The organism is Streptomyces tateyamensis (assembly GCF_003205575.1).
GTDB lineage: Bacteria > Actinomycetota > Actinomycetes > Streptomycetales > Streptomycetaceae > Kitasatospora > Kitasatospora tateyamensis.
In genome coordinates, this window is record NZ_PYBW01000025.1 from 1 (window position 1) to 55043 (window position 55043).

A 55043-nucleotide genomic window follows, 5' to 3' on the forward strand; every position below is an offset into this window, starting at 1 on the left:
TGGGGCCGGTCGCCGACAGGACCGAGCAGTGGTAGGCGTCGCAGATGGTCCAGTTGTCGGCCAGCGCGTAGTGGAACGGGATGTCCTTGCGCTGCAGGTAGCCCAGGGTGCGGTTGGTCCGCTTGGCGGCCACCCAGGCGTCCATCCTGCCGCCGTTCCAGGCCGCGTGCTGGTCGGACCAGGCGTGGGACAGGTCGCCGTTGCACTGCGAGACCAGCTCGCTGCTGCCCGCACTGAACGCCCACGGATACTGCCGGCCGCCCCCGTTGGGCTGGTTGAAGACCGAGTACCCGCCCGCCAGCTGGATCGTGGCACGGTCCGCGAAACCCCGCACGCCCTGCAGAGTCCCGAAGTAGTGGTCGAAACTGCGGTTCTCCTGCATCAGGATCACCACATGCTTCACATCCGCGATCGTGCCGGTGGTCCCGGCGGGCGTGGCGGCGGCCGCCCGGGCGGAGGCGCCGCCCACCGTGCCGGCGACGGCGGCACCGGCCGCCGTCGCGGCCGAGGCCGCCATGAACGTCCTACGGCTCAGATCGGTCATCGGGAATCGCCAACCCTTCGGTCACGCCAGCTGGATCAGGTTGTGTGTACAACTGGACCGCGCGCCATCCTGGACCACCGGACGTCGCCCTGCCGAGACCTCGGACCCAAGCTTGTCGGACTGTTCTCCCCGCCGTCAGCGAGCGGACGCCGGGTGAACTGCGGGCCGACCCCGGTTGGACCGGGGGCCCGGTGCCGCACTAGCTGTCCTTGACCGTGACGCCGAGGGCCTGGGCGAACTGCGGGGCCAGCTCCAGCAGCTGGTGGGTGGAGATCACCGCCCCGCGCAACCCCTCGTGCCCGTCCGGCAGTTCCAGCCGGGTGGCGCCGCGCAGGTCCACCTTGGCGAGCCGGGCCTGGCCGAACCGGACCTGCTCCAGCGAGCTGCCGGGGAAGGAGACCCCGGTCAGCTTGGCCGCCCCGAAGTCGACGTCGCGCAGCTGGCAGTCCTCGAAGACCACCTCGCGCAGCACCGCCGAGCGCAGGTTGACCGCCTCCAGCTTGCACTGACGCAGCGTCAGCCGACGCAACTGGGCGCCGTAGGCGGCGATCCCGGCCAGCAGCGAGCCGGCCACCGTGCCGTCCTGCCACTCGCTCTCGGCCAGGTCGGTGGCCACCAGCCGGCACCCCTCCAGCCAGACCTCGACGAACCTGGCCTGGCGCAGCTTGCCCTCGCTGACCGTCACCCCGGTGAAGGCGCACTCCAGAAAGCTCGCCCCGCCCGCCTGGGCGCCCTGCAGGGTGAGCGCGTCGAAGTGCGCGGTGTCGTACCGCTCGTCCCGGCGCAGCGGCCCGGGGTGCGGCTGCAGCAGGTGGGCGTAGGGCAGGTCCTCGAGCGGCACGGCTGGCTCCTCCGGGGGCGGTGGCAGTCAGTCGATGGTCCCAGTCGGCTGCCCCGACCGGGCGTGCAGCCCCACCCCCGCCGCCACCGCGGCAGCCGCCACCAGCCCGGCGGCCAGGACCCCCGGCTCGCCGAGCAGCGTGCAGAGCAGCACCAGGGCGGCCGCCGCCGGCAGCACCGCCTGGGCGACACCCTGCTTGCCGTGCCGCGAGTGCAGCAGCCAGACGGTGAACAGGTACAGCGCCCCCGGCACGGTGACCGCGGCCGTGGCGGCCACGGCCGAGATGTGCGCCTTGCCGACCGCGTGCTCCACCGCCACCTCCAGCCCCGCGCCGATCGCCGCGGCGGAGCCGAAGACCACGTAGTGCCCGTAACCCCAGGCGAACGCCTGCCGGTTGGATTTCAGGTGCTGGTGGATCGGGGCGGCGAAGTAGATCCACCAGGCGGCGAAGCAGAGCAGCAGCCCGCCGACCGCGATCGGCACCAGCTTGCCGAGCGCCTCGTGCCCGTCCACCGCGCTCTGCACCGCCACGGTGGCGGCCGAGACCGTCTCGCCCAGCACGATCAGGGTGAACAGCCCGTACCGCTCGGCGATGTGGTGCGGGTGCCAGGGGCTCTGCACCCGCCGCTCGGCCACCGCCGGCACGGCCAGCTCGGCCACCACCCCGAGCGGGAACACCCAGAGCACGGCCGAGTGCGGCAGCAGCAGCACCAGCACCCAGCCGGCCTGCACCAGCACGATCCCGGCCGCGTAGCCGCGGGCCATCCGCCGGGCCGCTCCCTGCGACCCCTGCGCGGCCCGCAGCCACTGGACGACCTGGGCCAGCCGCATCACCACGTAGCCCAGCACGCTCAGGGTGAAGTCCTGGTCGGTGAAGAGCCGCGGGATGCCGGCCGCCAGGATCAGCGCCCCGGTGATCTGCACCAGCGTGGTGACCCGGTACGGCACGTCGTCGCAGTCGTAGGCGGAGGCGAACCAGGTGAAGTTCATCCAGGCCCACCAGATGGCGAAGAACGCCAGCACGAAGCCGGCCAGCGCGACCCGCAGGTGCCCCTCGGCCAGCGCCACCGCCAGCTGCCGCCCGGCCTGGGCGACCGCGACCACGAAGCACAGGTCGAAGAAGAGCTCCAGCGGCGTGGCGGTGCGGTGCGCCTCGTCACGCCGGCGCGGCACCATCCGGCGCACCACGACGTCTCGGGTCTGGGCGGTGGGACTGCTGGTCATCGGTGCGCTCGCTCCCGGGTCGGCCGTCGGCGGGCGCGGACCGCCCCCGAGCCGATGGTGGCAGCCGGGACTGGTCCGCGCACGCACCGTGACGGCACGGCACGGCCGAGCCCACCCCGTGGCCGACGTCCGGCTCCCGCCCGCGTCAAAGCGAGTTGACGCGGACTTGCGCGAACCGGGTGACACCGCGCCCGGGAGTCCGCGAACAGCGGGTGTCGCGAAGTGCGAACGCCCCGATTGCCCCGATACATTCCTTCCCAAGTGGCACGGCGAGAAGGGCGTCCTGCGGGCATCGCGGAAGGTCAAGGCCGGTGCGGCGGCAGTTCGGGGAGGGACTCCTCCCCGCCCGCCCTCCGGCCTCGTGATCACCGCGCTGCCCGACAGCGCGCCCGTTCACCGCCGGTCCGTGGTCACTTCTCCCAGCCGACCTTGGTGTAGTCGATGTCGGCCAGGCCGGCGGCGCCGAAGTTGGCCAGCCCCTTGCGAAAGGCGGTCACCTGCGGGCGCTGGTAGAGCTCGACGGTGTGGCCCAGCTCCCAGATCTTCGCGTCGGCCTGGTTGTAGAGCTTCGCCGCCTGGGCCGGGTCCAGCGTCGCGGCGGCCTGCTTGAGCAGGCTGTCGATCTCCGGGGTGCTGAGCTTGGAGAAGTTCTGGAACACGTTGTCGCCCACCGGCGCCTGGTAGAACGGCAGGATCGCCGAGGGCGGGAACGAGCCGGTGTTGCGCCAGGTGGCCAGGTCGAACTTGCCTACGTTCAGGTACTTCTCGTCGAAGTCGTTGGCCGGCACCTTGTCCACGTCCAGCTTCACGCCGACCTGCTGGAGCATGTTCTGGGTCGCGGTGGCCAGGTCCACGGTGGTCTGCGGAGAGCCGTCGGAGATCACGAAGTGCAGCTCCAGCGACTGGCCGTCCTTGGTGCGCGGGCCGGAGCCGTTCTCCTGCCAGCCGGCCCCGGTGAGCAACTGCTTGGCGGCGGCCGGGTCGTACTTGCCCCACTCACCGGAGTTGTCCTGGTAGCCGGCCTGGTTGGTCATCAGGATGTGGTTGCCGAGCAGCGGGAACTGGACCGGCACCCCCTGGTTGACCACCTTGATCAGCGAGGCACGGTCCAGCGCCTTGCCGAGGGCCTGGCGCACCTTCTGGTCGGCCAGCGCGCCGTTGGACCCGAAGGAGATGTGCACCTCGTCCCACGGACTGGCCGAGCGGATCACCGCGTTCGGGCTGGCCTTCAGCTGGCTGTAGGAGTCGGCCCGGCCGGCGCCGGCGTAGTCGACCTCGTTGTTGAGGAAGGCCTGGGTGATCGCGGAGGTGGCCAGCACCCGGTAGGTGAACCGGTCCAGCTTGGGCTTGTTGCCCCACCACCTGGGGTCCGGCACCACCGTGACGGTCTGCGCCGACTTGTCCATGGACCCGATCTTGAACGCCCCGCCGGTGATCGGGACCTGCTCCACCCAGCCCTTGTTGAACTGCTCCGGGGTGCCGATCCCGGCAGCCGGCAGCAGCGGGTAGAACAGGCTCTGCCAGTCGGCGAAGGGCGTGGCGAAGGTGACCTTGACCTCGGAGGCGTCGGCCCCCTGGGAGACGTCGCCGATCTGGCTGTAGCCGGTGGTGGTGGCGGTGTTGTAGTCCGGGTTCCGACCGTTCGCGGCCTGCCAGACCGCCTTGAAGTCCAGGTAGCTCAGCGGCTTGCCGTCCGACCAGACGGCCTTCGGGTTGAGCTTGTAGAGCACCACCTGGGGGGAGGTGGAGACCACCTTGGCGGACTGCAGGAACTCCGGGACCGGCTGGTATGTGCCGGTGGCGTCGATCCGGAAGAGCAGCGGCTCGATCATCTTCATGATCTCCACCGCGTCGCCGTAGGTGCCGTCGACCTGGAGCGGGTTCCACTGGGTGACCCACTGCTGCAACGGCTCGCGCAGCTCGCCGCCGTCCTTGACCTTGTCCAGCGGCTGCGGGTTGATGTCCTGGGCGTCGAGTCTGGGCTGGGCGCTCTTCGCGGCGTCCGGGCCGCTGCCCGAACTCCCGCTCGAACCACAGCCGGTCAGGGCCAGGGCGAGCGCGGTGGCGGCCGCCAGCAGGGCGGCCGGGCGGCGGTGCACGGGTGCGGTGGCATCCATGAGGGGCTCCTCCGGTTCGAAGGCGGGTGTGGCGGGACTTGAAGGTGGGCAGACAAGTCTCCGAGTCGGTGAGCAGAACGTAACAGCGCATCAGTTCGCCCACCAGACTGCGGTGTTCACTTCTGTTCGGATCGTCACCTCGGGAAATCCCGCGGCAACACTGCGGCTGCAATCGGCCGCAAGACTGTGACCAGGCACTTCGTCGAACCGTGGAGCCGCGTGCTGCACGACTCTTGACCGGCCGTTCGGTCGGTGGTCAGAATTCCGCTGCGCGAAGCTGCACCAACCACCCCTGCTACGAAGGCATTTGGTCATGATCCCGGCTCCGCACGGCAGGCGCTGATGCTGCGCTACCTGGCGAAACGCCTCGCCTACTACCTGGTCCTGCTGGTGGCCGCGGTCTTCCTGGCCTACGCGCTGGCCAGCGCCGCACTCGACCCGCGCGCCTACTTCGAGGAGAAGCACCCGCGCCCCTCGACTGCGGCGGTGGACCGGCAGTTGACCGCGCTGGGCATCAACGACCGCACCCCGGTGGTGATCCGCTTCGGCCACTGGGCCGAGGGCGCGGTGCTCCACGGCGACCTCGGCCGCACCATCCACGACACCTCGGTCAACGCCGACTTCGGCCGCCGGATCTGGGTCTCGCTGCGGCTGCTGGTGGTGGGCAGCCTGCTGGGCATGCTGCTCGGCGTGCTGGCCGGCGCCTGGAGCGCGGTGCGCCAGTACCGGATCTCCGACCGGGCGCTGACCATCAGCTCGTTCGTGCTGCTCTCCACCCCGGTCTTCCTGCTCGCGCTCTTCCTGAAGAACGGCGCGATCGCGGCCAACCAGGCCTCGGGCCACCAGCTGATCAACTTCACCGGCTACGAGACCCCGGGCCTGACCGGCGGACTCGGCACCCACCTGGCCGACTGGGGCGTGCACCTGCTGCTGCCAACCCTGTCGCTCTCGCTCACCGGGCTGGCCACCTACAGCCGCTACCAGCGCGGCACCATGCTGGACGTGCTCGGCTCCGACTACCTGCGCACCGCCGAGGCGAAGGGACTCACCCGCCGCCGGGCCCTGCTCAAGCACGGGCTGCGCACCGCGGTGATCCCGATGTCGACCCTGTTCGCCTACAACTTCCTGGGCATCTTCACCGGCGCGGTCTTCACCGAGACCATCTTCGGCTGGCACGGCATGGGTGAGTGGTTCATCAACGCGATCCGGGAGAACGACACCAACTCCGTGGTCGCGGTCAACCTGTTCACCGCGGTCACCGTGCTGGCCTCCGGCTTCCTGGCCGACACCCTGCACGCCGCCCTCGACCCCCGGGTGCGTGGCTGATGAGCGTCGACTCCCCCGCCCGGGCCGGCCGCGGCCGTCTGGTACTGACCCGGCTGCTGGCCGCGCCCGGCGTGCTGATCGGCGGCGGCACGGTGCTGCTGCTCTTCCTGCTGGCCTTCGTCGGCCCGTACCTGACGCACTGGAGCTACACCGACATCGACTACGCGTCGCTGCGCCAACCCCCGTCCGCGGACCACTGGTTCGGCACCGGCGGGCTGGGCCAGGACGTCTACGCGCAGACCCTGCGCGGGCTGCAGAAGTCGCTGATCATCGGCCTGCTGGTGGCGCTGCTGTCCACCGTGCTGGCCGGACTGGTGGGCGCCTGCGCCGGATACTTCGGCGGCTGGACCGACCGGCTGCTGATCTTCTTCGTGGACCTGATGCTGGTCTTCCCCGGCTTCCTGGTCATCACCATCGTCTCGCCACGGCTGCGCAGCGCCGGCTGGCTGGCCTTCGTGGTGCTGCTGGCCGCCTTCAACTGGATGATCACCGCCCGGGTGGTCCGCTCGATGACCATCTCGCTCAAGGAGCGCGAGTTCGTCCGGGCCGCCCAGTTCATGGGGGTGCGCCCGCTGCGGGTGATCTGGCGGCACGTGCTGCCCAACTGCGCCTCCTACCTGATCGTGGACGCCACCATCGCGGTCGGCTCGGCCGTGATGAGCGAGACCGCGCTCTCCTACTTCGGCTTCGGGGTGAAGGCCCCGGACGTCTCGCTCGGCACCCTGATCGCCGACGGGACCGACACCGCCCCGACCTACCCGTGGACCTTCTACTTCGCGGCCGGGCTGCTGGTCCTGTTCGTGCTGGCGGTCAACCTGATCGGCGACGGGCTGCGCGACGCGCTGGACCCGACCGCCGATGCCGCCCGCCGCCCCTCCCGCCGGGTCCGGGACGCCGCCCGCCCGCTGCCCGGCCGGCGCACCGACTCCCCCGTACCGACCGTCGACGAGGCCACCGCGTGACCACCCCCGCTCCGCTGCTGACCGTCCACGACCTGCGGGTGGAGTTCGCCGCCGCCCGCGGCCGCGCCACCACCACCGCGGTGCGCGGGGTGGACCTGACCCTGAACCGCGGCGAGACGCTCGGCATCGTCGGCGAGTCCGGCTCGGGCAAGTCGGTCACCGCGCTCGCGGTGCTCGGCCTGCTGCCCGGCACCGCCACCGTGCACGGCTCGGTCGCGCTCGACGGGCAGGAGCTGGTCGGCCGCCCCGCCCGCGAGCTCGCCGCGATCCGCGGCCGGCGGATCGCCATGGTCTTCCAGGACCCGCTGTCCGCCTTCACCCCGGTCTTCCGGATCGGCGACCAGATCGCCGAGGCGGTCCGGGTGCACCAGCGGGTGGACCGGGCCGCCGCCCGCCGCCGCGCCGCCGAACTGCTCGACCTGGTCGGCATCCCCGACCCGGTCCGGGCGCTGGACAGCTTCCCGCACGAGTTCAGCGGCGGAATGCGCCAGCGCGCGATGATCGCCATGGCGGTGGCCAACGACCCCGACGTGCTGCTCGCCGACGAGCCGACCACCGCGCTGGACGTCACCATCCAGGCCCAGGTGCTGGAGGTGCTGCGCACCGCGCAGCGGGAGACCGGCGCGGCCCTGGTGCTGGTCAGCCACGACCTCGGGGTGGTCGCACAGATGGCCGACCGGGTCGCGGTGATGTACGCGGGCCGGGTGGTGGAGAGCGCGCCGGTGGACGAGTTGTTCGCCGCGCCCCACCACCCCTACACGCTGGGCCTGATCGGCGCGGTGCCCCGGCTGGACCGGACCGGCGGCCCGCTGGTCCCGATCCCCGGACAGCCGCCCGCGCTGCACGCGCTCGCGCCGGGCTGCCCGTTCGCCGCGCGCTGCCCGCTGGCGGTGCCCGAGTGCCGGGCCGCCGAACCCGTGCTGACCGGGCCCGGCGAGCACCTCGCCGCCTGCCTGCGCTCGGGCGAGCTGGCCGCCGAGCGGCCGGCCCCCGCCGAGGTCTACCCGGTGCCCGCCCTGCCGCCGACCCGGTCCCCGGCGCCGGCGGCCCGCGAGACGCTGCCCCGGGTGCTCTCGGTCGACGGGCTGCGCCGGACCTTCCCTGTCCACAAGGGCACCGTCTTCAAGCGCAAGGTGGGCGAGGTGTACGCGGTGGACGGGGTGCGCCTCGACATCCGGCGCGGCGAGACCCTGGGCCTGGTCGGCGAGTCGGGCTCGGGCAAGTCCACCGCGCTCTTCGAGGTGCTGGGCCTGCGCCCGCCCGAGGCCGGGCGGATCGAGCTCCTCGGCCAGGACACCGCGGCCCTCTCCGCCGAGGCGGCGCACCGCCTGCGGGCCCGGGTGCAGATCGTCTTCCAGGACCCGATGGCCAGCCTGGACCCACGGCTGCCGGTCGGCGACATCATCGCCGAACCGCTGCAGGCCCAGGGCGCCGACCGGGGCCGGATCGCGGCCCGGATCCCCCAACTGCTCACCCAGGTCGGCCTGGAGCCGGACCATGCCGCCCGGTACCCGCACGAGTTCTCCGGCGGCCAGCGGCAGCGGATCTCGATCGCCCGCGCGCTGGCGGTGGAGCCGGAGCTGCTGGTGCTGGACGAACCGGTCTCCGCCCTGGACGTGTCGATCCAGGCCGGCGTCCTCAACCTGCTGCAGCAGCTGAAGGCCGAGCTGGGGCTGGCCTACCTCTTCGTCTCGCACGACCTCTCGGTGATCCGGCACCTGGCCGACCGGGTCAGCGTGATGTACCTGGGCCGCACCGTGGAGGACGGGCCGGTGGAGCAGGTGTTCGCCGCGCCCCGGCACCCGTACACCCGGGCGCTGCTCTCCGCGGTGCCGCTGCCCGACCCGGTGGCCGAACGGAACCGGGTGCGGATCCTGCTGCCGGGTGACCCGCCGTCACCGACCAGCCGGGCGCTGGGCTGCCCGTTCCGGCCGCGCTGCCCGGTCTACGCCGCGCTGCCCGCGGAGCAGCGCCCGCGCTGCGAGCGCGAGGCACCCGGGCCGGCGGCGGACGACGTGCACGCGGTGGCCTGCCACTACCCCGCGGCGTAGCGCCGCAGCACCGCGCGGGCCAGTAGCGGGTGGTCGGCCAGCGGGGCGGTCACCGCCCAGGCGCCGGGCGCCTGCACCGGCTCGGTCAGCTGGTGGTTGAGCACCGCGACCCGCTGGTGCCCGGCCGCGCGCAGCACGGCCACCTCCTCGGCCACCGCCTCCGGCGCGGCGGTGCGCAGCGGGCGCCCGAGCCCAACCGGGAACTGCGGCGGGGTGGCCGAGGCGGTGGCCAGCACCAGCGCGTCGGCCCGCCGGCCGGCCGCGGCCTCGGCGAGGCACAGCTGCTGGTAGAGGGCCAGCCCGAGCAGCCGCGGTGCGGCCAGCGCGTCCAGCTCCAGCGGGACCACCCGGGCCGCGGACCCCTGGGCCGGCAGCGGCAGCCGGCGGACCCTCACCCGACTGTGCGCCCCGAGCAGCAGGCCGAGCCGGTACCGCAGGCCGTCCAGCGCCCCGGGCGCAAGCCCGGCCGGGACCACCAGCACCAGCGCCGGGCGGACTCGCCCGGCCAGCGGCAGCTCCTCCCGCGCACCCGGTGCCGCGAACTGCTCGGACATCGCTCTCCCTTCCGTCCCGCTCCAGGCTAGGAGCGCGGCACCGGCCCGCCGGCGGGTCGGAGGTCACCGCCGACCGGGCCCTTGGCGGCCCGGGGCGGGCCACCCGGCCTGGACATGTCACGATGCGTTGCCGGTGGTGACCGCAGGCCGACTGGCGCAGGTCCGGCGAAGGAGGCCGAACCGCCGGCCGGAGGCTGTCGGATGTCCCGTCAACTCCCGCTGCACCGGGTACGAAGGGACCGCCCCGGCGAAGACGGACCAGCCCCCTTCGCCGGAGCCGCCGCGGTGCGGCCGACCGCCTTCGAGGTCTTCCTGGCCCGGTTGCCCCCGGAGTGCCCGAGCATGCGCGGCAGCCCGGCCGCGATTCGGTGTTTGCCCCCGTGTCGTGTACTGTTTCCCAGGTCAGCAGGCGCCGCTAGCTCAGTTGGTTAGAGCAGCTGACTCTTAATCAGCGGGTCCGGGGTTCGAGTCCCTGGCGGCGCACCGACAACCGAAGGCCCCTCGCGAGAGCGAGGGGCCTTCGGCGTTTCCGGCCCCCGCGGCCGGCGCTGACCCGGGTAGGACTGGAGCTCGATCAGGGTGCCCTGTGGATCGCGCAGGTGCGCGGTCCACAGGCCCGGGCCCCACTCGGGGCGGTCCGCGGCCCGGCCGGCGAGGGGTTCAGGACGAGTTGCTCGCACGGGTCTCCCCTACCGACCGCGCCTGAGCTGCCCGCCCTGCTGCTGCGGGTGCACCACGGTTGAGGGGGCCCGATTTCGGGTAGGGGGCTCCAATCGGGTAATGTTCTCCTCGTTGAACAGGCGCCGCTAGCTCAGTTGGTTAGAGCAGCTGACTCTTAATCAGCGGGTCCGGGGTTCGAGTCCCTGGCGGCGCACCAACAGCAGAGGGCCTCTCGCGAGAGCGAGGGGCCCTCCTGCGTTACCGGTCCTCTGTACCGATTAGTACGTACAATCAAGGTATGACCACTCAGGACCGCCTGATCGAGAGCACCCGGACCCTGCTCTGGGAGCGCGGCTACGTCGGCACCAGCCCCAAGGCGATCCAGCAGCTCGCCGGGGTGGGCCAGGGCAGCATGTACCACCACTTCACCGGCAAGCCCGACCTCGCGCTGGCCGCGATCACCCGCACCGCCGAGGAGCGCCGGGCCCAGGCCGAGGCCCAGCTCGGCGGCCCGGGCACGGCGGTGGAGCGGATCACCGCCTACCTGCGCCGCGAGCGCGAGGTGCTCAGGGGCTGCCCGGTCGGCCGCCTCACCCAGGATCCCGACGTGATGGCGGACCCGGCCCTGCGGCGCCCGGTGGAGCAGATGTTCGCCTGGCTGCGCGAGCGACTGGCCGGCATCCTCGCCGAGGGCCTGACCGCCGGCGAACTGCGCCCGGTGCTGGACCCGGCCGCCACCGCCGCCACCGTGGTCGCCACCCTCCAGGGCGGCTACGTCCTGGCCCGCGCCGCCGCCGCGACGGGACCCTTCGACCAGGCGATCGACGGCCTGCTCGGCCTGCTCACGGCCGCCGCCACGTCCGCACCCGGCTCCGCCGCCTGACATGAGGCCGGGGCACCCGGTGGGGTGCCCCGGCCTGGGGGGTTCAGCACTGCGGACGGCGTCCGTGGTTCGCGCCGCGCCTGGCGCGGGCCTTCTTCTTCCGACGGCGCTTCGACGACATGGACTTCTCCTCTCGCGGGTCCACCCCCCGGCCCTCCCCACCGTTCCACAGCTGCGCCGGGGCGGCGCGCCGGGCGTGGTCGGCGGGTGGTGAGGTACGGTCGCGCGAAACGGGGGCCAGGCGGAACGGAGCAGGACGTGGGACAGGTCGGAGCGCGGGCGGTGCGGCAGTTGCGCCGACTGGCGGGCTGGGTGTGGCGGCCCGAGCGGCGCTGGCACGCGGTCGCCGTCGACGTGCTGCTGGTGATCCCCGCCACCCTGGACGCGCTGCTGAACTTCCCGCCGCCGCGCGACTGGCACTTCTGGGTCTCGCTCGGCGCGGCCGCCGTCCTGCTGCTGCGCCGCCGCTTCCCGCGGACCGTGCTGCTGCTCACCCTGCCGGGCCTCTACGCGGGCAGCGCGATGATCGCCTCGATGGTGGCCGCCTACACCGTCTCCCGCACCAGCCGGCCGAACTGGCAGAAGGCGACGGCGGCGCTGGCGGTGGTGATCGGCAGCTTCATACCGTGGCCGGTCACCGACTTCGCCAAGGAGAGCGCCAGCGACATCACCCAGCACCTGATCTACGCGGCGGTGCTCGGCAGCGGCCCGGTGGTGCTCGGCCTGCTGGCCCAGACCCGGCTCGACCTGTCGGCCCGGATCGCCGAGCTCGCGGTGCTGCGCGACCACGAGCGGGCGTTGTACGCCAAGACCGTGCTGGCCGAGGAGCGGGCCCGGATCGCCCGCGAGATGCACGACGTGGTCTCGCACCAGGCCGGGCTGATCGCGGTGCAGGCCGGCGCGCTCCAGGTGACCACCCGGGATCCGCAGACCCGGGAGACCGCGGCCACCCTGCGCGGGTTGGCGGTGGCCACCCTGGAGGAGCTGCGTTCGATGATCCTGGTGCTGCGGGCGGCCGGCGCCGGGCCCACCGAGCTGGTGCCGCAGCCCCGGCTGGCCGACCTGGCCCGACTGGTGGCCGCGGCCGAGGTGCACGCCACGCTGCGGATCGAGGGGCTGGCCGAGCGGGCGCTGCCCGAACCGGTGGAGCGGGCCGCCTACCGCACCGTGCAGGAGGCGCTGACCAACGTGCGCAAGCACGCGCCGGGCGCGCCGACCGAGGTCGCGGTCCGGATCGAGCCGGACTGCCTGCGGGTCTCGGTGCGCAACGAGGCGCCGGACGGCGGTGAGTCGGCCCCCGGTCTGCCGGGCGGGCAGCACGGGCTGATCGGCTTGCGGGAGCGGGCCACCCTGCTCGGCGGGACGATCAACGCCCAGGCGGTGGCGGACGGCGGCTTCCTGGTCCAGCTCTGGCTGCCGCTGGCCGACCCCGCCGCCGACCGACTGCCGGGCGCCACGGCCGGCGGGGTGCTCGGCTGACCCCGGATCAGCTCACCGCGCGACCCGGCCGGCAGCTCGGCGTCAGTACCGTCCAGCGAGATGGCCCCTTTCACGCCTGTCCTAATAACTGGCAGAATGCCCCGATGCACACCTCCTCGGCCGGGTCCAGACCGGCGTGGCGCAGCCTCGGGCTGGTACTCGCCCTGGTCTCCGCGCTCTCCTTCGGCGGTTCCGGGACCGCGGCCAAGCCCCTGATCGAGGCCGGCCTCTCGCCGCTGCACGTGGTCTGGCTGCGGGCCACCGGCGCCGCGCTGGTACTGCTGCCGTTGGCCTGGAAGCACCGGGCGATCGTGCGCGAGCGGCCGGGGCTGCTGCTCGGCTTCGGGCTGCTGGGGGTGGCCGGGGTGCAGGCCTGCTACTTCGCCGCGATCTCCCGGATCCCGGTCGGGGTGGCGCTGCTGATCGAGTACCTGGGCCCTCTGCTGCTGCTCGGCTACGTGCGGTTCGTGCAGCGCAAGCCGGTCAGCCGGGGCGCCGCGGTCGGGGCCGCGCTGGCGAGCGCCGGGCTGGTCTGCGTGGTGGAGGCCTGGCACGGCCTCGGCTTCGACGCCCTCGGGGTGCTGTTCGCGCTGGCCGCGGCCTGCTGCCAGGTGGGCTACTTCGTGCTGGCCGACGCGGGCAGCCGCGGCGACCGGCCGGCCGATCCGCTCGGGGTCAGTGCGTACGGCCTGCTGATCGGGGCGCTGGCGCTGACCGCGCTCACCCGGCCCTGGCAGGGCCGCTGGTCGGTGCTGAGCGGCCAGGTGACGCTGGCTCACCACCAGGTGCCGGCGCTGCTGCCGGCGGCCTGGATGATCCTGGTCGCCACGGTGCTGGCCTACCTGACCGGGGTGGTCTCGGTGCGGCACCTGTCGCCGCCGGTGGCGGGGGTGGTGGCCAACATCGAGGCGGTGGTCGCCACCGTGCTCGCCTGGGTGCTGCTGGGCGAGCACCTGGGCACCCCGCAGCTGCTCGGCGGCCTGCTGGTGCTGCTGGGCGCCTGCGCGGCCCAGGCCACCAGGCCGGCCGCCCGCAAGGGCGCCGCGGACCTGCCCGGCGCCGTCGAGGCGGTGCCCGCGCAGACCCCCGTGCCGGATCCCGCCCACCGCTGACCGGGCATCACCGACCTACTTGGTGTCGTTGGCGATCGCCTCGTGGTGGCGGATGACTTCAGCGATGATGAAGTTGAGGAACTTCTCCGCGAACACCGGGTCCAGGTGGGCCCCCGCCGCGAGCTCGCGCAGGCGCTTGATCTGGTCGCGCTCGCGGGCCGGGTCCGCGGCGGGCAGGCGGTGCTCGGCCTTCAGGGTGCCGACCCGCTGGGTGGCCTTGAAGCGCTCGGCCAGCATGTGCACCACCGCGGCGTCGATGTTGTCGATGCTCTGGCGCAGGGCCGCGAGCTCGGCCCGCACCTCGGGGGCCACCTCGTCGAGGTTGGTGTGCTGCTGGGTCATGCGTATCCGCTCCGCTCCGGTCATCGCGCGGCCAGGTGGTCTGCCCGGGGCGCGGGCCGGGCAAATCTAACAGGCCGACCGTGCTGGGCTCGCCCCGTTCGAGCCTCGCGTCCAGCATCCGGACAGGACACTGTCCGCCACCCTCCGGTTGCGCACCGTGGCGAGCCGCCCGATCCTGACCGCATCCGCCGTAGCTTGACACCCTCAGGCCGGCGCCCCGTGCCGTCAGTCCTGGAAAGGCCCTGCCCGATGCCCGTGCGCGACTCCTACCCCGACGGCGCCCCCTGCTGGGTCGACCTCACCACCGCCGATCCGCTCGGCGCCCAGGACTTCTACGGGCCGATCCTCGGCTGGGAGTTCCAGGAACTCGGGGCGGACTACAACGGCTACACCATGTGCCTGAGCGAGGGCCGCCCGGCGGCGGCGCTGATGCCGCCGCCGGCCGGCGGCGAGAAGCTCCCGGCCGCCTGGAACGTGTACCTGGCCGCGGCCGACCTGGACGCGGTGTACGACCGGGTCACCCGGGCGGGCGGCACCGCCGTCTTCGGTCCGCACCGGGTGCCCGGCGCCGGCCGGCTGGCCTTCGCCTACGACCCGGCCGGCGCCGCCTTCGGCCTCTGGCAGCCGGCCGGCCACGCGGGCGCGGCGGTCTACGGGGAGCCGGGCGCGATGTGCTGGCACGAGCTGACCACCCCGGAGGCCGAGCCGGCCGACGCCTTCTTCGCCGAGCTCTTCCCCTACCAGCAGAAGCAGATCGGCGACGGCCGCTCCTTCGACTACACCGCCTGGTCGCTGCCCGGCCCGCAGGATCTTCCGGTCTGCGGCCGCTACCGCACCCAGGTGGTCCGCCCGTACTGGGCGAGCTACTTCGCCGTGGTGGACGCCGACCACGCGGCCGAGCAGGTCCAGGGGCTGGGCGGCCGGGTGCTGCGCGAGCCGTTCGACTCCCCGTACGGCCGGGTGGTGCCGTGCGCCGACCCGGCGGGCGCCCTGGTGACCTTCTGTCAACTCCCGTAGCCCCACGTGTCATAGGCTGGCCCCGGCGTGACCGCACCCGAACCGCTGGAGGTACCGATCATGGCAACCATTCGTACCGCGCACACCGTCTGGGAGGGCGAGCTCATCAAGGGCTCGGGCACCGTGACCTTCGACTCCTCCGGGATGCCGGAGCAGCCGGTCTCCTGGGCCTCCCGGGCGGAGCAGGCCAACGGCAAGACCAGCCCGGAGGAGCTGATCGCCGGCGCCCACTCGGCCTGCTTCTCGATGGCCCTGTCGCACGCCCTGACCGGCGCCGGCAACCCCCCGACCCGGCTGGAGACCAAGGCCGACGTCACCTTCCAGCCGGGTGAGGGCATCACCGGGATCCACCTGACGGTGCGTGGCGAGGTCCCCGGCCTCGACGCGGACGGGTTCCAGGTGGCCGCCGAGGACGCCAAGAAGAACTGCCCGGTGAGCCAGGCCCTGACCGGCACCACCATCACGCTCACGGCCGAGCTCGCCTGACCGGCAGCCGCCCCGCGTACGCCCCCGGCGCACTCGACACAGTGCGCGCCGGGGGCGTTCCACACTCCGCCGACGGCTGCCTCGAAATCCGAGGAATCGCCCGGGCGGCTGTGGTCCGTTCTTCACGGCGCGCCCTATGATCGGCCGCAGTGCGCTGTTTTGACGGCCAGTCACCGCTGACCGCGGCCGCGGCGCAGCTGGAGCGTCATCAGCTGAGGACGGGAGCTTGCCGTGCGAGGCCGGAACGAGGGGGCCGACGCACACCGCCAGGGCGTGCGCCAGGAGGATCCACCGCCCTACGGCAAACCGGTCCCGATCCATCTGCCACCGCCCCCCTCGCACTGCCCCAACTGCGCCTACCCGCTGCCCGCGAGCCTGACCCCGGACGCCGACGAACTGCTCGCCGCGCTGCGCGCCAGCGAGTCCCGGTTCCGGGCCGCCTTCGCCGACGCCGGCATCGGCATGCTGCTGATCGACCCCGACGACCACGTGATCGAGGCCAACCCGGCCTTCGCCGCGCTGCTCGGGCGGGAGCCGCAGGAGCTGGCCGGCCTGCACATCCACGAGGTGATCGAGCCGGAGGAGGGCCCGCGCCGGCTGTACCGCGAGCTGGTCGCCGGGCTCCGCGACCGGGTCCGGGTGGAGAAGCGGCTGCGGCACCGCGAAGGGCTTGAGGTGTGGAGCAGCGTGACCCTCTCCCTGGTCCGCGACGCGGAGGGGCTGCCGTTCTACACCCTGGCGATGTTCGAGGACGTCACCGAGCGCCGCCGGCTCGGCGACCGGCTCGCCTACCAGGCGCTGCACGACCCGCTCACCAGGCTGCCCAACCGCGCCCTCTTCTTCGAGCGGCTGAACGCGGCCTGCGCCCCCGGCCGCGAGGGCGCCGGGCAGCTCGGCGAGCGCCGGGTCGGCATCTGCTACCTGGACCTGGACGGCTTCGCCGCGATCAACGACACCCTGGGCCACCACATCGGGGACCAGCTGCTGACCGCGGTGGCGGCCCGGTTGGAGCGGCGCTTCGGCGGCATCGGCGACCGGCTGGTGGCCCGCATGGGCGGCGACGAGTTCGCCGTGCTGGTCCCCGACAGCGAGGGCAGCGAACAGCTCACCGCGCTGGCCGGGCAGCTGCTGGCCGTGCTGGAGCGCCCGTTCGACGTGTCCGGGCACCGGCTCGCGGTGACCGCCAGCGTCGGCGTGGTGGAGCGCCCGGTGGCCGGCACCACCCCGAACGACCTGGTCAAGGACGCCGACGCGACCCTCTACTGGTCCAAGTCGGACGGCCGGGCCCGCTGGACCTTGTACGACCGCGACCGCGGCGCCCACCAGCTGACCCGCCGCCTGCTCACCACCGCCCTGCGCCCGGCGCTGGAGCGCGGCGAGTTCACCGTGGAGTACCAGCCGCTGGTGGGCCTCGCCGACGGGACGGTGCACGGCGCCGAGGCGCTGGTGCGCTGGCGGCACCCGCGGTTCGGCACCCTCTCGCCGGACCGGTTCATCCCGCTGGCCGAGGAGTCCGGCGCGATCGTGCCGCTCGGCAAGTGGGTGCTGGAGGAGTCCTGCCGGCAGGCCCGCGGCTGGCTGGCCGAGTTCCCGGACACCGAGGCCTTCGTCAGCGTCAACCTGGCGGCCCGTCAGATCTGGGACTCCGACGTGGTGGCGGACGTAGCCCAGGTGCTGGACCGCACCGGGCTGCCGGCCCGGCTGCTCCAGCTGGAGCTGACCGAGTCGGCGGTGCTCGGGCCGGGCGGGCGGCCGCTGCAGGCGCTGCAGGCGCTGGCCGACATGGGGGTGCGGATCGCCATCGACGACTTCGGCACCGGCTACTCCAACCTGGCCTACCTGTCCCGGCTGCCGGTGCACGCGCTGAAGCTGGACGGCACCTTCATCGAGGGCTTCCGCGACCCGGCCCCGATCGGGCGGCCCGAACCGCGCTCGCGGCGCAGCGAGGCGGACGAGCAGATCGTCGGCGCGATGGTGCGGCTCGCCCACGACCTGGGCCTGACCGTGACGGCCGAGGGGATCGAGAGCGCGGCCCAGGCCGAGCGGCTGCGGCTGACCGGCTGCGACACGGCCCAGGGCTGGTTCTTCGCCCGCCCCGGCGAGGCGGCCCTGGTCGCCGCCATGCTGCGCGAGGGCCGGGTCCACCCGCCCGACGCGCAGTGGTCCCCGGCCGCCCGCTGACCCCGCCGCCGGCGGGATTCAGCCGTGCAGGCCGTAGGCCTCGGCGATCAGGCCGTAGGAGGTGAGGCGGGCCTGGTGGCCGTGGATGTGGGAGGTCACCATCAGCTCGTCGGCGCCGGTGCGCTTGCGCAGCTCCTCCAGGCCGTCGGCGACCTGGCCCGGGCTGCCCAGCACCACGTTGGCCAGCCAGGAGTCCAGGAACTCGGCCTCGGCGGGGCTGTACGGGTAGTCGGCCGCCTCCTGCGGGGTGGGGATCGGCCCGGGGCGGCCCTGGCGCAGCCGCAGCATGCCGAGCCCGGCCGAGGCGGCCAGGTACCGGGCTGCCTCGGCGCCGCCCTCGGGCACCGCGACCGCGCTCACCCCGATCAGCGCATAAGGCTCGTCCAGCACCGCGGAGGGCACGAAGTAGCGGCGGTACAGCTCCAGCGCGGGCACCGTGTTGGCCGCGCTGAAGTGGTGCGCGAAGGCGAACGGCAGCCCCAGCCGCCCCGCCAGCCGGGCGCTGAAGCCGGAGGAGCCGAGCAGCCAGATCGGCGGCCGGTGCTCCCCGTGCGGCACCGCGCTCAGCTTGGCGTAGGGGTGCCCGTCCGGGAAGTCGGCGTCCAGGAAGTGCAGCAGCTCGGCCAGCAGCCTGGGGAAGTCATCGGCCTCGTCGCTGCTGCCGCGGCGCAGTGCGGCGGCGGTGGCCGGGTCGGTGCCGGGCGCGCGGCCCAGGCCCAGGTCGATCCGCCCCGGGTGCAGCGCCTCCAGCAGGCCGAACTGCTCGGCGATGGCCAGCGGCGCGTGGTTGGGCAGCATCACCCCGCCCGAGCCCAGCCGCAGCGTGCTGGTGTGCGCGCCCAGGTGGGCGAGCAGCACCGCCGGGACCGAGCTGGCCACCCCGGGCATCCCGTGGTGCTCGGCGACCCAGAACCGGTGGTACCCCCACTGCTCGGCGTGCCGGGCCAGCTCGGTGGTGGCGGCGAGGGCCTCGGCCGGGGTGTGCCCGGCGCCGACGGTGGCCAGGTCCAGGATCGACAGCGGGGCCGGCGCGCCGCCCCGGGCCGTGCCCCTCACTTCACTGCCGGTCTGCCCGTCCGCACCGCTCATCGCTTCGCCTTCCGCTGGTCACTCGTGCTCCGCAGCACCACAACAGGGGCCCGGTCTGGACTGTTCCCGCCCGACACCCCTTACCGTGGTGCGATGCCGGACTCCCCCGCCACCGCCCTGCCGCCCGCCGCTGCCGCCGCCGCACCCGCGGCCGACGCCGTCTCCACCGCCGCCAAGGTCGGCCTGCTGCTCACCCTGGTGCTCGGCTCGCTGAGCGCGCTGGCCCCGCTCTCGATGGACATGTACCTCCCGGCGCTGCCCCGGATCACCGACGGCCTGCACACCCGCGACGCACTGGTCCAGCTGACCCTGACGTCGTGTCTGGTCGGCCTGGCGCTGGGCCAGTTGGTGGCCGGTCCGCTGAGCGACGCGCTGGGCCGGCGCCGCCCGCTGCTGGTGGGCCTGGGCCTGTACGTGGCGGCCACGGCGCTGTGCGCGGTGGCGCCCGACGTGCGGGTGCTGCTGGCCTGCCGGCTGGTGCAGGGCCTGTCCGGGGCGGCCGGGATCGTGATCTCCCGGGCGGTGGTGCGCGACCTGTTCGACGGACTGGCGGCCGCCCGGTTCGCCGCAACCCTGATGCTGGTCTCCGGCTCGGCGCCGCTGCTGGCCCCGATCCTGGGCGGACAGGTGCTGCGGTTCACCGACTGGCGCGGGGTGTTCGGGGTGCTGGCGGTGCTCGGCGCCGTGATCTTCGTCACCGCGGTGCTGCTGGTGCGCGAGACGCTGCCCGCCGAGCGGCGGCGCACCGGCGGGCTGCCGGACACCGTGCGCACGGTGCGGGCCCTGCTGGCCGACCGGCTGTTCAGCGCCTACCTGCTGACCGTCTCCTGCGGCTTCGGCGCGCTGTTCGCCTTCATCGCCGGCTCGCCCTACGTGGTGCAGGAGGTGTTCCACGGCTCGGCGCAGCGCTACAGCCTGATCTTCGCGCTGGTCGAGCTCGGACTGGTGGGCCTGTCCCAGCTGACCGGGCGGCTGCTGCTGGGACGCTTCTCCTCGCACGGGATCCAGCTGGCCGGGGTGCTGCTGCTGACGGCCGGCGGGCTGTCGCTGGTGCTGATGTGCACGGTGTGGCACGCCGGGCTGGCCGCGATCACCGCGGGCCTGTTCACCATGGCCGCCGGGCTGGGTGTCGCGGCCCCGCCGAGCTCGGCGCTGGCACTGCAGCGGGCCCCGCACGCGGCCGGCACCGCCTCCGCCCTGCTGGGCACCTGCCAGTTCCTGACCGGGGCGCTGGCCCCGGCCCTGGTGGGCCTGGGCGGACACGCCAGCGCGCTGCCGATGGCGCTGGTGATCCTGGGCGCCGGGCTGGCGGCACTGCTCTGCTTCGTGGCCCTGGCCCGCCCCTGGACCAAGGTGCCCGACCTGTTGCGCGCCTGAGCGCGCGGGCCTCGGCGCGCGCCCGACCTGACGGAGGGTCTACTGCCGTTCCCCGCCATCGGGACTGCGCTGCGTAGTGGCGGGATCACGCCAGCGCCGGTTCTCGCCAGCGTGTCCCCCTCGCCCGGCGCGGGTTGTTTCGGGCACTCTTTTCTCCAGTGAACGGCGCCGACCAGCGCCGCACTCCTCAGCAAGGCCAATGGACTGGACCAGTCCAGGGCGACCCTCATGGGCCCCGAAGGCGGACACCCCGCCCTCGGGGCCCATGCCTTTGTCACCGGACCCCGGGTGAAGCCCCAGGGGGCACTTGGCGAAGTCGAAGACGGAGCCGCTAGCGTGGTCGCCGGACCCACCTGTTCTCCTCCGGGCGGTCCTGAGGGAGTACAGAGTCATGGGAAGTGCGGCGCTGCTGACAGCGGCCGGGTTCTGCGCGCTGGCGGTGCTGGCGGTGCTCGGCGACGCCTTCCTCCCCTTCCTGCCCAGCGGCACCCTGGTGGTGCTCGCGGTGCTCAAGAGCGAGGGGGTGGCCGGCGCTCCGCTGGTGCTCGCGGCCGCGGTGGCGCTCGCCTCATTCCTCGGCGACGTGCTGCTGCTCAAGCTGGCCCGGCGCGGCGCACCCTTCCTGCGCCGCCGACTGGCCCGGCGCCCGCACCTGGCGGCCAGCGTGCGGCGGGTGCAGCACGCGCTGGACGGGCGGACCAGCCGCACCGCCGCCACCGTGGTGATCGTGGCCCGCTTCGTGCCCGGCGGGCGGACCGTGCTGGACCTCGCGATGGGCCACCTGCCGCACCAGTCCCGCGCGTTCCTGCGCTGGTCGGCGCTGTCCGCGCTGATCTGGGCGGGCTACATCGTCGCGCTGGGCTGGCTGGACCTGCACGTGTTCAGCACCGTCTGGCTGAGCCTGGCCGTCTCCAGCCTGGCCGCCACCGCCGTCAGCACCGTGGTGGCCCGGGTGGCGCGCCGCCACCGCCGCCTGTCGGTGGTCGCGCCGCTGGTGGAGCCGGCCGGCCCCACCCCGCTCGGCGACGCGGCCTGACCGCCGCTCCCCCCGCACCACCCCGCCCGGCGACGCGGCCCGGGCTGCGGCTGTGCGCTCCCCGGCGCTTTGTCCCGACCCTGCAACAGAACGGCGTTCTCCGGAGCTGTCACGGGACTTCACCGCGTCTGCCGGGAAGTGTCCTTCCTGGGTGGTTCCTTGGAGCCGAGCCGACTTCATGACATCCTGATGGACGAATTAACGATCAAATGCCGCAATTTGCCCGGCCCCTCCCGGCCACCACCGGGGAGGCCGGGCGCCGACTGGCTGGGGAGACCATGAGCAGCATCTCGCGCAGGAAGGTCCTGGGAGCCGGCGCCGCCACCGCGGCACTGGGTGCCCTCACCGCATGTGGCAGCTCGGGCAGTAGCCACCAGGACAGCGTGAAGACCGGCGCCAGTTCGCCGGCCACCGACCCGGGCGGCACCACCGCGGTGCCCTCGCCCTCCGGCAAGGCCACCCCGATCGGTGACGGCTCGACCTCCGACACCGGCCCGCAGCCCAACCAGCCGACCTTCAGCAAGCTCAAGCCGGGCGAGCGCCCGCCGCAGTTCGTGGTCTTCTCCTGGGACGGCGCCGGCGCCACCGACGACGGCCAGTTCGCCCGCTTCCTGAAGCTGGCCGAGGAGCACAAGGCCACCTTCACCTTCTTCCTGTCGGGCATCTACTGCCTGCCCGGCAGCAAGAAGGACCTCTACCACCCGCCGCAGCACTCGGTCGGCGCCTCCGACATCCCGTACCTGTCGGACGGTGCGGTGAAGAACACCATCAAGATGATCAGCCAGGCCTGGCTGCAGGGCCACGAGATCGGCACCCACTTCAACGGGCACTTCTGCTCGACCCGGCCCGACCACAACGGCGTCAACAAGTGGTCGCCCGAGGACTGGGAGAGCGAGATCCAGCAGGCGGTCGGTTTCGTCACCCAGTGGCGGACCAACACCGGCTTCACCGACGTGCCGGCCTTCCCGTTCGACTACCGCAAGGAGCTGATCGGCGGCCGGACCCCGTGCCTCGACGGTCAGAAGGGCCTGCTGCCCACCGCGGCCAAGCTGGGCTGGAAGTACGACGCCAGCTCGCCCGGCGAGAAGCAGACCTGGCCGCAGAAGGTGCAGGACGGCAAGATCTGGAACTTCCCGCTCCAGTCGATACCGTATCCGGGGCACACCTTCGAGGTGCTGTCGATGGACTACAACATCATGGCCAACCAGTCCAACGGCAACCCGAAGGGCGACCCGGGCCAGTTCGGTGCCTGGCGGGACGCCGCGCACCAGAGCTACCTGGCCGGCTTCAACCGGGCCTACAACGGCAACCGGGCGCCGTTCTTCGTCGGCAACCACTTCGAGCAGTGGAACGGCGGCATCTACATGGACGCCGTCGAGGCCGTGCTCAAGGACATCGCGGGCAAGCCGGAGGTCCAGCTGGTCTCCTTCCGCCAGCTGGTCCAGTGGCTGGAGCTGCAGGACGAGGCCGTGCTGCGCAAGCTCCGCACGCTGAACGTCGGTCAGGCGCCGAGCGGCGGCTGGGAGTCCTTCCTGGGCACGCCCGGCGGCAGCGCCTCGCCGTCCGGGCAGTAGGCCGGTGAGCGGCGGGCCGGCTCAGCCCGCGCCCGCCGCCGCCAGCAGGTGCTCGGCCACCGACCTCGCGCCCGCGGCACCCATCAGCACCGAGTAGTGGTTGGTGTCAGGCACCTGACGGTGCGCCGGCTGAACGCCCGCCAGCCGCGCCTCGTCGTACAGGCCCCGCGGCTCGTCCTGCAACCCGCGCTCGGCCCAGAGCAGTTCGGCCGGGCAGGGCAGCCGGTGCACGGCGGCGGCCGCCTCCTGGTCCAGCAGCACCTCGGCGCCGTCGGCCTCGACCGCGGCCCGCACGCAGGCCGAGCGCAACCGCGGTGCGCTGCCCGCCAGATCGCGCTCCAGGTAGGGCAGCACGGTCGACCGGTCCAGGCTCGGCCACGCCGGGTGACGCTGCCAGAAGTCCAGGTAGCCGGCGAAGTCGGGGAAGGTCATCGACAGCCGGTCCAGCGCCGGGCCGAGCACGGCGGCCAGCGCCTGGTCCGATCCCGCCCCGGGCGGCAGCGGGAAGCTCACCCCGCCGTCCACCAGCAGCAGGCGGCTCACCAGCGCCGGGTGGCGCACCGCGGTCAGCGCGGCCACCCAGGCGCCCATCGAGTGGCCGGCCAGCAGCACCGGCCCCTCAGCCATCGCGCCCAGCAGCAGCGCCGCGTCCTCGGCGTGGCGGGCCAGCCCGTACGGCCCGGGCAGCACGGCACTGCGGGCCCGGCCCCGCAGGTCGGGGGCGACCAGGGTGACCCGGCCGGCCAGCTCGCGGGCCACCGCGCCCCAGGCCAGCGCGTTGGCGGTGATCCCGTGCAGCGCCACCACGGTGGGCGCGCCGGCCTCCAGGGCCGGCCAGCGCAGCGCGGCCAGCGCCCCGCCCGGCACCGCGACCGTGAACTCCTCGACACCCATCGGCGGGCACCCTCCCTCTCGCAGTGCCCGTACCGTACGGCCGCACCCCGACCGCCCACCATGGTGGCGCGCACCCCCGGCGGCCGCCGCCCCATGGCGGCGGCCACCATGCCGGTCAGCCCTTGAGGTTGGGGATCGCCCAGTCGATCGGCGGCCGACCGAAGCCCTCGAGCGCCGCGTTGATCTGCGAGAACGGCTTGGAGCCCAGGAACAGCTTGGCGGACAGCGGCGAGGGGTGGGCGCCCTGCACCACCACGTGGCGGCTGGTGTCGATCAGCGGCAGCTTCTTCTTCGCGTACCCGCCCCAGAGCACGAAGACGCAGGGCTCCTCACGGGCGTCGACCGCCTTGATCACCGCGTCGGTGAACTTCTCCCAGCCCTTGCCCTTGTGCGAGTTGGCCTCGTGCGCGCGCACCGTGAGCACCGCGTTGAGCAGCAGTACGCCCTGCTCGGCCCACGGCATCAGGTAGCCGTTGTCCGGCACCGGCACGCCGAGGTCACTGGCCAGCTCCTTGTAGATGTTGCGCAGCGAGGGCGGGATCCTGGTGCCCGGCAGCACCGAGAAGCTCATCCCGTGCGCCTGGCCGTCGTCGTGGTAAGGGTCCTGACCGAGCACCAGCACCCGCACGTCCTGGTAGGCGGTGGCGGACAGCGCGGAGAACACCTGGCCGCGCGGCGGGAACACCTGGTGCTCGGCCCGCTGGGCGGCGACGAAGGCCGCCAGCTCGGCGAAGTACGGCTGCTGCGTCTCCCCCGCGAGCACCTCGCGCCAGGACCCGGGCAGCTCGAACTCGTTCTCCAGCACTGCTGCTTCCTGCTCAGCGACCTCGGTCACCGCACCGACCTTCCTCGACTCCGGCTCGTACTCCCCGCACGCTACACAGCCGGGCCGACAACGCCTATTCGCTCATCGCGAGGATCCGGGCCAGGCCCATCCGCTTGACCCGGACCTCCTCCACCACGACCATCAGCACCAGCACCACGGTCAGCACCCCGAGCGCGCCCAGGGCCGGCAGCTGCCGCAGCACCGGCGGCAGCGCCAGCACCAGCAGCGCGGCCAGCACCCGGGCGTGCGCCAGCGAGCGGAACATGATCCACCGGGTGTACCCGAAGGTGGCCAGGTAGACCGCGCACCCGCCGCACAGCAGTTCCAGGGTGTGCCAGCTCAGCTGCCCGGTGGGCTCCGCCACCGTGCTGTGGAAGCCCGCGGCCACCGCGATCACCGCGGCCACCAGCACCAGGTGCGCGTAGGAGAAGACCCGCCGCACCAGGTCGCGCTGCACCTGGGCGACCGTCACCGCGTAGCGCATCGCCTCGTTCGCGTGCACGAAGTAGATCCACCAGAGCGCGCAGGAGATGGTGAACGCGACGGCCACGGTGGCCAGTTCGATGTTGCTGAGGGTGCGTCCGGCGGCCACCGGGGAGCCGGTGGCGACGATCGACTCGCCGACCGCGACCAGCATCAGCAGGCCGAACCGCTCCGGCAGGTGGCCCGGGTGATAGCGCACCTCCGCCAGCCGGCGGCGCAGCACGGTCGGCCCGGCCAGGTCGATCAGCGCGGCCACCGCCCACAGCAGCAGCCGCGCGTTGCCGTGCAGCAGCGCGCCGCCCACCAGCAGCGGCCCGCTGATCGCCACCCCGATCCCGTACGGCCCGCGCCAGGTGCCGGGCACCTGGACGATCAGCGCGAACAGCACCAGCCGGGCCGCCCAGTAGGAGAGCCCGAACAGCAGCCCGCGCTCGCCGTAGGCGTCCGGGATGGCCATCGCCATCCCCATCCCGGCCAGGCCCACGCCGAGTATCCCCAGCCGGTCCCGGGCGTTGTCCACGTCGCGCACGTTGGCCTGCACGGTGGTGCCGACCCAGCACCAGTAGACCGGGACCAGGACCACCATGGCGCGCGGCAGGGTGCCCTGCTGGAGCAGGCTGGAGACCTGCGTGATGGCGAAGACGAAGACCAGGTCGAAGTAGCACTCCGCCCAGGTGACCCGCTTCTCCTCGATGATCTCCGACACCTGCTGCCCCTCCCCAGAAGCGTGGTACGTCAGACCGGGTCGGTCAGATCAGCTCGATCAGGTCGGCCACCGACTTGACCACCCGCCCGGGCCGGTACGGGAAGCGCTCCACGTCGGCGGCGGCGGTCAGCCCGGTGAGCACCAGCACGGTCTCCATGCCGGCCTCCATGCCCGCCACGATGTCGGTGTCCATCCGGTCGCCGATCATCACCGCGGTCTCCGAGTGGGCCCCGGCGGTGTTCAGCGCCTCACGCATCATCAGCGGGTTGGGCTTGCCGACGAAGTACGGCTCCACCCCGGTGGCCTTGGTGATCAGCGCGGCCACCGAGCCGGTGGCCGGCAGCACGCCCTCGGCGGAGGGGCCGGTCTCGTCCGGGTTGGTGCAGATGAACCGGGCGCCCGCGTTGATCAGCCGGATCGCCTTGGTCAGCGCCTCGAAGCTGTAGGTGCGGGTCTCGCCGAGCACCACGTAGTCGGGGTTGTTGTCGGTCAGCACGTAACCGGCCTGGTACAGCGCGGTGGTCAGGCCCGCCTCGCCGATCACGTAGGCGGTGCCGCCCGGCCGCTGGCCCTTGAGGAACTTCGCGGTGGCCAGCGCCGAGGTCCAGATGCACTCCTCCGGCACCTCCAGGCCCATCCCGGCCAGCCGGGCGGCCAGGTCGCGCGGAGTGTAGATGGAGTTGTTGGTCAGCACCAGGAACGGCTTGCCCGACTCGCGCAGCCGCCGGATGAACTCTTCCGCTCCCGGGATCGGGGTGCCCTCGTGGATGAGGACCCCGTCCATGTCGGTCAGCCAGGACTCGATGGGCTTGCGCTCTACCACGGCAGTTCTCTCCTGAAATCTTGCGGTTTACCGGCTGCCCCGACGGCCTCAGCCTAATCGCCCCGTCCAGCCCCCGGCAGCGACGTCCCGGCCTGTGGACGGCCGGTGTGGTTCCGTTGACGGCATGACGACCGCTCCGCACACCCCGTACCGGGTGGCCCTGATCGGCTACGGCCTGGCCGGCGCCGCCTTCCACGCCCCGTTGATCGCCACCACCTCCGGACTGCGGCTGGCCGCCGTGGTGACCGCCAGTCCCGAGCGCCGGGCCAGACTGGCCGTCGAGCACCCAGAGGCGCAGGTCCTGGACTCGCCCGAGCAGGTCTTCGACCGGGCCGAGGAGTACGACCTGGTGGTGATCGCCACCCCCAACCGCACCCACCTGCCGCTGGCCCGCGCCGCGCTGACGGCGGGTCTGGCCACCGTGGTGGACAAGCCGCTGGCGGTCTCGGCGCAGGAGGCCGAGGCGCTGTGCGGACTGGCCGAGATCCGCGGCACGCTGCTGACGGTGTTCCAGAACCGGCGCTGGGACGGCGACTTCCTGACCGCCCGCCGCCTGGTCGAGCAGGGGGAGCTGGGCCGGGTGCACCGCTTCGAGTCGCGGTTCGAGCGGTTCCGGCCCAAGCCCAAGGCCGGCTGGCGGGAGCTGGCCGACCCGGCCGAGGCCGGCGGCACCCTCTACGACCTGGGCAGCCACCTGGTGGACCAGGCGCTGACCCTGTTCGGCCCCGCGCTGTCGGTCTACGCCGAGATCGACGTGCGCCGCGACGGCGCGGTGGTGGACGACGACGCGTTCCTCGCCCTGACCCACGCCGGCGGCCTGCGCTCGCACCTGTGGACCAGCGCGCTGACCCCGCTGCTCGGCCCGCGGCTGCGGCTGCTCGGAGACCGCGCGGGCTACGTCACGTTCGGCATGGATCCGCAGGAGGCCGACCTGCGGGCCGGCCGCCGCCCCGGCGACGGCCGGCCGTGGGGCGCGGCCGCCGGCCCCGGCATGCTCGGCACCGACGAGGCCGCCGCAGCGCTGCCCACCGACCCCGGCGACTACCCGGCCTTCTACGCCGCCCTGGTCCGCGCGCTGGCCACCGGCACCCCGCCGCCGGTCGACCCGTACGACGCGGTGCGCACCCTGCGGGTGCTGGAGGCCGCCCGGCACTCCGCGGCCACCGGGCAGGCCGTCCGGCTGGACTGACGCTACGTCAGCCCTGGCTCGCCAGGTAGGCGTCGATCTCCGCGGTGAGCCGGCGCTTGCCCGCCTGGTCCAGGAACGAGGCCTCGACCGCGTTCTTGGCCAGGCCGGCCACGCCGGCCCGGTCCAGGCCGAGCAGCTGGGCGGCCACCGCGTACTCGGTGTTCAGGCTGGTGCCGAACATCGGCGGGTCGTCGCTGTTCACGGTGACCAGCAGGCCGGCGTCGACGAACTGCTTGATCGGGTGCTCCTCCAGCCGCTCCACCACCCGGGTGGCCAGGTTGGAGGTCGGGCAGACCTCCAGCGGGATCCGGTGCTCACCGAGGTAGTCCATCAGCGCCGGGTCCTTGAAACTCTGGGTGCCGTGGCCGATCCGCTCGGCGCCCAGCTCCCGGATCGCGTCCCAGACCGTCTCGGGGCCGGTGGACTCGCCGGCGTGCGGCACGCTGTGCAGACCGGCCGCCCGGGCCCGGTCGAAGTAGGGCTTGAACTGCGGGCGCGGCACGCCGATCTCCGGGCCGCCGAGCCCGAAGCTGACCAGGCCCTCGGCGCCGACCTCCAGGGCGAGCCGCGCGGTCTCCTCGGCGGAGGCCAGGCCGGCCTCGCCCGGGATGTCGAAGCACCAGCGCAGCACGATGCCGAAGTCGCGCTCGGCGCTGGTCCGGGCGTCCTCGATCGCCTCCATGAAGGCCAGGTCCGGGATGCCGCGGTTGACCGAGCTGTACGGGGTGACGGTCAGTTCGGCGTAGCGGATCTGCTGGCGGGCCATGTCCTCGGCCACGCCGTAGGTGAGCGTCCGGACGTCCTCGGCGTCGCGGATCAGGTCGACCACCGACAGGTAGACCTGGATGAAGTGCGCGAAGTCCGTGAAGGTGAAGTACTCCGCGAGCTTCTCGGGGTCGGCCGGCACCTGGGTGCGCCCCTCGTGCCGGGCCGCCAGGTTCGCCACCACGCGGGGCGAGGCCGAGCCCACGTGGTGCACGTGCAGCTCCGCCTTGGGCAGGCCGGCAATGAACGCGTCCATCCGCTCTCCTAGGTCTGGGTCGGTGTTCGACCCTCCATTAGAACCCGCCCGTCAGAACCGGTCAGCCACCCAGGGCCGTCGCCACCGCGTGGATCAGCAGCCCGGCCAGCGCGCCCACCACGGTGCCGTTGATCCGGATGAACTGCAGGTCGCGCCCGACGTTGGCCTCGATCTTGCGGGAGGCGTCGGCCGCGTCCCAGCTCGCCACGGTGTCCGAGATCAGCGAGGTGATCTCGCCGCGGTAGGTCTCCACCACGTAGGCCGCCGCGTCCTGCAACCAGCCGTCGGCCTTGGCCTGCAGCCGCTCGTCCTGGGCCAGCTTCTGCCCGAAGCTGCGCACCCCCTCGCGGATCCGGCGGCGCAGCTCGCTGTTCTCGTCCTCGGCGGCGGTCAGCACCAGGGCGCGCACCGCGCTCCAGGAGGAGGCGATCAGCTCCTGCACCTCGTCGCGGGCCAGCAGGTCGGCCTTGGCCCGCTCGACCCGGGCCTGGGTGGCCGGGTCGGTCCGCAGCTCGACGGCGAAGTCGGCCAGGAAGGTGTCGATCGCGCCGCGGGCCGGGTGCTGCGGGTCGTCGCGGATCGCGGTGACGAACCGCATCAGCTCCTTGTAGACCCGCTCGCCGACCTGGTGGTCGATGAACTTCGGGGTCCAGCCCGGCGACTTTATGGCGACCCTGTCCACCACGTCGCCGTGGTGCTCGGCCAGCCAGTCGTGCGCCCGCACCGCGACCAGGTCCACCACGCCGTGGTGGCCGCCGTCGGCCACCACCTTGCCGAGCAGCCGGCCCAGCGGCTCGGCCACCTGGGTGGCCGCGGCCCGCCGGGTGACCGCCTCGCCCACCACCGCCTGCACGTCCTCGTCCCGCAGCACCGCGAGCACCCCGCGCAGCGCGGCCGCCGCCTCGGTGGTGACCCGCTCGGCGTTGCCGGGGGCGGCCAGCCACTCGCCGAGCCGGCGGGCGATGCCGAGCGCGGCCAGCCGGGTGCGGATCACCTGGACGGAGAGGAAGTTCTCGCCGACGAAGCTGCCCAGCGACTTGCCGAAGGCGTCCTTCTTGGTCGGGATGATCGCGGTGTGCGGGATCGGCAGCCCGAACGGGCGCCGGAACAGGGCGGTGACGGCGAACCAGTCGGCCAGCGCGCCGACCATGCCGGCCTCGGCGGCGGCGGCCACGTATCCGGGCCACCCGGTCCAGCCGGCCGCCTTGGCCCAGGTGGCCAGGGCGTAGACGACGGTGGCGCCGCCCAGGAAACCGGTGGCGATCGCCTTCATCCGCCGCACGCCGCGGCGCTTCTCCTCGTCGGCGGCGGTGAACCGGACTCCGGTGGCGGCCGCCGCGGCCTCGTGCTCGCTCTCCACCCGACCAGTGTCACTGATCATCGGTCGGATCTTCGGCTTGTCGGCCCCTGAGTTACCCCTGGGTTCCGCCCCCGAGGACTATCCGGCGCACCCCGGCCCAGCGCGCCGGGTCGGTGATACCCCGTCCGTCCAGCAGCACCCGCACGCCCGGGAAGTCGGCCGGGCCGACTTCCGCGTACTCGGCGTGGTCCGCCTGGACCACCACGGCCGCCACCGGCTCGCCGGCCCAGGGGCGCAGGTTGAGCGCGGTCAGCTCGGCGTCGCGGTAGAGCGGGTCGGCGACCACCGCGGTCGCGCCGGCCGCGGCGAGTGCGTCGGTCAGCGGGAAGACGCCGGAGCAGGCGCTCTCCTTGACCCCGCCGCGGTAGGCCGCGCCGAGCACCAGCACCCGGTGCCCGGTCAGCGGGCCCAGGGCGCGGGCCAGCAGGTCGACCGCGTAGCCGGGCATCGCCTCGTTGGCGGCGCGGGCGGCGCTGACCACGGTGGCGTCCGGGTCCTGCCACAGGTACAGCCGCGGGTAGACCGGGATGCAGTGCCCGCCGACCGCGATGCCCGGGCGGTGCAGGTGGCTGTACGGCTGGCTGTTGCAGGCCGCCAGCACCGGGTCCAGCGCGATACCGGCCCGGTCGGCGAACCGGGCGAACTGGTTGACCAGGGCGATGTTGACGTCGCGGTAGGTGGTCTCGGCCAGCTTGGCCAGCTCGGCGGCCTCGGCGCTGCCCAGGTCCCAGACGCCGTTCTGCCGGGGCGCCAGGTCCGGGCGGGGGTCGAAGTCCAGGATCGAGCGGTAGAACCCGGTGCCCCGCCGGGCCGACTCGGGATCCAGACCGCCCAGCAGCTTGGGGTAGCGCCGCAGGTCCGTCAGCACCCGGCCGCTGAGCACCCGTTCGGGGCTGAAGACCACGTGCGCCCCCGGACCCAGCACGGGGGCGAACCGGGACCGGGTGGTGCCGACCGGCAGCGTGGTCTCGTAGCTGACCAGGGTGCCCGGGCGCAGGCCGGCCGCGACCGCGGCGGTGGCCGCGTCCAGCGCCGCGAAGTCGGGGGCGCCGGCCGGGTCGAGCAGCAGCGGGACCACGACCACCACGGCCTCGGCGGCGGCGACCGCGCCGGTGGTGTCGCCGGTGGCCCGCAGGAGTCCGGCGGCCACGGCGGCCTTCAGCGGCTCGTCGAGCTCCGGCTCGCCGGGGAAGGGGGCCCGCCCGGCGTTGACGGCGGCCACCACCGCGGGGTCGGTGTCGGCCCCCACCACCCGGTGCCCGCGCCGCGCGCACTGCACGGCCAACGGCAGCCCGATCTTCCCCAGGCCCACCACCACGACGTCCGTCACCGCTCGCCCCACTTCGCGTAGGCCCGCTCGACCATGCCGCGCCAGGCCGGGGTGCGCCGCAGCCGGCGGCGCAGTTGGGCCGGCACCAGGCCGCGCCACAGCTGGACCGTCAAGGTCAGCTCCGGCGGCCCGGGCGCCGGAGCCGAGGTCTCCCCCGTGGTCCGCGGCAGCGCCGACTCCCAGTAGGCGGCCTGGTAGCGGATCAGCCGCCGCAGCGCGGCCACCCGGCCGCGCCGGGCCAGGTCCAGCCGGAGCCGGTCGCGCACCGCCAGCTTCTCGAACTCGGGCGGCGGGCAGTGCCGCTCGATCAGCCGGGCCACCCCCGCGCACAGCCGCCGCTGGGCCGGCTCGGCGAGGGTGAGGAACTCGGTCTGCAGCAGCCGCGGGATCTCCCAGGAGAACGCCCGCCCGCGCAGCGCGGCCAGCTCCGGCCCGGGATCGGCCAGGCGCTCGGCCACCTCCAGCATCGCGGCGACCCCGCGCAGCCGGTCCTCGTGCCGGGAGCGGACGGTGACGTTGCCGTGGTCCCGGCGCAGCACCGCGTAGTAGCAGTCGTAGTCGGCCAGCACCGAGATCCGCCGCGAGCGCAGGCAGGCCTCCAGGGTGAAGGGCTGGTCGGAGTAGGCGGGCAGGTCCTCGCGCTTGCGCAGCCCGTGCCGCTCCACCAGCTCCCGGCGGAACAGCTTGGTGTCGGAGAGCGCCCAGGCCAGCGCGGAGTCGGTGAAGCTGATCCGCTCCCGGGTCTGCTCGAAGATGCCCTGCGGCACCTGGCGGCCGCCGACCCCGACCATCTTGCCCAGCACCACGTCGGACTCGGCCCGGTCGGCCAGCGCCACCAGCCGCTCCAGGGCCTCCTCGCCGAGCCAGTCGTCCGCGCCGAGGAAGAACAGGAACCGGCCCCGGGCCTTGGCCAGCGCCTTGTTGCCGGGAGCCGCGGGGCCCCCCGAGTTGGGCTGGCTGAGCACGGTGAACAGCTCGGGGTGCTGCTCCTCGTAGCGGCGCAGCTCGGCGCCGCTGCCGTCGGTGGAGCCGTCGTCCACCGCCACCACCTGGAGTGCGCCTAGACGCTGACGGCAGATCGACTGGCCGACCAGCGAGTCCAGACAGGCCGTCAGGTACGGCATCGCGTTGTAGCAGGCGACCACCACGGTCACCTCGGGCTGCGCGGTCACACCACCACTCCTTCGCTCACGGCCGCTCGGGCCAGCACCGACTCGGCCAGCTCCACCGCGCGCAGCCCCTCGCGCAGCGGCACCGGCTGCCCGCCGAGGCCGGCCACCGCGGCGGCGAACGCGCGGTGCTGGGCGGTCAGCGCGTCCGGTGCGGCCGGCACCCGGGTCAGCCGCTCGCCGGCGGGGCCCGCGCGCAGCAGGGTGCCGGTCAGCAGGTCGGCGACCAGCCGCCCGTGCTCGCCGGTGACGGCGACGGTGCGCTCGCGCACCGTGCCGAGCCGGCCCACGTGGTGGCTGACCAGGAGGCCGCCGGCCAGCTCGCCGAGCACCGCGGCCGCGCTCTCCACCGCCGCGCCGGGGCGGCGCACGGTGCGGGCGGCCAGCCAGGCGTACTCCCGGCCGGTCAGCCAGCGGACCAGGTCCAGGTCGTGGGTGGCCAGGTCCTGCACGACGCCGGTCTGCGCCGCGCGCCCGCCGAGCGGGACCTGACGGCTGGTCACCAGCTGCCCGAGCCGGCCCAGCTCGGGCAGCCCGCGGCGCAGCTCGCGCAGCACCGGCTGGAACCGCTCGACGTGGCCGACCGCCGCCACCAGCCCGCGCCCCTCGAAGGCCCGCACCAGCCGCTCGGCCGCCCGGGCGCTGCCGCCCAGCGGCTTCTCGATCAGCGCGGCCACCCCGTGGTCGGCCAGCGCCAGACCCACCTGCTCGTGCGCGCCGGTCGGACAGGCGACCACCGCGTAGTCCACGCCGCGGGCCAGCAGTCCGGCCAGCTCCGCGTAGACCGGGGTGCCGTGCACCGCGCCCTGCGGATCGCCGGCCGGGTCCACCACGCCGACCAGCTGGACCCCGTCCAAGGCCCGCAGGGCCCGGGCATGGTGACGGCCCATCACGCCCAGGCCGATCAGCCCGGCCCTCACCGGACGGCTCCGGCGAACTGCTCGGCGGTGGCCGTCACGGCCGCCACCACCCGGGCCAACTGCTCCTCGCCCAGGCCCGGGTGGACCGGCAGCGAGAGCACCTCGGCCACCGCCCGCTCGGTCTCCGGCAGGTCCAGCTCCAGCGCGTAGGCGGGCTGGCGGTGGATCGGCACCGGGTAGTGCACCGCGCTGCCCACCCCGCGGCGGGCCAGCTCGGCCTGGAACTGCGCGCGCCGGGGCACCCGCACGGTGTACTGGTGGTAGACGTGGCCGGCCCCGGGGGCGACCGCCGGTGTCGTCACCCCGCGCAGCCCGGCGTCCAGCACCGCCGCGTTGGCCCGGCGCCGGGCGGTGCGCTCGGCGAGCGCGCGCAGCTGCACCCGGCCGACCGCGGCCGACACGTCGGTCATCCGCAGGTTGCCGCCGACCACCTCGTGCCGGTACCGCTCGGCCATCCCCTGGTTGCGCAGCAGCCGCAGCCGGTCCGCCAGTTGCCGGTCCTGCACGGCGATCATCCCGCCCTCCAGCGCGTGCATGTTCTTGGTCGGGTAGAAGCTGAAACAGCCCGCCGCCCCGAACGCGCCCACCGGGCGGCCGTGCAGGGTGGCGGCGTGCGCCTGGCAGGCGTCCTCCAGCACCGCCAGGCCGTGCCGCTCGGCCAGCGCCAGCAGCGGGCCCATCGGCGCCGGGTGCCCGTACAGGTGGACCGGCAGCAGCGCCGCGGTGCGCGGACCGATCGCGGCCGCCACCGCCGCCGGGTCCAGGCAGTAGTCGACCGGGTCGATCTCGGCGAACACCGGTGCGGCGCCGACCAGCCGGACCGCGTTGGCGGTGGCCGCGAAGGAGAACGAGGGGACCACCACCTCGTCCCCGGGCCCGATCCCCAGGGCCTGTAGCGCCAACTGGAGGGCCGAGGTGCCGGAGTTGACGGCCACGCAGGTCCGCCCGGCCACCAGCTCGGCGAACTCGTGCTCGAACGCGGCCACTTCGGGGCCCTGCACGACCGAGCCGGAGCGCAGCACCCGGACCACCGCGGCGATCTCTTCCTCGCCGATCACCGGTGCCGCCACCGGGACGGCGGCCGTGTCCGGCACCATGGTCCACCTCGCAGTCCTGCGCCGGGTGGCGCCGGGGCTCCGTCGCGCCCGGCACCACCCGTCCCACCACTCCAACCGTGCGCGGGCCGTTCGGGTTACGGGTCAGCCGCCGACGGCTCCCGCGTACATCCGGGCGATCACGTCCTCGATCACCGGTTCGCGCACCGACAGGTCCTGCAGCGGGTAGCGGTCGGCCACCGCGGCCACGATCGGGGCGGCGCTCTGCTCGGCCGGGAAGGCCAGCCACTGCCGCGCGCCCGCCACCTTGACCACCCGCGCGCCCGGCGCCTCGATCGGCGGGCCCGGGCGGGCCAGGTCGACCACCAGGGTCCGCTCGCTGCGGCCGGCCGCGTGCAGGCCGGCCAGATCCCCGTCGAAGACCAGCCGGCCGTGGTCGATCACCATCACCCGGCCGCACAACTGCTCGATGTCGGTGAGGTCGTGGGTCGTCAGCAGCACCGTGGTGCCGGCCGCGTTCACCTCGCGCAGGAACTCCCGCACCCGGGCCTTGCTCAGCACGTCCAGGCCGATGGTCGGCTCGTCCAGGTAGAGCACCTGCGGGTCGTGCAGCAGCGCGGCCCCGAGGTCGCCGCGCATCCGCTGGCCGAGCGAGAGCTGGCGCACCGGGGTGTCCAACAGGTCCCCGAGCTGCAGCAGTTCGACACAGCGTTCGAGGTTGGCCGCGTACCGGGCCGGCTCGATCCGGTAGAGCCGGCGGGCGAGTTCGTAGGAGTCGCGCAGCGGCAGGTCCCACCACAGCGTGGTGCGCTGCCCGAACACCACCCCGATCCGGCGGGCCAGCGCGACCCGCTCCCGGGCCGGGTCCACCCCGGCCACCCGCAGCCGGCCCGCGCTGGGCACCAGGATCCCGGTGAGCATCTTGATCGTGGTGGACTTGCCGGCCCCGTTCGGGCCGATGTAGCCGACGCACTCGCCAGCTCGCACGGTGAAGCTCAGCCCGTCGACCGCGCGCACCTCGTGGCGCCGCCGGCGCAGCCGGCCGGCCTTGCTGCGCACCGTGAAGGTCCGGCTGACCCGGTCGAGTTCGATCAGTTCCATCGCGGTTCTCCTCTGCTGGGTGGGGAGTACGGGATCAGCTGCCGGTGCTGCGGTAGGCGCGCAGGCCGGCCCGCCAGGCCAGGCCGGCCGCGCCGGCGGCGGCCGCGGCCACCAGCGGGGCGGCGAACCGGCAGACGACGGGCAGGCCGAGCGGATCGGGGCGCCCCAGGATCTGCAGGGTCGGCAGCCAGTTGACGAAGGCCAGCGGCACCCCGAAGGTGACGCCGAGCAGCAGGTCGCGGGCGAAGACATCGGGCGGGTACTGCAGCAGGGTGGCGCCGCCGTAGGTGGCCGAGTTCTGCAGCTCGCGCGCCTCGCCCCAGAAGAACTGCACGCTGGACAGCCCGACGAAGAGCGCGCCGAAGATCACCGGCCCGCAGACCAGCATCATCGCCAGCAGCAGTACCTTGTCCCAGCTCCAGTGCAGGTCCAGGGCGTGCAGCGCCCACAGCAGCACCGCGGTGGCCTGGGCCGGGCGGGCGAGCCGGCGCAGCGTGAACCGCTCGGCGCAGACCATCGACAGGGCCGGGGCCGGGCGCAGCAGCAGGGTGTCCAGGGCGCCGGTGCGAATCCGTTCGCCCAGGCCGTCCACCGTCCCGAGCAGGAAGTCGGCCACGCCGATGGCGATGCCGGCGGTGCCGTAGAGCAGGCCGATCTCGGGCAGCCGCCAGCCGCCGAGCCGGTCGGTGTGGTGGAACATCAGCAGCAGCACTACGAAGTCCAGCGAGCAGACCAGCAGGCTGGCCGCGGCGAGCAGGACGAAGGAGGTCCGGTAGGCGGTGGCGGCCCGCATCCACATCGCGGCGGCCAGCCGCCAGGAGGTCACCGCCCAGCGCAGCTCAGCCACCCTGCACCACCACCTTGCGGGTGGCCAGCCGCAGGCCCACCCGGCCGAGCCCGAACAGGACCAGGGCCCAGCCGAGCTGGAAGCCGAGCTCGCCCAGGACCGCCAGGCCGTGGCGCCGCTCCAGGAAGACGTCGCAGGGCAGTTGGACGATCGCGGCCCAGGGCAGCGCGCGGGCGACCGCGCCGGCTCCGGCCGGGAACAGGGTCAGCGGCAGCAGCATCCCGGACAGGAACATCGAGGCGACCCCGGTCAGGGCGCGCAGGCCCTCGGCGTCGTGCAGCCAGAAGCCGCTGAGCGAGACCAGGAAGCGCACCCCGAAGCTGACCACCACGGCGAGCAGCGCGGAGAGCAGGAACAGCGGCCAGGTCAGCGGCGAGCGCGGCAGCCGGGCGCCGAACCACAGCGCGCCGACGGCCAGCGGGACGCCGCCGCGCACCAGCAGTTGGAAGCCGGCCCGGCCCAGGTCGGTGGCCAGCCACCAGCCCTGGAAGTCGACCGGGCGGTACAGGTCGACCGCGATGTCGCCGCTGCGGAACCGGGTCTGCAGCTCGTCCTGGAAGCCGCCGCCCCAGGCCGCGACGGAGACCAGCAGCGCCTGGCTGACCCAGATGTAGGTGACCGCCGCCCGCGCGTCGTACCCGCCGAGCCCGGGGCGGGCCCGCCACAGCGCGAGGAAGGTGGCGGCGAGGATGACCGCGAAGACGGAGTTGGTGACCGCCCCGGAGAAGGTGGCCATCCGGTAGGTGGAGTAGCGGCGGAACGCGCCGCGCGCGATGGTCAGGTAGAGCCCGACCGCCTGCCTCATGGAATGTCTCCTTGTCGACATTTCACAGGAGCGACCACCGCCCCTGCGCACGCGCCCGCGCGCCGACGAGCCCCGATCTGCGGGACCTGGGGGGTCCTCGTCGATCGGGGCTGGTCGGCGGTCTATGAGCTTGTGTCAGTCCACGGTAGCGGGGCGGGGCCCGGCGCCGCAGCCGAATACCCGTCAGCCGGCGGGCGTGCTCGGCAACGCGGGCGTGCTCGGCAGTGCGGGCGTGCTCGGCAGCGACGGGGTGGCGGGCAGCGAGGGCAGGCTGGGCAGCGTCACCGGCAGGCCGAGGCTGGAGAGCAGGTTGGTGATGGTCGACAGCAGGTCGCTCAGCAGCTTGAGCAGCGACCCGGTGTCCGGAGCGGCCCCGGTGGGCAGCGCGGGCACGGTCGGCGGGGTGACCGCCGGTCCGCCCTTCGCCGCACCGGCCAGGCCGGCCAGGCCCGCCAGGCCCGAGACCCCGGGCAGGCCGCCCAGGTCCGGCGCCGGCGGCACCGCGGGCACCACCTGGGCCACCCGGGGCCCGTCGAGTTCACGAAGCGGGACGGCGGCGGTCGCGGTGGCGACCGACGTGAGGCTCAGAGCCGCGCCGAGCGCGACAGCCGTCCAGAGGGCACGCATGAGGGTACTTCTCCTGTTCAGGGCTTGACTGTTGGGACACTGACGAAGACTCACGGAGTGAATCCGTCCCGCTCCTCACAGTGAGCCGAACAGCCCAGCCGGGCCACCGCGACTGCGCCGAACGCGTGAGCCCGTGACGGCCCTACGGCGTGTCCGCCACCGCCAGTCGGGCCGCACGCAGGGTCAGGTGCTGCTGCTCGGGCAGGCTGGCGGTGCGGCGGGCCGCGGTGCGGTAGTCGGCCACCGCGGCATCCCGTTCGCCCGCCAGCTCGTGCAGGTAGGCCCGGACCGCGAAGTACCGGTGGTGGGCCGCCAGCTCGGGCGGCGGGGCGGCGAGCAGTGCCAGTCCCGCCGCCGGGCCCCGCACCATCGCCGTGGCCACCGCCTGCTCCAGCAGGATCAGCGGGTTGTCCGACAACTGCGCCAACACCCCGTACAGCGCCAGGATCTGCGGCCAGTCCGTCTCCCCGGCCGTCGCCGCCTCGTCGTGCACCGCCGCGATCGCCGCCTGCACCTGGTACGGCCCCACCGGCCCGCGCGGCAGCGCCGCCGTCACCAGCGCGACCCCCTCCTCGATCATCGCCCGGTCCCACCGGCCCCGGTCCTGCGCGGCCAGCGGCACCAGCTCGCCGTCCGCTCCGGTCCTGGCCGGCCCGCGCGCCTCGGTCAGCAGCATCAGCGCCAGCAGCCCGGCCACCTCCGGGTCCGCGGGCAGCAGCCCGTGCACCGCCCGGGTCAGCCGGATCGCCTCCCGGGACAGCTCCACCCGGCGCAGCTCACTGCCCTCGCTGCTGGCGTACCCCTCGTTGAAGACCAGGTAGAGCACGTGCAGCACCGCGTCCAACCGGGCCGGCCACTCCTGCCGCGCCGGCATTTGGAACGGCACGCCCGAGGCCTTGATCCGCTGCTTGGCCCGGCTGATCCGCTGACCCATCGTCGACTCCGGCACCAGGAACGCACGGGCGATCTCCCCCGTGCTCAGCCCGCCCACCGAACGCAGCGTCAGCGCGATCGCCGAAGCCGGCGTCAGCACCGGATGGCAGCACAGGAAGAGCAGCGTGAGGGTGTCGTCCCCCTCCTCGGCCAGGTCCGCCCCCGGCGCCGCCCGGCGGTCCACCGGGACCTGCTCGGCCACCAGTTCCTCGCGCCGGCGCCGGGCCTGCTCGCTGCGCACCTGCTCGACCAGCCGACGGCTCGCCACCTGCACCAGCCACCCGCGCGGGTTGGCCGGCCGGCCGTCCACCGGCCACTGCGTCGCGGCCGCCAGCAGCGCCTCCTGCACCGCGTCCTCGGCCGCCGCGAAGTCCCCGTACCGCCGGGTGAGCACGCCGACGACCTGCGGCGCCAGCTCGCGCAGCAGGTCGTCGTCCGGAGTTCGCGTCACGGAGTCCGCGTCACAGCTCGCTCGGCGGCGCCGCCATCACCTGCCGCACCTCGATCGGCATGTTCAGCGGGCGCCCGCCCGGGCCGGGGGCCGCGGACACGGCGGCCGCGATCTCGATCGCCCGCTGCTCCGTCTCGCAGTCCACGATCCACCAGCCGGCCACCCACTCCTTGCTCTCCGGGAACGGGCCCTCGGTCACCACCGGCGCACCCCCGCTGTGCGAGCGCACGATCCGCGCCTGCTCCGGCATCGCCAGCCCCTGCGCGTCCACCAGCTCGCCGGCCGCCGCCAACTCGGCGTTGGTCTCCTTCATGAACCGGATGTGCGCCTGGATCTCCTGCGGCTGCCACTCGTCCAGCTTCGGGAAGTCCACGTTCTGGGCACTGAACTGCATCAGCAGCATGTACTTCATGGTCCTGCTCCTCGGTCCCTGGGCACCCCGCCGCGGGGCGCTCTCACGGGTAGGTCGAAGCCGGCCGCCCGCCTTCGACATCCTCGACGAGATTTCCCGGAAAAACCTCGCGCCACCCCCGGCACCACGCGAGCGGGGCCCCACCGGGGTCCCCGCTCGCCGACAGCTGCGCGCCCACCGGCGCCTACAGGTACAGCCCGGTCGACCCGTCCGCGTCCTTCAGCCGTTCGGCCGCCACCGCATGGAGGTCCCGCTCGCGCAGCAGCACGTAGGTCGCGCCGCGCACCTCGACCTCCAGCTTGTCCTCGGGGTCGTACAGCACCCGGTCACCGGGCTCCACCGACCGCACGCTCTGGCCGACCGCGACCGCCTCGGCCCAGGTGCACCTCTTGGAGATCTCCGCGGTGGCCGGGATCAGGATTCCGCCGGTGGAGCGGCGCTCGCCCTCGCCCCCTTCGAGGCGGACCAGGACGCGGTCGTGCAGCATCCGGATGGGCAGCTTCTCGCCCAGGCGGTCGTGCCGGCCGTGCTCCGGCTGCTGCTGGCTCAACTTCTCGTCGTCGTTCACGCTCACGTCCAGACCGTACCTGGCGCCGCCCGCCACCGTGCCGCGGGCCCGCCCCGGCCGACCGGGCTCAGCCGCGCCGCCGCTTGCGGGCCGAGGCGAGCAGCAGCAGCACGCCGCCGCCGACCAGCACCGCCGGCACGATCCGCTCCGGACGGGGCTTGCCCTCGTCGTCCACGAACTGCGCCTTGACCTGCTCGACCCCGCGGCTCGCACCCACGTACAGCCGGCCGAGCTTCTCCTCCACCGCCCCGACCACCTTGGCCTTGGTCTGCGCGGCCACCGTGCTCGGGTGCACCCGCATCGCCAGCTCGTCCAGGGTGTCGGCCAGCTGCGACCGGGTCCGCTCGATGTTCGCCTCGATCTCGGCGGTGGTGCGTCCCGCGTCGTCCCGCGGGCTGTCGTTGGTCTTCCCCTTGCCCACCCGGGCCACCTCACTCAACTGACGTCACGGTCTGCTGACGCCCAGTCTGTCAGCTCCCCCGCCGGCGCGCGCAGTCCCACCCACCAACAGGGGTAGGTTTGATTCCGGGCACGACCAGCTGTCAGGCACGACCAGCAGTCCCGTACGAGGAGAGAACCGAACGTGAGTGAGCGCCTCCAGGCGGGGGACACCGCCCCCGCCTTCTCGCTGTCCGACGCCGACGGGAAGCAGGTCTCGCTGGCCGAGCACCTGGGCCGCAAGGTGATCGTGTACTTCTACCCGTCCGCCCTGACGCCGGGCTGCACCAAGCAGGCCTGCGACTTCACCGACAACCTGGCGGTGCTGGCCGGCGCCGGGTACGACGTGATCGGCATCTCGCCGGACAAGCCGGAGAAGCTCGGCAAGTTCCGCGAGGCCGAGCACCTCGAGGTCACCCTGCTCTCCGACCCCGAGCGCGAGGTGCTGACCGCCTACGGCGCCTTCGGCGAGAAGACCATGTACGGCAAGACGGTGACCGGCGTGATCCGCTCCACCGTGATCGTGGACGAGCAGGGCAAGGTCGAGCGCGCGCTGTACAACGTCAAGGCCACCGGGCACGTCGCCAAGCTGCTGCGGGACCTCAAGATCGAGGCCTGAGCACGCACGGTGCGGCGGCCACAGCTCCCCCACACAGGAGCTGCGGCCGCCGCGTTCGTGGCCCGTGCCGACGGACGGGCCGTCAGCCGGGCAACCCCACTGCCCGCTCACCGCTGCGCCGCTGCTGGATCACCACAGCGACGACCAGCAGCGAACCCTGGGCCACGTTCTGCCAGAACGAGTTGATGCCCTGCACGGTCAACCCGTTCTCCAGCGCACCGAGCAGCGCGACGGCCAGCAGGGTGCCGCCGATGCCGCCCTTGCCGCCCTTGAGCGCGCAGCCGCCGAGCGCGGCCGCGGTGATCGCCTTGAGCTCCAGGCCCTCACTGCCGGAGACCGGCTGGCCCGAACCGGTACGGGCGGTCAGCAGGATGCCGGCCACCGCCGCCACCACGCCGATCAGGCCGTAGACCGAGATCAGGTACTTGTTGATGCTGATGCCGGCCAGGCGGGCGGCGGTGTCGTTGCCGCCGATCGCGTAGATGTTGCGGCCGATGTCGGTGTACTTGAGCATCACGTGCACCGCCAGCGCCACCGCGATCAGGATCCACACCATCACCGGCAGGCCCGCGATCTTGCCGCGGCTGAGGAAGATGAAGATGCTGTCGTTGAGCACGTAGCCCTGGGCCGCACCGTTGGAGATCAGCTGGGCCACACCCTTGTAGGCGGCGAGGCCGGCCAGGGTGGCGATGGTGGCGTTGACCCGCCCGTAGACGATGATCACGCCGTTCAGGACACCGACCACCACCCCGACGCCGATCGCCGCGGCCATGCCCACCAGCGGGTTCTTGCCCGCCGAGGTGAAGGCCATCGCGCTGACCACCGAGGCCAGGCCCGCCTGCGAGCCGACCGAGATGTCCAGCCCGCCGCAGATGATCACCACGGTCTGGACCACGGCCAGCAGGCCGGTGATGGTCACCGCCTCGGCGATCACCTGGACGTTGTTCCAGCTCAGGTAGTTGTCGTTGAGCGAGCCGAACAGGACCAGCACGACCACCAAGGCGGCGATCAGGCTGATGTTCTGCCCGCCGACCTGGGCCAGCAGGCTGCGGCCGTTCTTGGCGGCGGCCACGGGGGCGCTCTTGGTCTCGGGAACCTGCGTGTCCGCGGTCATGCCGCACTCCTATTTTCCTCGCTGAGGTCGTCGGCCATCGCGAGCGAAAGGATCCGCTCCTCGGTCGCCTCGGACCGGTCCAACTCCCCGGTGATCCGGCCGTTCTGCATCACCACGACCCGGTCGGCCAGACCGAGCACCTCGGGCAGCTCGGAGGAGATCACCAGCAGGGCCACGCCCTCCTTCGCCAGGTCGGCGATGATCTGGTAGATCTCCGCCTTGGCACCCACGTCGATACCGCGGGTCGGCTCGTCCAGGATCAGCACCTTGGGCCTGCGGGCCAGCCAGCGGGCCAGCACCACCTTCTGCTGGTTGCCACCGGACAGCTTGCGCACCTCGTGCTCGATCGAGGGGGTGCGCACCCGCAGCCGCCGCACGTACTCCTGTGCCAGTTCCTTCTCCGCGGCCCGCTTGACGAACCGGGAGCGGCGCAGCCGCTCCAGCACCACCAGAGCGATGTTGTCCCGGATCGAGCGCTGCAGGAACAGCGCCTGCGCCTTGCGCTCCTCCGGAGCCAGGCCCAGGCCCGCCCGGATCACCTCGCCCGGCCGGCCCGACCGCAGCTTCTTGCCGTCCAGGGTCACCGTGCCGCTGTGCACCGGCAGGTCGCCGGCCAGCGCCAGCGCCAACTCGGAGCGCCCGGCCCCGATCAGCCCGGCCAGGCCGACCACCTCGCCGGCCCGCACCTGCAGCGTGATGTCACTGACCTTGTCGGTGGTCAGCTCCCGGACATCCAGCACCACCCGGTCGGTCGACACGTTCTGCCGGACGAACATGTCCGACAGGTCGCGCCCGACCATCAGCCGCACCAGGTCGCCCTCACTGGCCTGGGCCGCGTCCAGCACCCCCGCCAGGGCTCCGTCGCGCAGCACCGCGATCCGGTCCGCGAGCTGGAAGATCTCCTTCATCCGGTGCGAGACGTAGATGACCGCCACGCCCTGCTCGCGCAGCCGGCGGATGAGTGCGAACAGCGCGTCCACCTCGTGCTCGGACAGCGAACTGGTCGGCTCGTCGAAGGCGATCACCTTCGCCTCACCCGTCAGCGCCCGCAGGATCTCCACCAACTGGCGCTGGGCCGGGGTCAGCTCGGAACCCAGCAGGTCCGGATCCAGCACCCGGGAGAAGCCGAGCCGCTCCAGGTCCGCCTGGATCCGGCGGCGCAGCTCGGCCCGGTCCAGCCGGCGCCCCGCCTTGCGGGGCAGGGCGCCGGCGTACACGTTCTCGGCGACCGAGACGTGCGGGATGATCTCCGGCTCCTGCGGAATGATCCGGATGCCGGCCGCCCGGGCCCGGGCCGGCGACTGCAGCGCCAGCTCGGACCCGTCCAGCAGCACGGTTCCCTCGGTGGGCTGGTGATCGCCCGTGAGGATCTTCAGCAGGGTGGACTTGCCGGCGCCGTTCTCACCCATCAGGGCGGTCACCTGGCCGGCCGGGAAGTCCAGGGTGACGTCGCTGAGCGCCCGGACCTCGCCGAACCGCTTGCCGACCCCGCGGACTCCCGCCCCGCTGCTGCTCGTCATGTCTGCCTTACCCGACGTCATGTCAGCTGCACTTGACGCCGGCGGACTGCCAGGAGGTCGGGTCCACCATCGTGGTGGGGGCGAACGCCTCCTGCGGGAAAGCCTTGCTGTTCTTCAGCTTGTCGTACATCGTCTGCACGGCCAGCGCGCCCACGTCACTGCCGTTGATGAACAGCGCCGCCTTCATCCCCGACGGCTTGCCGCTGCCCCAGTCCTTGCACGCCAGGTACGCACCCAGGCCGACACCGATCACGTTGTCGGCACTGATGCCCGCGTTCTCGGTCGCCGTGATGCCGCCCTGCACGTTCTCGTCGTTGCAGCCCCAGATCACCCAGTGCTTCACACCCGGGTTCGCGGTCAGCGTCGCCGCGATCTTGTCCTGCGCACCGGTCGGCGTGTTGTCCGTCGCCACGTCGATGTTCTGCACCTGCGCGCCCGAGGCCGTGCCGAACGCGTCCTTGGCGGCCTTCACCCGGTCACCGCAGACCGTCACGTCCTGCTTCCAGGCGGAGATCGTACGGGTGTCGGCCGCACTCCAGCCGGCCTTCTTGAACTCCTCGCCCGCCCGCTGACCGACCTGCTGGCCCATCTGCTGCCCCGAGAAGCCGATCCGCGGCACCAGCGCACTCTTGTCGCACGAAGCCGGCGCCGGGCCGGTGGTGCAGATCTGGTCGTCCGAGGTCAGCAGCGGCACACCCGCGTCCTTCGCCGTCTGCACCACCTGCGGACCCACCGCCGGATCCGGCACCACGATGATCAGACCGTTCGACTTCTGCGCGATCGCCGACTGCACGTCACTGATCGTCTGGTTCGCGTCGTTGCCCAGGTTGACCACCTTCAGGTCCACACCCAGCTGCGCGGCCTTCGCCTTCGCACCGGCGGCCTCGCCGATGAAGTACTCCTGGTCACCCTGCTTCTGCAGGTACGTGATGGAGACCTTGCCGCTCACCGGCGCGGCACTGGTGCCGGAGTTCGACGACTCCTGGCCGGTGGAACAGGCCGTCAGGCCGAGGGCGACGAGCAGCCCGAGGGCCGCAGCAGTGCGGCGACGATTGCGCACAGTGGTCATGGGTGGGGCTCCTAGCGCGGTGGGTGGACCACAATTCATCAGAACCGAACAGGTTCCAACGTGATGTCCCATATGACACCCCTGTGGTCCCGGGAGCGTCAAGAGGTTTCGCACACATCCGCACAGGTCGCAACGCAACCGTTGTCTGATCGTGTACTCGTGCGGGCGACTGTCACTTTATGTACCGGTGTACGAGCAGTGTGACATGTCAAGCATGGGCAAAGCGGTGGCGGTGCACCCCCCGACCGGGTGCACCGCCACCGCCGTGCGCTACCTCAGCGTGCCGTCGACCGCGTCAGCGGCTCAGCAGGCCCCGAGGTCGTTCCACACTCCCCAGGCACCGCTCGCCGTGGGGTCGTCGCCCTTGGTCCACCACTTGTTGCTGTAGTAGTGGCCCTTCCAGCCGACCTTGGTCCCGGCCGTCGCGTAGGTCGCGCCGGCGTCCCAGCTCGGCGCACCCGTGCACGCGCCGCCGCTCGGCGAAGGCGTGGGGGTGGGGGTGGGGGTGGGGGTCGGCGTGGGAGTAGGCGTCGGGGTCGGCGTGGGGGTGGGAGTAGGCGTCGGGGTGGGAGTAGGCGTCGGGGTGGGGGTCGGCGTGGAGCTGCCGCCGCTCGTGGTGCCGCGCGCCAGGTCACCCGTGATCCCGTACAGCGTCCCGCCCACGTTCACCGTCCAGTTGGACGGCGTGGAGACCGGCAGGTAGTAGACGAAGTCCACGTCCACCGAGGCCCCCGGCGCCAGCGACTGCCAGCTCGGCAGCTTCAGCGACATCCGGTTGTAGGTGCCCTTCAGGCCGCCCACGTTCCCCGGCCCCGGGTTGTCGGCCCTGACCACCGAGGAGTTGAAGCCCGACTGGTCGTGGGCGTTGTTCGGCGCCGAGTTCGAGTAGTCGAACTGGAACTCGGTGCCGCCCGGCAGCGTCACCGTCGAGTTGTTCACGAGGTGGATCTTCGGGTTGATCGGGTAGTTGTTGTCCCCCAGCGCGAAGTTGGTGAACGACACGTCGATCGGCAGGGTCTGGCTCGGCATCGCGACGGTCGCCCGGGTCGCCCCGTACGGCGAGGCCGACTTGAACTTGTTGTACAGGTCGGTGGTGAGCGTCGAGCCCGCCACGTACTCGCCCTTGCCGCCGTTGGCGGTCGGGTCGAACTTGTAGTCGCCCGCCAGCTCCCAGATCATCGCGCCGCCGGCGCCCTCGTTGACCAGGTAGTCCGCCTTGGCGTTGACCGACTGCTCGTCCTCGGTGGACAGGAACACGTTCTTGGCCGAGTTCCACAGCCACGGCGCCACCAGCGAGGAGCTGTAGTTGTGGGCGTAGCTGCCCGTCAGCGAGGTGTCGGTCAGCCCGTACTTCGCCAGGTAGTCCGGCAGGATCCCGTTCTGCAGGTTCATCGCGTGCCACATCGGGTTGGAGCCCGCCGGGGCCTCCTTGCCGTTGGTGTCCAGGTCGTGCCACAGGTTGTCGATGCCCACGGCACCGTCACCACAGGTGGTCAGCCCCGACCCCGCCGGACAGTTGGCGGTCGACGAGGTGCCCCACAGGCCGCTGGTGCCGCCCTGCACGTTCTTGAACCCGCGGGTGTAGTACGGCAGTCCCAGGTTGATCCGGCCGGCCGGCATCGACCCGCGGAAGTAGTGGTACGCCCAGTCGCCGTTCAGGTAGCCGATGCCGCCGTACTGCGAGGTGCCGTAGACGTTGGCCGACTTCAGCTCGGCGTCGTTCCCGTCGTCGTACAGCGAGGCGTTCGGGCCCACGTACTGGTTCCAGGCACCGTGCAGGTCGTAGGACATGATGTTGACGTAGTCCAGGTACTTCGTCACCTGGAAGGTCTCCATGCCGCGCAGCAGGTAGCCCGAGGACGGGGCCGCGACCGAGAGCAGGTAGTACTTGCCGTCCGCCGCGCTCGCGGTGTCCAGCTTCTGCCGCACGGTCTGCAGCAGCGCCGCGTACCCCTTCATCAGCGAGGCGCGCTTGGCGTTCGCCGTGGTCCAGTCGAGCGGGTTGCCCGCGTTGTTCATCGAGGTGGGGTACTCGTAGTCGAGGTCCACGCCGTTGAAACCGTACTTCTCGACGAACTTGACCGCCGAGTCGGCGAAGGTGTTGATGCCGGCCTGGTTGACGCTGCCGTCCGCGTTGACCGTCATCGAGTAGAAGCCGCCCGACGCCTGCCGGTTGCCCGAGTCGTCGAAGTAGCCGCCGGTCTCGGCCCAACCGCCGACCGAGATCATGGTCTTGACGTTCGGGTACTGCTTCTTGAACTTGGTCAGCAGGTTGAAGTGGCCCTGGTACGGAACCGTCGGGTCCATCTCCGCACCCGCGACACCCGGGAAGGTCATCCCGGTCGCGGCGTTGTTCGGACCGTCGGTGCCCACCGAGATGGTGTTGTCGCCGGCCACGTGCGCGAAGGCGTAGTTGAGGTGGGTGACCTTGTCCCAGGGGACGTTGTTCACCAGGTAGGCCGGGGTCCCGTCCTTGCCGGTCCGCCAGCCGGTGAAGTAGCCGATCACCCGGCGCTGGTGGTCCGCGCCCATCATCTCGCGGCCGCTGGAGTCGTACACCTGGCAGTACGGCACGTTCACGCCCGGCGTGGTGTACATCCCGTCCGGCCGGCACGCCTGGTTGTCCACGGCCGCGGCCGCCTGCGAGGGCGCCAGCCCCAGTGTCCCGAGCAGCAGCCCGGCCAACCCGGCAGCCGCGGCGGCCACGAACGCCACCCGCCTGCCACTGCCACGACGGCCACCGGCGGTGGGACGCTGCGCCGCCTCGTTTCGGATCAACACTCGGTCCTCCAGGAGAGAGTGTCGTGCACGCACCTGTGGGAAGCGCGCGCGTGTGGGGGAACTCGATGACACCCGCACCTGACCGGGGGTCACCGCCCCCTGCCGCGGCGCAGGTTGGCGTTGACCGTATGTGGTCTGGACCACATGGGTCAATAGGTCTGGACCAATGCCATGTCAATGGGCACGCCCGGAACTGGCGTGATTCTCATCACCCGCTCATCTGACGACCCGTTACTCATGCCACACCTCGCTCGTTACCTCCGGCGAGGGGGAGCCGACGTGTCCAAGCCCAGCCCGCACTTCCCGGGCGGTTAACGCAGGTGCGAGCACACCGACCGGGCAAGTAGCATGAGCCCTCAGTGCGAGCGGCCTTGGTGGAATGGCAGACACAATGGCCTTAGGAGCCATCGGGGGAGACCCCGTGAGGGTTCGAATCCCTCAGGCCGCACAGAGAAGTGGCTTCAATTCGAAGGGCCGGGCTGCGTTGGGTGGCCCGGCCTTCGCCGCTCCGCTACCCCACCAACTCCCCCACCACCACCGCCAGCGCCCGGAACGCCTTCCCCCGGTGGCTGATCGCGTTCTTCTCCTCCGCCGACAGCTCCGCACACGTCCGCGTCTCCCCGAGCGGCTGCAGGATCGGGTCGTAGCCGAACCCGCCCTCTCCCGCCGGGGCCGTCCGCAGCGTCCCCAGCAGGCGCCCCTCCGCCACCCGCTCGGTGCCGTCCGGCAGGGCCAGCGCCGCCGCGCAGGCGAAGTGGGCACCCCGGTGCGGGTCGGCGATGTCGCCGAGCTGGGCCAGCAGCAGCTCCAGGTTCGCCCGGTCGTCGCCGTGCTTGCCGGCCCAGCGGGCGGAGAAGATGCCCGGCGCACCGCCCAGTACGTCCACGCACAGGCCCGAGTCGTCCGCGACGGCCGGCAGCCCGGTGGCGCGGGCCAGCGCGTGCGCCTTGAGCAGGGCGTTCTCGGCGAAGGTGACCCCGGTCTCGGGGACGTCGGGGATCTCGGGATAGGCGTCGGCCCCGACGAGTTCGAGGTCGAGCCCGGCTTCGCCGAGGATGGCGCGCAGTTCGGCGACCTTGTGCTGGTTGCGGGTGGCGAGGATCAGGCGGCTCATCGCGCTCAGGCCTCCAGCGCCTTGCGCTGGATCTCGTCGAGCTGGGCGCAGCCCAGGCTGCCGAGGTCGAGCAGCTGGTTGAGCAGGTCGCGGTCGAAGGGGGCGCCTTCGGCGGTGCCCTGGACCTCCACGAAGCGGCCGTCGGAGGTGCAGACGATGTTCATGTCGGTCTCGGCGCGCACGTCCTCCTCGTAGCGCAGGTCGAGCATCGGGACGCCGTCGATGATGCCGACGCTGACCGCGCTGACGCCGCCGGTGATCGGCTGGCCCTTGGCGCGCAGCAGCTTCTTCTCGCGGGCCCAGCTGATGGCGTCGACCAGGGCGACGTAGGAGCCGGTGATGGCGGCGGTGCGGGTGCCGCCGTCGGCTTGGAGCACGTCGCAGTCGAGCACGATGGTGTTCTCGGCGAGCGCGCGGTGGTCGACGACGGCGCGCAGCGAGCGGCCGATGAGCCGGCTGATCTCGTGGGTGCGGCCGCCGATCTTGCCGCGGACGGACTCGCGGTCGCCGCGGGTGTTGGTGGCGCGCGGCAGCATGGCGTACTCGGCGGTGACCCAGCCTTCGCCGCTGCCCTTGCGCCAGCGCGGGACGCCTTCGGTGACACTGGCGGTGCAGAGCACCTTGGTGTCGCCGTAGGAGACCAGGACGGAGCCTTCGGCGTGCTTGCTCCAGTCGCGTTCGATGGTGATCGGGCGGAGCTGGTCGGGGGTGCGGCCGTCGATGCGTGACATGTGCCCGAGCGTAGTGGGTCCGCGTGGGCCGGACACAGTCCGAGGGCCGGTCGGCGGGGAGCTGACGGGCCCTCGGGGGCGTGGCTGCGCGGACTACATCATGTCCTCGATGTCGGCGGCGATCGGGTCGGCGTCGGTGCCGATGACGACCTGGATCGCGGTGCCCATCTTGACGACGCCGTGCGCGCCGGCGGCCTTGAGCGCGGCCTCGTCGATGAGGGAGGGGTCCTTGACCTCGGTGCGCAGGCGGGTGATGCAGCCCTCGACCTCTTCGATGTTGTCGATACCGCCGAGACCGGCGACGATCTTCTCAGCCTTGCTGGCCATGGTCTTTCTCCCTCTGTATCGGCTCCTGGCTGCCTTGCCGGGGGCCGTCCTGCTCTTGCCGTGGGGCGGTGCGGCCCTGACGGGCCGTCAGGCCCGCGCGCGCCGTGCGCCCGCGTGCCCAGCATCACCCGGTTCCGGACGGTGCGCCATGTCGGCGCCCGTTCGGCCCAGTACCGCGCGCGCCGGGTGGATCTTCCTCCCAGGATGACGGTGAGCGGGGCTCGGATCCAGGCGGTACGGCTGCACCTTCAACTGGTCTACACCAATCTGGGCGTACTTCCCAAAACGTGCGGACCTGCGGCCGTTGTCTCCGGGCCGCCCGCTCGCGATCCGTCAGCCCGCGGGGAAGGACGAGGATGAGCTCAACAAGCGCGGCGGTGCCCCCGAAACCGTGGTGGCAGTCCTTCTACGGCGGCCTGCAGAAGATGGGCCGCTCGCTGCAGCTGCCGGTGGCGGTGCTGCCCGCGGCCGGCATCCTCAACCGCCTGGGCCAGCCGGACATCTTCGGTCCGACGGGGAAGATCGCCGACTGGCCGAACGTGGCCAAGGTGCTCGCGGGCGCGGGCGGCGCGCTGCTGGACCCCTCGCTCGGCCTGCCGCTGCTGTTCTGCATCGGCGTGGCGATCGGGATGGCGAAGAAGGCGGACGGATCGACCGCGCTGGCGGCGGTGACGGGCTTCCTCGTCTACTTCAACATCATGCACCAGTTCCCGATCAAGCCGGCGACCACTCCGCCCAGCTACCAGAACCCCGGTGTCTTCGGCGGCATCGTGATGGGTCTGATGAGCGCCTGGTTCTGGGTCAGGTTCCACCGCACCAAGCTGCCGGACTGGCTGGGCTTCTTCAACGGCCGCCGCCTGGTGCCGATGATCATGGCCTTCGTGGCGATCGTCTTCGCGGTGCTCTGCCTGTGGGTCTGGCCGCCGATCGGGCGCGGCCTGGTGCACTTCAGCGACTGGCTCTCCGGGCTCGACGCGCTGGGCTCGGCGATCTTCGGCGTGGCCAACCGCGCGCTGCTGGTGATCGGCATGCACCAGTTCCTGAACACCTTCATGTGGTTCCAGTACGGCACCTACAAGGACGCCTCGGGCCAGACCTGGACCGGCGACATCCCGCGCTTCCTGCACGGCGACCCGACCGCGGGCCAGTTCCTCTCGGGCTTCTTCCCGATCATGATGTTCGCCCTGCCGGCCGCCGCGATGGCGATCGCGCACTGCGCCAAGCCGCACCGGCGCAAGGAGATCACCGGGCTGATGATCTCGGTCGGGCTGACCAGCTTCGTCACCGGCGTGACGGAGCCGATCGAGTACTCCTTCCTCTACGTGGCCCCGCTGCTGTTCGTGGCACACGCGCTGCTGACCGGTGCCTCGATGGGCATCACCTGGGCGCTCGGGGTGCACGACGGGTTCAGCTTCTCGGCCGGCCTGATCGACTACATGATCAACTGGAGCCTGGCCACCAAACCCTGGCTGATCATCCCGATCGGCCTGTGCTTCGCGGTGGTCTACTACGCGCTCTTCAGATTCATGATCACCGCATTCAACCTGGCGACTCCGGGACGCGAGCCGGAGGAGGATGTGGTGGACGTCACCAAGGACTGAAAAGCCCACTTCGCCGACGAACTGCCAGTAGGCCCCCGGACCCGTGCTCCGGGGGCTTTCGACCTTGCACGAAAGGCCGTCGGGCCCCTGGCGTGTCGCCCCGGGATTGGCCAGACTCAGCGCTGCGCCACCGCTTCGCCGCAGGCCGTGACGGCGGCGCGGACGGGCCAGTACGTGCGCGATCGGGCAAAGGTGAGCTCGGTCACGGCGGGTAGCAGTGATCGTTAATCCTCAACAAGGTTTCGATTTCATAGCGCTTCCCACCTGCACCGCTATCCGGGGTTCCGACTCCCCTCGGGGGCGTGCTACAAAACTGGTCTACACCACTAGTGGTGTAGACCAGTTCGCGTATCGGCCCCGGCCCGCACCCCGCCCGACACGCCATGCCGTAAGGAACCACCCCCATGAGTACGACTGCGCAGGCACCGGCGCCCGCCGCGGCGCCCAGCCCGACGAAGAAGTTCGGCTCGGGCCTCTTCCAGGGCCTGCAGAAGATCGGCCGCAGCCTCCAGCTCCCGATCGCCGTGCTGCCCGCGGCCGGGCTGCTGCTGCGGCTCGGCCAGCCCGACGTCTTCGGCAAGGACGGCCTGGGCTGGGACAAGGTCGCCGCCGTGTTCAACGCGGCCGGCGGCGCGGTCCTGGACACCAAGTTCGGCCTGCCGCTGCTCTTCGCAGTCGGTATCGCCATCGGCTTCGCCAAGAAGGCCGACGGTTCCACGGCACTGGCCGCGGTGGTCGGCTACCTGGTCTTCCACAACGTGCTGACCGCCTTCCCGGTCGCGGGCAGCGTCACCGCCGCCCTCCCGGCCGGCAAGCCGCAGGACCCCGGGGTGCTGGGCGGCATCGTGATCGGTCTACTGGCCGCCGTGCTGTGGCAGCGCTACCACCGCACCAGGCTGGTCGACTGGCTCGGCTTCTTCAACGGCCGCCGCCTGGTCCCGATCATCATGGCCTTCGTCGGCACCGCGCTCGGCGTGCTCTTCGGCGAGTTCTGGGGACCGGTCGGCGACGCCATCAGCCACCTGAACAACACCATGATCAGCGCGGGTGCGCTGGGTGCCGGCGCCTTCGGCCTGGCCAACCGCGCGCTGCTGCCGATCGGCATGCACCAGTTCGTGAACTCCTACGCCTGGTTCTCGGCCGGTGACTTCACCAAGGGCGACGGCACCGTGGTGCACGGCGACCTGGCCCGCTACATCGTCGGCGACCCGACGGCCGGTCAGTTCATGTCCGGCTTCTTCCCGATCATGATGTTCGCGCTGCCCGCCGCAGCGCTGGCGATCGCCCACACCGCCCGCCCGGAGCGCCGCAAGGTCGTCACCGGCATGATGGTGTCGCTCGCACTGACCTCCTTCGTCACCGGGGTCACGGAGCCGATCGAGTTCGCCTTCGTCTTCATCGCCCCGGTGCTGTACGTGGCCCACGTGCTGCTGACCGCGCTGTCGATGGCGATCACCTGGGCGCTGGGCGTGCACCTGGGCTTCACCTTCTCGGCCGGTCTGATCGACCTGGTCCTCGGCTGGAGCCACGGTCACCACCAGTGGCTGGTGATCCCGATCGGCCTGTGCTTCGCCGCGGTCTACTACACCGTCTTCCGCTTCGCCATCGTCAAGTTCAACCTCAAGACCCCCGGTCGCGAGGACGAGGACGAGATCGAGGACGTCACCAAGGCGTGACGCTCCCGAACCTCGGCGCGGGGCCCGGTCCGACTGGACCGGGCCCCGCGCCGACGTCGGCTCACACCTCGTACACCGCACCGGCCTTCGCCAGCTCCACCGGCCCGGTGTAGGCCGCCTCGGCGTCGCGCAGGTTGCGCTGCGGGTCGGTCCACGGCGGGATGTGGGTCAGCACCAGGCGGCGGGCCCCGGCGGCGGTGGCGTGCTCGCCCGCCTCACGGCCGTTCAGGTGGATGGACCGGAAGGTCTCCTTGCCGTCGGTGTACGCGGCCTCGCAGAGGAACAGGTCGGTGTCCCGGGCCAGCTCCACCAGTTCGGGGCTCTCCCCGGTGTCCCCGGAGTAGACCAGCGAGCTGCCCCGGTGCTCGATCCGGAACGCGTACGCCTCCACCGGGTGGTTGACCCGGACCGCGCGCACGGTGAGCGGGCCGAGCGCGAACGGCTCGGCGGGCAGCGTGCGGAAGTCGAAGACCTCGGTCATGCCGGGCCGCTCGGGCATGTCGTAGGCGCGGGCCAGTCGGCCGGGGGTGTCGGCGGGGCCGTAGACCGGCAGCGGGTCGGGGCAGCCCTCCTGCCGGTAGTTGCGGGCCACCCAGTAGGCACACAGGTCGATGCAGTGGTCGGCGTGCAGGTGGCTGAGGGCGATCGCGTCCACGTCGTAGAGGCCGGTGTGGCTCTGCAGGGCGCCCAGCGCGCCGTTGCCCAGGTCGAGCACCAGCCGGTAGCCGTCCGCCTCGACCAGGTAGCTGGAGCAGGGCGATTCGGGCGACGGGAAGCTCCCGGAGCACCCCACCACTGTCAGTTTCATCCCGAGCCCCTCCGCCGGATCCAGGTCCCGCGCACGCCGGTTACCGCCGGGTACACCGGCGGGTAGCGGCAGCGGTCGCGGGTTCGAGGGTAAGGGCGGAGCGGCACTTTGCCCCCGTCCCCGTGCCGGGCTGTGGCTGGAATCACCAGAACGGGCCGGGGCCGCCTCAGCGGTGTCCGGGCCGCTTGCGGGCCCAGGCCCGGATGGTCTCGGGGTACCAGCGCGGGTGGCCGCCCGCGTCGACGAAGTCGGGGTCGGGCAGCAGCCCGTGCCGGCGGTAGGTGCGCACGGTGTCGGGCTTGACCCCGATGTGGCGGGCGATCTCCGGATAGGACCAGGCTTCGGTGCCGCGCTGGCTCATGGGCCACCTCCGTCGCTGCAGGCTGGGGCTTGCCCGACCAGCCTTTCCGCGCAGGGGGCGGGGCCGGCCCCGCGCTGGGCACCGTGGCGGTTCCGTGACGAACCGGCAGCCTGGAACGGATAAATCCTCGACTGTCACACCGGTACGGTCAGCACATGAATCTCTGGACCGAGGCCTTCGCCGCGCTGGGCATCCTGGTACTGGGCGGGCTCGCCTACTACGCGCTGCGGCGCCAGCAGTCGTCGGCCCCGGCGCCCACGCCGCGGCCCACCCGCTCGAGGCCGACCGGGAAGGTGCCGGCGCCGCAGGAGATCTGGTGGGCCGAGGTCCCGTTCGAGGACGGCCCGGGCAGCAAGGACCGGCCCTGCCTGGTGCTGAAGGTGCACGGCCGCACCGCCACCGTCGTCAAGATCACCAGCAAGCACCACGCCGAGCGCCCCGGGGTGCTGGCGCTGCCACCGGGCACGGTCGGCGACCACGAGGGGCGCACCAGCTGGCTGGAGACCGAC

52 protein-coding genes, 3 tRNA genes and 1 pseudogene (1 of these 56 running past the window's edge) are annotated in these 55043 nt (G+C 72.7%); 20 read left to right on the forward strand and 36 right to left on the reverse strand.

Going from position 1 to position 55043, the window contains the following annotated elements:
- From C7C46_RS07570 to C7C46_RS07585, 4 genes are all read right to left on the reverse strand, one after another.
- Positions 1-544 (reverse strand): alkaline phosphatase family protein (locus C7C46_RS07570; protein ID WP_281278527.1); only part of this gene is annotated, 544 nt, incomplete at its 3' end.
- Between the two features lie 199 nt (positions 545-743).
- On the reverse strand, positions 744-1385 hold the full coding sequence (locus tag C7C46_RS07575) for a pentapeptide repeat-containing protein (protein ID WP_110667079.1): 642 nt from the start codon (positions 1383-1385) through the stop codon (positions 744-746).
- A gap of 27 nt (positions 1386-1412) precedes the next feature.
- The gene (locus C7C46_RS07580) at positions 1413-2609 is read right to left on the reverse strand and encodes a low temperature requirement protein A (RefSeq protein WP_245984276.1); all 1197 of its coding nucleotides are present in this window, start codon (positions 2607-2609) and stop codon (positions 1413-1415) included.
- Between the two features lie 410 nt (positions 2610-3019).
- Positions 3020-4726, reverse strand: coding sequence for an ABC transporter family substrate-binding protein (locus C7C46_RS07585; RefSeq protein WP_110667080.1), 1707 nt, complete (start codon positions 4724-4726; stop codon positions 3020-3022).
- Between the two features lie 342 nt (positions 4727-5068).
- Here C7C46_RS07585 and C7C46_RS07590 point away from each other — a divergent pair, with 342 nt between their 5' ends.
- From C7C46_RS07590 to C7C46_RS07600, 3 genes are read left to right on the forward strand one after another with little or no spacing between them, the layout of a single operon-like run.
- Entirely contained in the window at positions 5069-6052 is a 984-nt protein-coding gene (locus C7C46_RS07590) for an ABC transporter permease (RefSeq protein WP_110667082.1), read from the forward strand.
- Positions 6052-7014 (forward strand): ABC transporter permease, encoded by a 963-nt coding sequence (locus C7C46_RS07595; RefSeq protein ID WP_110667084.1) that lies wholly within the window; start codon positions 6052-6054, stop codon positions 7012-7014. The genes C7C46_RS07590 and C7C46_RS07595 overlap by 1 nt, the downstream gene beginning before the upstream one ends.
- Complete coding sequence (locus tag C7C46_RS07600; RefSeq protein WP_110667085.1) at positions 7011-9065, forward strand: dipeptide ABC transporter ATP-binding protein; 2055 nt, start codon at positions 7011-7013, stop codon at positions 9063-9065. The genes C7C46_RS07595 and C7C46_RS07600 overlap by 4 nt, the downstream gene beginning before the upstream one ends.
- On the opposite strand, the gene C7C46_RS07605 is transcribed toward C7C46_RS07600, so the two are convergent.
- Positions 9050-9619 carry a sirohydrochlorin chelatase family protein gene (locus C7C46_RS07605; protein WP_110667087.1) on the reverse strand — a complete coding sequence of 190 codons (570 nt, stop codon included), beginning with the start codon at positions 9617-9619 and terminating at the stop codon, positions 9050-9052. The genes C7C46_RS07600 and C7C46_RS07605 overlap by 16 nt on opposite strands.
- 409 nt (positions 9620-10028) lie before the next feature.
- Between C7C46_RS07605 and C7C46_RS07610 the strand changes: the two genes are divergently transcribed.
- A tRNA-Lys gene (locus C7C46_RS07610) sits at positions 10029-10102 on the forward strand.
- A gap of 74 nt (positions 10103-10176) precedes the next feature.
- On the opposite strand, the pseudogene C7C46_RS36295 reads toward C7C46_RS07610, so the two are convergent.
- Positions 10177-10257 (reverse strand): annotated as a pseudogene (locus tag C7C46_RS36295) (glyoxalase/bleomycin resistance/extradiol dioxygenase family protein); the annotation flags it as partial.
- Positions 10258-10419: 162 nt separating this feature from the next.
- On the opposite strand from C7C46_RS36295, the gene C7C46_RS07620 reads away from it, so the two are divergent.
- A tRNA-Lys gene (locus C7C46_RS07620) sits at positions 10420-10496 on the forward strand.
- Between the two features lie 81 nt (positions 10497-10577).
- The gene (locus C7C46_RS07625) at positions 10578-11162 is read left to right on the forward strand and encodes a TetR/AcrR family transcriptional regulator (RefSeq protein ID WP_110667089.1); all 585 of its coding nucleotides are present in this window, start codon (positions 10578-10580) and stop codon (positions 11160-11162) included.
- Between the two features lie 43 nt (positions 11163-11205).
- Here C7C46_RS07625 and C7C46_RS37820 read toward each other — a convergent pair whose 3' ends face one another.
- The gene (locus C7C46_RS37820) at positions 11206-11283 is read right to left on the reverse strand and encodes a hypothetical protein (protein WP_464336931.1); all 78 of its coding nucleotides are present in this window, start codon (positions 11281-11283) and stop codon (positions 11206-11208) included.
- A 137-nt stretch (positions 11284-11420) separates the two neighbouring features.
- Between C7C46_RS37820 and C7C46_RS07630 the strand changes: the two genes are divergently transcribed.
- The gene (locus C7C46_RS07630) at positions 11421-12641 is read left to right on the forward strand and encodes a sensor histidine kinase (protein WP_245984277.1); all 1221 of its coding nucleotides are present in this window, start codon (positions 11421-11423) and stop codon (positions 12639-12641) included.
- A gap of 104 nt (positions 12642-12745) precedes the next feature.
- Entirely contained in the window at positions 12746-13753 is a 1008-nt protein-coding gene (locus C7C46_RS07635) for an EamA family transporter (protein WP_110667091.1), read from the forward strand.
- A gap of 15 nt (positions 13754-13768) precedes the next feature.
- On the opposite strand, the gene C7C46_RS07640 is transcribed toward C7C46_RS07635, so the two are convergent.
- Complete coding sequence (locus C7C46_RS07640; protein WP_110667093.1) at positions 13769-14095, reverse strand: chorismate mutase; 327 nt, start codon at positions 14093-14095, stop codon at positions 13769-13771.
- Between the two features lie 249 nt (positions 14096-14344).
- Between C7C46_RS07640 and C7C46_RS07645 the strand changes: the two genes are divergently transcribed.
- The 3 genes from C7C46_RS07645 (at position 14345) to C7C46_RS07655 (ending at position 17779) form a co-directional block, all read left to right on the forward strand.
- Positions 14345-15112, forward strand: a complete 768-nt coding sequence (locus C7C46_RS07645) for a VOC family protein (RefSeq protein WP_110667095.1) — start codon at positions 14345-14347, stop codon at positions 15110-15112.
- A gap of 60 nt (positions 15113-15172) precedes the next feature.
- Positions 15173-15598 (forward strand): OsmC family protein, encoded by a 426-nt coding sequence (locus C7C46_RS07650; RefSeq protein ID WP_110667217.1) that lies wholly within the window; start codon positions 15173-15175, stop codon positions 15596-15598.
- Positions 15599-15829: 231 nt separating this feature from the next.
- Positions 15830-17779 (forward strand): putative bifunctional diguanylate cyclase/phosphodiesterase, encoded by a 1950-nt coding sequence (locus tag C7C46_RS07655; RefSeq protein WP_245984278.1) that lies wholly within the window; start codon positions 15830-15832, stop codon positions 17777-17779.
- An 18-nt stretch (positions 17780-17797) separates the two neighbouring features.
- Here the strand turns inward: C7C46_RS07655 and C7C46_RS07660 are convergent, their stop codons facing one another.
- Positions 17798-18868 (reverse strand): LLM class flavin-dependent oxidoreductase, encoded by a 1071-nt coding sequence (locus tag C7C46_RS07660; RefSeq protein ID WP_110667097.1) that lies wholly within the window; start codon positions 18866-18868, stop codon positions 17798-17800.
- 93 nt (positions 18869-18961) lie between these two features.
- Here C7C46_RS07660 and C7C46_RS07665 point away from each other — a divergent pair, with 93 nt between their 5' ends.
- The 3 genes from C7C46_RS07665 to C7C46_RS07675 all read left to right on the forward strand — a co-directional run bounded on the left by C7C46_RS07665 (position 18962) and on the right by C7C46_RS07675 (position 22855).
- On the forward strand, positions 18962-20245 hold the full coding sequence (locus C7C46_RS07665; RefSeq protein WP_110667099.1) for a multidrug effflux MFS transporter: 1284 nt from the start codon (positions 18962-18964) through the stop codon (positions 20243-20245).
- A gap of 391 nt (positions 20246-20636) precedes the next feature.
- Positions 20637-21281: a DedA family protein gene (locus C7C46_RS07670; protein WP_110667101.1), complete on the forward strand. Its 645-nt coding sequence runs from the start codon at positions 20637-20639 to the stop codon at positions 21279-21281.
- 278 nt (positions 21282-21559) lie between these two features.
- A complete protein-coding gene (locus C7C46_RS07675) occupies positions 21560-22855 on the forward strand; it encodes a polysaccharide deacetylase family protein (protein ID WP_110667103.1) in 1296 nt (431 codons plus the stop codon).
- A gap of 21 nt (positions 22856-22876) precedes the next feature.
- Here C7C46_RS07675 and C7C46_RS07680 read toward each other — a convergent pair whose 3' ends face one another.
- The 4 genes from C7C46_RS07680 to C7C46_RS07695 all read right to left on the reverse strand — a co-directional run bounded on the left by C7C46_RS07680 (position 22877) and on the right by C7C46_RS07695 (position 26587).
- Positions 22877-23749 carry an alpha/beta hydrolase gene (locus C7C46_RS07680; RefSeq protein ID WP_110667104.1) on the reverse strand — a complete coding sequence of 291 codons (873 nt, stop codon included), beginning with the start codon at positions 23747-23749 and terminating at the stop codon, positions 22877-22879.
- A 115-nt stretch (positions 23750-23864) separates the two neighbouring features.
- Positions 23865-24584 (reverse strand): uracil-DNA glycosylase, encoded by a 720-nt coding sequence (ung, locus tag C7C46_RS07685; protein ID WP_245984279.1) that lies wholly within the window; start codon positions 24582-24584, stop codon positions 23865-23867.
- Positions 24585-24648: 64 nt separating this feature from the next.
- Positions 24649-25764, reverse strand: a complete 1116-nt coding sequence (locus C7C46_RS07690) for a low temperature requirement protein A (protein WP_245984280.1) — start codon at positions 25762-25764, stop codon at positions 24649-24651.
- 43 nt (positions 25765-25807) lie between these two features.
- A complete protein-coding gene (locus tag C7C46_RS07695; protein ID WP_110667106.1) occupies positions 25808-26587 on the reverse strand; it encodes an HAD-IIA family hydrolase in 780 nt (259 codons plus the stop codon).
- A 124-nt stretch (positions 26588-26711) separates the two neighbouring features.
- Here C7C46_RS07695 and C7C46_RS07700 point away from each other — a divergent pair, with 124 nt between their 5' ends.
- A complete protein-coding gene (locus C7C46_RS07700) occupies positions 26712-27776 on the forward strand; it encodes a Gfo/Idh/MocA family oxidoreductase (RefSeq protein WP_110667108.1) in 1065 nt (354 codons plus the stop codon).
- Positions 27777-27783: 7 nt separating this feature from the next.
- Here the strand turns inward: C7C46_RS07700 and C7C46_RS07705 are convergent, their stop codons facing one another.
- The 14 genes from C7C46_RS07705 to C7C46_RS07770 form a co-directional block, all read right to left on the reverse strand.
- On the reverse strand, positions 27784-28797 hold the full coding sequence (locus C7C46_RS07705; protein WP_110667110.1) for an adenosine deaminase: 1014 nt from the start codon (positions 28795-28797) through the stop codon (positions 27784-27786).
- 61 nt (positions 28798-28858) lie between these two features.
- A complete protein-coding gene (locus C7C46_RS07710) occupies positions 28859-30178 on the reverse strand; it encodes a DUF445 domain-containing protein (protein ID WP_110667112.1) in 1320 nt (439 codons plus the stop codon).
- A gap of 31 nt (positions 30179-30209) precedes the next feature.
- Positions 30210-31487: a nucleotide sugar dehydrogenase gene (locus C7C46_RS07715; protein WP_245984281.1), complete on the reverse strand. Its 1278-nt coding sequence runs from the start codon at positions 31485-31487 to the stop codon at positions 30210-30212.
- Positions 31484-32659 (reverse strand): glycosyltransferase family 2 protein, encoded by a 1176-nt coding sequence (locus tag C7C46_RS07720; RefSeq protein WP_110667114.1) that lies wholly within the window; start codon positions 32657-32659, stop codon positions 31484-31486. Before C7C46_RS07720 ends, C7C46_RS07715 begins: the two co-directional genes overlap by 4 nt.
- Positions 32656-33576 (reverse strand): Gfo/Idh/MocA family protein, encoded by a 921-nt coding sequence (locus tag C7C46_RS07725; protein WP_245984282.1) that lies wholly within the window; start codon positions 33574-33576, stop codon positions 32656-32658. Before C7C46_RS07725 ends, C7C46_RS07720 begins: the two co-directional genes overlap by 4 nt.
- Positions 33573-34673 carry a DegT/DnrJ/EryC1/StrS family aminotransferase gene (locus C7C46_RS07730; RefSeq protein WP_110667116.1) on the reverse strand — a complete coding sequence of 367 codons (1101 nt, stop codon included), beginning with the start codon at positions 34671-34673 and terminating at the stop codon, positions 33573-33575. Before C7C46_RS07730 ends, C7C46_RS07725 begins: the two co-directional genes overlap by 4 nt.
- 102 nt (positions 34674-34775) lie before the next feature.
- On the reverse strand, positions 34776-35732 hold the full coding sequence (locus C7C46_RS07735) for an ABC transporter ATP-binding protein (RefSeq protein WP_110667118.1): 957 nt from the start codon (positions 35730-35732) through the stop codon (positions 34776-34778).
- 34 nt (positions 35733-35766) lie between these two features.
- Entirely contained in the window at positions 35767-36579 is an 813-nt protein-coding gene (locus C7C46_RS07740) for an ABC transporter permease (protein WP_342775382.1), read from the reverse strand.
- Positions 36572-37384, reverse strand: coding sequence for an ABC transporter permease (locus tag C7C46_RS07745; RefSeq protein ID WP_110667120.1), 813 nt, complete (start codon positions 37382-37384; stop codon positions 36572-36574). The genes C7C46_RS07740 and C7C46_RS07745 overlap by 8 nt, the downstream gene beginning before the upstream one ends.
- Before the next feature lie 183 nt (positions 37385-37567).
- A complete protein-coding gene (locus tag C7C46_RS07750) occupies positions 37568-38011 on the reverse strand; it encodes a hypothetical protein (protein WP_110667122.1) in 444 nt (147 codons plus the stop codon).
- Between the two features lie 142 nt (positions 38012-38153).
- Entirely contained in the window at positions 38154-39395 is a 1242-nt protein-coding gene (locus C7C46_RS07755) for an RNA polymerase sigma factor (RefSeq protein WP_110667124.1), read from the reverse strand.
- Between the two features lie 10 nt (positions 39396-39405).
- Positions 39406-39807 (reverse strand): YciI family protein, encoded by a 402-nt coding sequence (locus C7C46_RS07760; RefSeq protein ID WP_110667126.1) that lies wholly within the window; start codon positions 39805-39807, stop codon positions 39406-39408.
- Positions 39808-39991: 184 nt separating this feature from the next.
- The gene (locus tag C7C46_RS07765; RefSeq protein WP_110667228.1) at positions 39992-40294 is read right to left on the reverse strand and encodes a GroES family chaperonin; all 303 of its coding nucleotides are present in this window, start codon (positions 40292-40294) and stop codon (positions 39992-39994) included.
- 148 nt (positions 40295-40442) lie between these two features.
- Positions 40443-40796 (reverse strand): DUF3618 domain-containing protein, encoded by a 354-nt coding sequence (locus C7C46_RS07770; protein WP_110667128.1) that lies wholly within the window; start codon positions 40794-40796, stop codon positions 40443-40445.
- 162 nt (positions 40797-40958) lie between these two features.
- On the opposite strand from C7C46_RS07770, the gene bcp reads away from it, so the two are divergent.
- Positions 40959-41432: a thioredoxin-dependent thiol peroxidase gene (gene bcp / locus C7C46_RS07775; protein ID WP_110667130.1), complete on the forward strand. Its 474-nt coding sequence runs from the start codon at positions 40959-40961 to the stop codon at positions 41430-41432.
- 82 nt (positions 41433-41514) lie between these two features.
- Here bcp and C7C46_RS07780 read toward each other — a convergent pair whose 3' ends face one another.
- From C7C46_RS07780 to C7C46_RS07795, 4 genes are all read right to left on the reverse strand, one after another.
- The gene (locus tag C7C46_RS07780) at positions 41515-42546 is read right to left on the reverse strand and encodes an ABC transporter permease (protein ID WP_110667132.1); all 1032 of its coding nucleotides are present in this window, start codon (positions 42544-42546) and stop codon (positions 41515-41517) included.
- Complete coding sequence (locus C7C46_RS07785; protein ID WP_110667133.1) at positions 42543-44066, reverse strand: sugar ABC transporter ATP-binding protein; 1524 nt, start codon at positions 44064-44066, stop codon at positions 42543-42545. Before C7C46_RS07785 ends, C7C46_RS07780 begins: the two co-directional genes overlap by 4 nt.
- A 22-nt stretch (positions 44067-44088) precedes the next feature.
- Positions 44089-45135 (reverse strand): substrate-binding domain-containing protein, encoded by a 1047-nt coding sequence (locus C7C46_RS07790; RefSeq protein ID WP_110667135.1) that lies wholly within the window; start codon positions 45133-45135, stop codon positions 44089-44091.
- A gap of 303 nt (positions 45136-45438) precedes the next feature.
- Positions 45439-47916, reverse strand: a complete 2478-nt coding sequence (locus C7C46_RS07795; RefSeq protein ID WP_110667137.1) for a chitinase C-terminal domain-containing protein — start codon at positions 47914-47916, stop codon at positions 45439-45441.
- Between the two features lie 365 nt (positions 47917-48281).
- Between C7C46_RS07795 and C7C46_RS07800 the strand changes: the two genes are divergently transcribed.
- Positions 48282-48364, forward strand: a tRNA-Leu gene (locus C7C46_RS07800).
- Positions 48365-48427: 63 nt separating this feature from the next.
- On the opposite strand, the gene rdgB is transcribed toward C7C46_RS07800, so the two are convergent.
- The 3 genes from rdgB to C7C46_RS07815 all read right to left on the reverse strand — a co-directional run bounded on the left by rdgB (position 48428) and on the right by C7C46_RS07815 (position 50088).
- On the reverse strand, positions 48428-49030 hold the full coding sequence (gene rdgB, locus C7C46_RS07805; protein ID WP_110667139.1) for an RdgB/HAM1 family non-canonical purine NTP pyrophosphatase: 603 nt from the start codon (positions 49028-49030) through the stop codon (positions 48428-48430).
- A 5-nt stretch (positions 49031-49035) separates the two neighbouring features.
- Positions 49036-49761, reverse strand: a complete 726-nt coding sequence (gene rph / locus C7C46_RS07810; protein ID WP_110667141.1) for a ribonuclease PH — start codon at positions 49759-49761, stop codon at positions 49036-49038.
- 93 nt (positions 49762-49854) lie between these two features.
- On the reverse strand, positions 49855-50088 hold the full coding sequence (locus tag C7C46_RS07815) for a PTS sugar transporter subunit IIB (RefSeq protein WP_035848895.1): 234 nt from the start codon (positions 50086-50088) through the stop codon (positions 49855-49857).
- A gap of 356 nt (positions 50089-50444) precedes the next feature.
- Here C7C46_RS07815 and C7C46_RS07820 point away from each other — a divergent pair, with 356 nt between their 5' ends.
- Together C7C46_RS07820 and C7C46_RS07825 are read left to right on the forward strand one after the other, a co-directional pair.
- Positions 50445-51689 carry a PTS transporter subunit EIIC gene (locus C7C46_RS07820; RefSeq protein ID WP_110667143.1) on the forward strand — a complete coding sequence of 415 codons (1245 nt, stop codon included), beginning with the start codon at positions 50445-50447 and terminating at the stop codon, positions 51687-51689.
- A 404-nt stretch (positions 51690-52093) separates the two neighbouring features.
- On the forward strand, positions 52094-53365 hold the full coding sequence (locus tag C7C46_RS07825; protein WP_110667145.1) for a PTS transporter subunit EIIC: 1272 nt from the start codon (positions 52094-52096) through the stop codon (positions 53363-53365).
- 61 nt (positions 53366-53426) lie between these two features.
- Here the strand turns inward: C7C46_RS07825 and C7C46_RS07830 are convergent, their stop codons facing one another.
- Together C7C46_RS07830 and C7C46_RS07835 are read right to left on the reverse strand one after the other, a co-directional pair.
- Entirely contained in the window at positions 53427-54173 is a 747-nt protein-coding gene (locus tag C7C46_RS07830; RefSeq protein WP_110667147.1) for an MBL fold metallo-hydrolase, read from the reverse strand.
- A 166-nt stretch (positions 54174-54339) separates the two neighbouring features.
- Positions 54340-54534, reverse strand: coding sequence for a MerR family transcriptional regulator (locus tag C7C46_RS07835; protein WP_110667149.1), 195 nt, complete (start codon positions 54532-54534; stop codon positions 54340-54342).
- Positions 54535-54689: 155 nt separating this feature from the next.
- On the opposite strand from C7C46_RS07835, the gene C7C46_RS07840 reads away from it, so the two are divergent.
- Positions 54690-55043 carry the 5' portion of a type II toxin-antitoxin system PemK/MazF family toxin gene (locus C7C46_RS07840; RefSeq protein ID WP_110667151.1) on the forward strand. The gene runs 102 nt beyond the window's last position, so the window shows 354 of its 456 coding nt (coding positions 1-354); the start codon lies at positions 54690-54692; its stop codon lies beyond the right edge, outside the window.

Bases quoted from the DNA above. Each gene is read 5' to 3' on its own strand.
- C7C46_RS07580 (WP_245984276.1), bottom strand. From the start codon at position 2,609: ATGACCAGCAGTCCCACCGCCCAGACCCGAGACGTCGTGGTGCGCCGG.
- C7C46_RS07585 (WP_110667080.1), bottom strand. From the start codon at position 4,726: ATGGATGCCACCGCACCCGTGCACCGCCGCCCGGCCGCCCTGCTGGCG.
- C7C46_RS07590 (WP_110667082.1), top strand. From the start codon at position 5,069: ATGCTGCGCTACCTGGCGAAACGCCTCGCCTACTACCTGGTCCTGCTG.
- C7C46_RS07595 (WP_110667084.1), top strand. From the start codon at position 6,052: ATGAGCGTCGACTCCCCCGCCCGGGCCGGCCGCGGCCGTCTGGTACTG.
- C7C46_RS07605 (WP_110667087.1), bottom strand. From the start codon at position 9,619: ATGTCCGAGCAGTTCGCGGCACCGGGTGCGCGGGAGGAGCTGCCGCTG.
- C7C46_RS07625 (WP_110667089.1), top strand. From the start codon at position 10,578: ATGACCACTCAGGACCGCCTGATCGAGAGCACCCGGACCCTGCTCTGG.
- C7C46_RS37820 (WP_464336931.1), bottom strand. From the start codon at position 11,283: ATGTCGTCGAAGCGCCGTCGGAAGAAGAAGGCCCGCGCCAGGCGCGGC.
- C7C46_RS07635 (WP_110667091.1), top strand. From the start codon at position 12,746: ATGCACACCTCCTCGGCCGGGTCCAGACCGGCGTGGCGCAGCCTCGGG.
- C7C46_RS07640 (WP_110667093.1), bottom strand. From the start codon at position 14,095: ATGACCCAGCAGCACACCAACCTCGACGAGGTGGCCCCCGAGGTGCGG.
- C7C46_RS07645 (WP_110667095.1), top strand. From the start codon at position 14,345: ATGCCCGTGCGCGACTCCTACCCCGACGGCGCCCCCTGCTGGGTCGAC.
- C7C46_RS07650 (WP_110667217.1), top strand. From the start codon at position 15,173: ATGGCAACCATTCGTACCGCGCACACCGTCTGGGAGGGCGAGCTCATC.
- C7C46_RS07660 (WP_110667097.1), bottom strand. From the start codon at position 18,868: ATGAGCGGTGCGGACGGGCAGACCGGCAGTGAAGTGAGGGGCACGGCC.
- C7C46_RS07665 (WP_110667099.1), top strand. From the start codon at position 18,962: ATGCCGGACTCCCCCGCCACCGCCCTGCCGCCCGCCGCTGCCGCCGCC.
- C7C46_RS07670 (WP_110667101.1), top strand. From the start codon at position 20,637: ATGGGAAGTGCGGCGCTGCTGACAGCGGCCGGGTTCTGCGCGCTGGCG.
- C7C46_RS07675 (WP_110667103.1), top strand. From the start codon at position 21,560: ATGAGCAGCATCTCGCGCAGGAAGGTCCTGGGAGCCGGCGCCGCCACC.
- C7C46_RS07680 (WP_110667104.1), bottom strand. From the start codon at position 23,749: ATGGGTGTCGAGGAGTTCACGGTCGCGGTGCCGGGCGGGGCGCTGGCC.
- C7C46_RS07700 (WP_110667108.1), top strand. From the start codon at position 26,712: ATGACGACCGCTCCGCACACCCCGTACCGGGTGGCCCTGATCGGCTAC.
- C7C46_RS07705 (WP_110667110.1), bottom strand. From the start codon at position 28,797: ATGGACGCGTTCATTGCCGGCCTGCCCAAGGCGGAGCTGCACGTGCAC.
- C7C46_RS07710 (WP_110667112.1), bottom strand. From the start codon at position 30,178: ATGATCAGTGACACTGGTCGGGTGGAGAGCGAGCACGAGGCCGCGGCG.
- C7C46_RS07730 (WP_110667116.1), bottom strand. From the start codon at position 34,673: ATGGTGCCGGACACGGCCGCCGTCCCGGTGGCGGCACCGGTGATCGGC.
- C7C46_RS07735 (WP_110667118.1), bottom strand. From the start codon at position 35,732: ATGGAACTGATCGAACTCGACCGGGTCAGCCGGACCTTCACGGTGCGC.
- C7C46_RS07745 (WP_110667120.1), bottom strand. From the start codon at position 37,384: ATGAGGCAGGCGGTCGGGCTCTACCTGACCATCGCGCGCGGCGCGTTC.
- C7C46_RS07750 (WP_110667122.1), bottom strand. From the start codon at position 38,011: ATGCGTGCCCTCTGGACGGCTGTCGCGCTCGGCGCGGCTCTGAGCCTC.
- C7C46_RS07760 (WP_110667126.1), bottom strand. From the start codon at position 39,807: ATGAAGTACATGCTGCTGATGCAGTTCAGTGCCCAGAACGTGGACTTC.
- C7C46_RS07765 (WP_110667228.1), bottom strand. From the start codon at position 40,294: ATGCTGCACGACCGCGTCCTGGTCCGCCTCGAAGGGGGCGAGGGCGAG.
- C7C46_RS07780 (WP_110667132.1), bottom strand. From the start codon at position 42,546: ATGACCGCGGACACGCAGGTTCCCGAGACCAAGAGCGCCCCCGTGGCC.
- C7C46_RS07785 (WP_110667133.1), bottom strand. From the start codon at position 44,066: ATGACGAGCAGCAGCGGGGCGGGAGTCCGCGGGGTCGGCAAGCGGTTC.
- C7C46_RS07790 (WP_110667135.1), bottom strand. From the start codon at position 45,135: ATGACCACTGTGCGCAATCGTCGCCGCACTGCTGCGGCCCTCGGGCTG.
- rdgB (WP_110667139.1), bottom strand. From the start codon at position 49,030: ATGAGCCGCCTGATCCTCGCCACCCGCAACCAGCACAAGGTCGCCGAA.
- rph (WP_110667141.1), bottom strand. From the start codon at position 49,761: ATGTCACGCATCGACGGCCGCACCCCCGACCAGCTCCGCCCGATCACC.
- C7C46_RS07815 (WP_035848895.1), bottom strand. From the start codon at position 50,088: ATGGCCAGCAAGGCTGAGAAGATCGTCGCCGGTCTCGGCGGTATCGAC.
- C7C46_RS07820 (WP_110667143.1), top strand. From the start codon at position 50,445: ATGAGCTCAACAAGCGCGGCGGTGCCCCCGAAACCGTGGTGGCAGTCC.
- C7C46_RS07825 (WP_110667145.1), top strand. From the start codon at position 52,094: ATGAGTACGACTGCGCAGGCACCGGCGCCCGCCGCGGCGCCCAGCCCG.
- C7C46_RS07830 (WP_110667147.1), bottom strand. From the start codon at position 54,173: ATGAAACTGACAGTGGTGGGGTGCTCCGGGAGCTTCCCGTCGCCCGAA.
- C7C46_RS07835 (WP_110667149.1), bottom strand. From the start codon at position 54,534: ATGAGCCAGCGCGGCACCGAAGCCTGGTCCTATCCGGAGATCGCCCGC.